Source organism: Glycomyces lechevalierae, assembly GCF_027622945.1.
Taxonomy (GTDB): Bacteria; Actinomycetota; Actinomycetes; order Mycobacteriales; family Micromonosporaceae; genus Glycomyces; species Glycomyces rutgersensis.
Genome location: NZ_JAPZVQ010000020.1, coordinates 55629 through 104119 on the forward strand (window position 1 = coordinate 55629; position 48491 = coordinate 104119).

Annotated in this window: 41 protein-coding genes and 2 pseudogenes (1 of these 43 only partly in view); 29 read left to right on the forward strand and 14 right to left on the reverse strand. The window is 71.1% G+C overall.

What is annotated here, in order from left to right; translation table 11 throughout:
- Window positions 1-64, reverse strand: the start of a protein-coding gene (locus O2L01_RS23015) for a COG1470 family protein (RefSeq protein ID WP_270124382.1). The gene continues 1226 nt to the left of window position 1, outside the view; only the first 64 of its 1290 coding nucleotides appear in the window; it begins with the start codon at window positions 62-64; its stop codon lies beyond the left edge, outside the window.
- Window positions 65-442: 378 nt separating this feature from the next.
- Window positions 443-1369, reverse strand: coding sequence for an extracellular catalytic domain type 1 short-chain-length polyhydroxyalkanoate depolymerase (locus tag O2L01_RS23020; RefSeq protein WP_270124383.1), 927 nt, complete (start codon window positions 1367-1369; stop codon window positions 443-445).
- A 306-nt stretch (window positions 1370-1675) separates the two neighbouring features.
- Between O2L01_RS23020 and O2L01_RS23025 the strand changes: the two genes are divergently transcribed.
- Both O2L01_RS23025 and O2L01_RS23030 read left to right on the forward strand, forming a co-directional pair.
- A complete protein-coding gene (locus O2L01_RS23025; protein WP_270124385.1) occupies window positions 1676-4738 on the forward strand; it encodes a hypothetical protein in 3063 nt (1020 codons plus the stop codon).
- Window positions 4739-4991: 253 nt separating this feature from the next.
- Window positions 4992-8306, forward strand: coding sequence for a phage tail protein (locus O2L01_RS23030; RefSeq protein ID WP_270124386.1), 3315 nt, complete (start codon window positions 4992-4994; stop codon window positions 8304-8306).
- 156 nt (window positions 8307-8462) lie between these two features.
- Here O2L01_RS23030 and O2L01_RS23035 read toward each other — a convergent pair whose 3' ends face one another.
- Window positions 8463-9209, reverse strand: coding sequence for an eCIS core domain-containing protein (locus O2L01_RS23035; protein ID WP_270124387.1), 747 nt, complete (start codon window positions 9207-9209; stop codon window positions 8463-8465).
- Between the two features lie 250 nt (window positions 9210-9459).
- Between O2L01_RS23035 and O2L01_RS23040 the strand changes: the two genes are divergently transcribed.
- From O2L01_RS23040 to O2L01_RS23110, 15 genes are all read left to right on the forward strand, one after another.
- A complete protein-coding gene (locus O2L01_RS23040; RefSeq protein WP_270124388.1) occupies window positions 9460-10083 on the forward strand; it encodes a helix-turn-helix transcriptional regulator in 624 nt (207 codons plus the stop codon).
- Complete coding sequence (locus O2L01_RS23045) at window positions 10083-10727, forward strand: Pvc16 family protein (RefSeq protein WP_270124390.1); 645 nt, start codon at window positions 10083-10085, stop codon at window positions 10725-10727. The genes O2L01_RS23040 and O2L01_RS23045 overlap by 1 nt, the downstream gene beginning before the upstream one ends.
- Complete coding sequence (locus O2L01_RS23050; RefSeq protein WP_270124391.1) at window positions 10724-12721, forward strand: ATP-binding protein; 1998 nt, start codon at window positions 10724-10726, stop codon at window positions 12719-12721. Before O2L01_RS23045 ends, O2L01_RS23050 begins: the two co-directional genes overlap by 4 nt.
- Before the next feature lie 124 nt (window positions 12722-12845).
- Window positions 12846-14360, forward strand: a complete 1515-nt coding sequence (locus O2L01_RS23055) for a phage tail sheath family protein (RefSeq protein ID WP_270124393.1) — start codon at window positions 12846-12848, stop codon at window positions 14358-14360.
- Window positions 14361-14388: 28 nt separating this feature from the next.
- A complete protein-coding gene (locus tag O2L01_RS23060; RefSeq protein ID WP_270124394.1) occupies window positions 14389-14832 on the forward strand; it encodes a phage tail protein in 444 nt (147 codons plus the stop codon).
- A 3-nt stretch (window positions 14833-14835) separates the two neighbouring features.
- Entirely contained in the window at window positions 14836-15267 is a 432-nt protein-coding gene (locus O2L01_RS23065; protein WP_270124395.1) for a hypothetical protein, read from the forward strand.
- Window positions 15264-15422 carry a DUF6760 family protein gene (locus O2L01_RS23070; protein ID WP_270124396.1) on the forward strand — a complete coding sequence of 53 codons (159 nt, stop codon included), beginning with the start codon at window positions 15264-15266 and terminating at the stop codon, window positions 15420-15422. The genes O2L01_RS23065 and O2L01_RS23070 overlap by 4 nt, the downstream gene beginning before the upstream one ends.
- A 951-nt stretch (window positions 15423-16373) precedes the next feature.
- Complete coding sequence (locus O2L01_RS23075) at window positions 16374-17855, forward strand: hypothetical protein (protein WP_270124397.1); 1482 nt, start codon at window positions 16374-16376, stop codon at window positions 17853-17855.
- 16 nt (window positions 17856-17871) lie between these two features.
- The gene (locus O2L01_RS23080; protein ID WP_270124398.1) at window positions 17872-18309 is read left to right on the forward strand and encodes a phage tail protein; all 438 of its coding nucleotides are present in this window, start codon (window positions 17872-17874) and stop codon (window positions 18307-18309) included.
- 1 nt (window position 18310) lies between these two features.
- Window positions 18311-19051, forward strand: coding sequence for a CIS tube protein (locus O2L01_RS23085; protein WP_270124399.1), 741 nt, complete (start codon window positions 18311-18313; stop codon window positions 19049-19051).
- A 2-nt stretch (window positions 19052-19053) separates the two neighbouring features.
- The gene (locus O2L01_RS23090; protein WP_270124400.1) at window positions 19054-20877 is read left to right on the forward strand and encodes a VgrG-related protein; all 1824 of its coding nucleotides are present in this window, start codon (window positions 19054-19056) and stop codon (window positions 20875-20877) included.
- Between the two features lie 26 nt (window positions 20878-20903).
- The gene (locus tag O2L01_RS23095) at window positions 20904-21185 is read left to right on the forward strand and encodes a PAAR domain-containing protein (protein WP_270124401.1); all 282 of its coding nucleotides are present in this window, start codon (window positions 20904-20906) and stop codon (window positions 21183-21185) included.
- A 1-nt stretch (window position 21186) separates the two neighbouring features.
- Complete coding sequence (locus O2L01_RS23100) at window positions 21187-21627, forward strand: GPW/gp25 family protein (protein ID WP_270124402.1); 441 nt, start codon at window positions 21187-21189, stop codon at window positions 21625-21627.
- Window positions 21624-23576: a putative baseplate assembly protein gene (locus tag O2L01_RS23105; protein WP_270124403.1), complete on the forward strand. Its 1953-nt coding sequence runs from the start codon at window positions 21624-21626 to the stop codon at window positions 23574-23576. Before O2L01_RS23100 ends, O2L01_RS23105 begins: the two co-directional genes overlap by 4 nt.
- Complete coding sequence (locus tag O2L01_RS23110; protein WP_270124404.1) at window positions 23566-24120, forward strand: phage tail protein; 555 nt, start codon at window positions 23566-23568, stop codon at window positions 24118-24120. Before O2L01_RS23105 ends, O2L01_RS23110 begins: the two co-directional genes overlap by 11 nt.
- A 24-nt stretch (window positions 24121-24144) precedes the next feature.
- Here the strand turns inward: O2L01_RS23110 and O2L01_RS23115 are convergent, their stop codons facing one another.
- Window positions 24145-24855, reverse strand: coding sequence for a hypothetical protein (locus O2L01_RS23115; RefSeq protein ID WP_270124405.1), 711 nt, complete (start codon window positions 24853-24855; stop codon window positions 24145-24147).
- Entirely contained in the window at window positions 24852-27203 is a 2352-nt protein-coding gene (locus O2L01_RS23120) for a hypothetical protein (RefSeq protein ID WP_270124406.1), read from the reverse strand. The genes O2L01_RS23115 and O2L01_RS23120 overlap by 4 nt, the downstream gene beginning before the upstream one ends.
- Window positions 27204-27513: 310 nt before the next feature.
- Here O2L01_RS23120 and O2L01_RS23125 point away from each other — a divergent pair, with 310 nt between their 5' ends.
- Window positions 27514-28809, forward strand: a complete 1296-nt coding sequence (locus tag O2L01_RS23125) for a sensor histidine kinase (RefSeq protein WP_270124407.1) — start codon at window positions 27514-27516, stop codon at window positions 28807-28809.
- The gene (locus O2L01_RS23130) at window positions 28794-29447 is read left to right on the forward strand and encodes a response regulator transcription factor (protein ID WP_270124408.1); all 654 of its coding nucleotides are present in this window, start codon (window positions 28794-28796) and stop codon (window positions 29445-29447) included. The genes O2L01_RS23125 and O2L01_RS23130 overlap by 16 nt, the downstream gene beginning before the upstream one ends.
- Here the strand turns inward: O2L01_RS23130 and O2L01_RS23135 are convergent.
- Window positions 29428-29814 carry a hypothetical protein gene (locus tag O2L01_RS23135; RefSeq protein WP_270124410.1) on the reverse strand — a complete coding sequence of 129 codons (387 nt, stop codon included), beginning with the start codon at window positions 29812-29814 and terminating at the stop codon, window positions 29428-29430. The two genes, O2L01_RS23130 and O2L01_RS23135, sit on opposite strands and share 20 nt — an antisense overlap.
- Window positions 29815-29895: 81 nt before the next feature.
- Complete coding sequence (locus O2L01_RS23140; protein WP_270124411.1) at window positions 29896-32733, reverse strand: BTAD domain-containing putative transcriptional regulator; 2838 nt, start codon at window positions 32731-32733, stop codon at window positions 29896-29898.
- Between the two features lie 252 nt (window positions 32734-32985).
- Between O2L01_RS23140 and O2L01_RS23145 the strand changes: the two genes are divergently transcribed.
- Together O2L01_RS23145 and O2L01_RS23150 are read left to right on the forward strand one after the other, a co-directional pair.
- Window positions 32986-33381 carry a hypothetical protein gene (locus O2L01_RS23145; protein ID WP_270124412.1) on the forward strand — a complete coding sequence of 132 codons (396 nt, stop codon included), beginning with the start codon at window positions 32986-32988 and terminating at the stop codon, window positions 33379-33381.
- A 46-nt stretch (window positions 33382-33427) separates the two neighbouring features.
- Window positions 33428-33766 carry a hypothetical protein gene (locus O2L01_RS23150; RefSeq protein ID WP_270124413.1) on the forward strand — a complete coding sequence of 113 codons (339 nt, stop codon included), beginning with the start codon at window positions 33428-33430 and terminating at the stop codon, window positions 33764-33766.
- A 12-nt stretch (window positions 33767-33778) separates the two neighbouring features.
- Here O2L01_RS23150 and O2L01_RS23155 read toward each other — a convergent pair whose 3' ends face one another.
- The 5 genes and pseudogenes from O2L01_RS23155 to O2L01_RS23170 all read right to left on the reverse strand — a co-directional run bounded on the left by O2L01_RS23155 (window position 33779) and on the right by O2L01_RS23170 (window position 37047).
- Window positions 33779-34444, reverse strand: coding sequence for a GAP family protein (locus tag O2L01_RS23155; RefSeq protein WP_270124414.1), 666 nt, complete (start codon window positions 34442-34444; stop codon window positions 33779-33781).
- A gap of 129 nt (window positions 34445-34573) precedes the next feature.
- A pseudogene (locus tag O2L01_RS25815) lies at window positions 34574-34744 on the reverse strand (aromatic-ring hydroxylase C-terminal domain-containing protein); the annotation flags it as partial.
- Between the two features lie 67 nt (window positions 34745-34811).
- Window positions 34812-34916, reverse strand: a pseudogene (locus tag O2L01_RS23160) (FAD-dependent monooxygenase); the annotation flags it as partial.
- A 32-nt stretch (window positions 34917-34948) separates the two neighbouring features.
- The gene (sigJ, locus tag O2L01_RS23165) at window positions 34949-35866 is read right to left on the reverse strand and encodes an RNA polymerase sigma factor SigJ (RefSeq protein WP_270124416.1); all 918 of its coding nucleotides are present in this window, start codon (window positions 35864-35866) and stop codon (window positions 34949-34951) included.
- Window positions 35863-37047 (reverse strand): NAD(P)/FAD-dependent oxidoreductase, encoded by a 1185-nt coding sequence (locus tag O2L01_RS23170; RefSeq protein WP_270124417.1) that lies wholly within the window; start codon window positions 37045-37047, stop codon window positions 35863-35865. Before O2L01_RS23170 ends, sigJ begins: the two co-directional genes overlap by 4 nt.
- Window positions 37048-37363: 316 nt before the next feature.
- Between O2L01_RS23170 and O2L01_RS23175 the strand changes: the two genes are divergently transcribed.
- The 4 genes from O2L01_RS23175 to O2L01_RS23190 all read left to right on the forward strand — a co-directional run bounded on the left by O2L01_RS23175 (window position 37364) and on the right by O2L01_RS23190 (window position 40304).
- Complete coding sequence (locus O2L01_RS23175; RefSeq protein WP_270124418.1) at window positions 37364-38320, forward strand: alpha/beta hydrolase; 957 nt, start codon at window positions 37364-37366, stop codon at window positions 38318-38320.
- On the forward strand, window positions 38313-38783 hold the full coding sequence (locus O2L01_RS23180) for a GbsR/MarR family transcriptional regulator (RefSeq protein WP_270124419.1): 471 nt from the start codon (window positions 38313-38315) through the stop codon (window positions 38781-38783). The genes O2L01_RS23175 and O2L01_RS23180 overlap by 8 nt, the downstream gene beginning before the upstream one ends.
- Window positions 38784-38792: 9 nt before the next feature.
- On the forward strand, window positions 38793-39605 hold the full coding sequence (locus tag O2L01_RS23185) for a class I SAM-dependent methyltransferase (protein WP_270124420.1): 813 nt from the start codon (window positions 38793-38795) through the stop codon (window positions 39603-39605).
- A gap of 267 nt (window positions 39606-39872) precedes the next feature.
- Window positions 39873-40304, forward strand: a complete 432-nt coding sequence (locus tag O2L01_RS23190) for a GNAT family N-acetyltransferase (protein WP_270124421.1) — start codon at window positions 39873-39875, stop codon at window positions 40302-40304.
- Between the two features lie 54 nt (window positions 40305-40358).
- Here the strand turns inward: O2L01_RS23190 and O2L01_RS23195 are convergent, their stop codons facing one another.
- Both O2L01_RS23195 and O2L01_RS23200 read right to left on the reverse strand, forming a co-directional pair.
- Entirely contained in the window at window positions 40359-41717 is a 1359-nt protein-coding gene (locus O2L01_RS23195) for a hypothetical protein (protein ID WP_270124422.1), read from the reverse strand.
- Window positions 41717-42217 (reverse strand): SigE family RNA polymerase sigma factor, encoded by a 501-nt coding sequence (locus tag O2L01_RS23200; protein ID WP_270124423.1) that lies wholly within the window; start codon window positions 42215-42217, stop codon window positions 41717-41719. The genes O2L01_RS23195 and O2L01_RS23200 overlap by 1 nt, the downstream gene beginning before the upstream one ends.
- A 178-nt stretch (window positions 42218-42395) precedes the next feature.
- Between O2L01_RS23200 and O2L01_RS23205 the strand changes: the two genes are divergently transcribed.
- The 4 genes from O2L01_RS23205 to O2L01_RS23220 all read left to right on the forward strand — a co-directional run bounded on the left by O2L01_RS23205 (window position 42396) and on the right by O2L01_RS23220 (window position 48454).
- Window positions 42396-43391 (forward strand): NADP-dependent oxidoreductase, encoded by a 996-nt coding sequence (locus tag O2L01_RS23205; protein ID WP_270124424.1) that lies wholly within the window; start codon window positions 42396-42398, stop codon window positions 43389-43391.
- Window positions 43392-43429: 38 nt separating this feature from the next.
- On the forward strand, window positions 43430-44299 hold the full coding sequence (locus O2L01_RS23210; RefSeq protein WP_270124425.1) for an alpha/beta fold hydrolase: 870 nt from the start codon (window positions 43430-43432) through the stop codon (window positions 44297-44299).
- A gap of 134 nt (window positions 44300-44433) precedes the next feature.
- Complete coding sequence (locus tag O2L01_RS23215; RefSeq protein ID WP_270124426.1) at window positions 44434-45036, forward strand: TetR/AcrR family transcriptional regulator; 603 nt, start codon at window positions 44434-44436, stop codon at window positions 45034-45036.
- Between the two features lie 100 nt (window positions 45037-45136).
- Window positions 45137-48454 carry a DUF4132 domain-containing protein gene (locus O2L01_RS23220; RefSeq protein ID WP_270124427.1) on the forward strand — a complete coding sequence of 1106 codons (3318 nt, stop codon included), beginning with the start codon at window positions 45137-45139 and terminating at the stop codon, window positions 48452-48454.
- Window positions 48455-48491 lie beyond the last annotated feature (37 nt).

A 48491-nucleotide genomic window follows, 5' to 3' on the forward strand; every position in this document is an offset into this window, starting at 1 on the left:
ACGCGGCGGACTGGCCGCATGCGACGTCGAGCACGGGCTGACTGAGGGAGGCGACGGTGGCCATACCTGGACGGTAGGCGTGACGGGCCGATTCGGCGGTGGGGCTTGGGGAAGCGAACCAGGCAGTCTTCACTGCCCGTTCGATCCCGCCGCAGCGCGACGCGGTGTCATCGGAGCGTTTGGGCGGGTCGCGGACAGCGAGTCGATGCCTTCTTCGGGGCCCTCCCTCCCCCCTCCCCACCCACCACCGCCACCGCCTTGTCGGCTGCCGCCTCGACCGGGCGCGCTCCGGTCGAGAGTGGTGATGACCCCGGTGCCTCCGGAAAATTCCGGATTCGTTCCGGTGCAGCGGTTGCATCCGCCGACCTGTCCAGTGTGGCAGGAGGGTACGACAATCCAGCACTCACAGTGACGACGATCTCACCCCCCGCTCTCCCGTCTATCAGGCCAGGCCGAAGAAGCGCAGCGTCTCGGTCTCGCGGATCGGCGGGTAGTGGTTGACGCCGCTCAGGCTGTTCGCCTCGACCAGGGGCTGGCCTCCGGTGCCGCCGTAGCGGGTGCGGGTCCAGTTCGCCTCCGGGTATTCGGTGGAGTCAGGCGTCTGGTCGGTGCCGTTGACGTTCGTCCACTGGTCGATCTCCTCCCGGAAGTTCGGGTAGAAGAGCGCGTCGTCCTCGGTCCCGTGCCAGAGCTGCATGCGCGGCCACGGCCCGTTGTAACCGGGATTGGCATTGCGGACCGCGTCGCCCCACTGCTGCGGCGTGCGGTCGATCCGGCCCTCGGAGCACTCCGAGTTCCACATCGAGCCGTTGTCGGTCGCGAAGCAGGTGAACGGCACTCCGGCGTACGCCGATCCGGCCTTGAAGACCTCCGGGTAGACGCCGAGCAGGACGTTGGTCATCATCGCGCCCGAGGAGAACCCGGTGGCGAAGACCCGGTTGCGGTCGGCCCCGTAGTTCGCGAGCACGTAGTCCACCATGGACTTGATGCTGACCGAGTCGCTGCCCGTGCCGTTGAGCGAGGCCGGGGAGGAGACGTCGAAGCACTTGTAGTCCCGGGTCACGTTCGGGTAGACGACGATGTAGCCGTACTGCTCCGCGAGCTCGTCGTACTTCCAGCCGAAGGCCTCCGACGCGGAGCCGTTGCACCAGTGGATGCCGACCACGACTGCCGGGTTCGGGGCGACGTTGTCGGGCACGTACACGTACATCCCGAGGTTGCCGGGGTTGTCCCCGAAGTTCGATATCTGCGTGAGCTGGGCGGCCTGGGCGGGCTTCGGCGCCGCGAAGACCACGAGCGCCGAGGCCAGCGCGGCCGCGATCGCGACGACCGCCGCCGCGCGGCGGCGCCATGGGATGAGTCCTGCCATAGGTCTTCTTTCTCTCATGGAGACGACCGCTTCCGGCGATGCATCCGATGAAGGTCGTGCGCTCATCGGCTTGTCGCCCTCTGCTGTCGCAAATTCGAGGCGGATTGCGGCCGTTCTCGGGTAATTTGTTGGCACTTGCGACGAAAACAATGATGAAGGTCGACATCTCGATTTGTCAATAGATTGGATGAATTCGTCCGCCGACCCCGGACGCCCAAGGCCCGCTGCCCGATCGGGCAGCGATGATCGCCCCCGGCCCCGGCCGCTCGGACCTTCCGCGCGGGCGGCGCTGCGGGACCATCGAGGATGCGGGCGCGTGCCCGCTCCCCGGCGAGCGAGGTGGTCATGCGGGTCCTGCTGCGAGCATTGCTGGCCGCGGTCGTCGCGGTGGCGGCGGTGGCGGTCGTGTGGAGCGCCGTCAACGCCGATCCGCCCACATTGGAGGAACTGGGCGACCCCACCGAAGGGCGCCTGGCGTTCTCGGAGCTGCGGTACGGGCGGAGCACCGTCGCGCACCTGGACGACGGCGGCGAGGCCTACCTGCCGCTCGACGAGTACGGCCTCAACAACGCCCTCCAGGCCGAGCAGCGCAACGGCGTCACGGTCTTCGCGAGCGACCTGGGCACCGGGGACGACTTCCACCGCGAGATCTTCGCGCTCATCGGCGAGGAGCTGGTGCAGGTCACGGACAACGGCTCGCTCAACCAACGGCCGTCCGCCTCGCCCGACGGGCAGTGGGTGGCCTTCGAGAGCCTGGACCCCGAGGGCGGGGCGTGGCGGATCCATCTGGTCCGCGTCGATGGGACCGCGGAGCACGTGCTCGAGGCCGTGCCGGAGGGCGCGAGGTGGCCGACCTGGTCGCCCGGCAGCGACGCCATCGCGTACGAATCGGGGAGCCGGATCTTCCGGGTGCAGGCGTTCGAGGAGGGCGACGAGCCGATCCAGTTGACCGACATCCCTTCGGGCGAGCCGAACTGGAGTGATGACGGGGACGGCGGCGCGTGGATCGCGTTCTCCGGCTTCTCCGGTGAGGACCCGGGCGTCCGCGAGGTCATGGAGATCCCTGATGACCTGTGTGGCAACGAGTTCCCCGGCCCCTGCATCCCGTACCGGACGCTGTTCGAGGCGGGCTGGACGGAGGACGCGTACGAGCCGGCGTACACGCCCACCGGGATCGCCTTCACCACCACCGATGACGACGTGTACGGGCGGGTCTACCTGTACGAGCCCTCGGGCGGCGACGGCGGGACCTTCCTGCCGGTGTCCCCGGACGTGCGGCGGGCGAGCCACCCGACGTGGCTCGGGGACGTCGTGGGATACGCGACCGACCTCGACCAGAGCCGCGTCTGGACCTCGCTGCCGGACGGGACCGACCCGCAGCCGCACAGCGGCGCGGCGCCGTACAGCGCCGACGAGGAGCCCGCGTACTCCCCCGACGGGCGGCGCCTGGCGTACAACACGGAGGACTTCGACGAGTACGGGCAGTCGCTCAACGGGGCCGTCCGCATCGACGACCTCGACGACCCCGCGGCGGACCCGGTGGTGCTGGAGGCACCCGAGGCCGAGTACTACCGGGCCCCGGCGTTCTCGCCCGACGGGCGATTCCTCGCCGTGGAGCACTGGTTCCGGTACCCGCCCGGCGGCGAGGACGCCCTCTACATCTCCGAGATCGCGGTCTTCGACCTGACGGATCCGACCGAGCCGGTCCGGCGCCTGCCGCACGTCGAGGCGGTGGACGAGAACGACCGGCTTTGGGCCTCAGTGGATTCGGGGCCTTCATGGTCCCCGGACGGAACGCGGCTGGTGTACGCGCGCGGCTGGACCCCGTTCGGGGTCGCCGCGGAGCCCGACGACTATCCGCCGCTCCCCTACTCGTCCTACGCCTCCTACCTGCATGTGGTCGACGCGCAGTTCGCCGCGGCGCCCCGGCAGATCACGTCCGCCCCGGAGGGCGACTACGGCGCGGACTGGAGCGCCGCATGGTCTCCTGTGGACGCTGGTTTCGTCGTGTTCGTGCGCGACAGCGTCCTGTGGTCCGTCGACCCGGACGACTGCGCCGGCCCCGCGGAGGATCCGTGCACGAACGCGGCGGTCCCGCTCGCGGGCGACCTCGCGGAACGCGACCTCTCGAGCCCGGCCTTCTCGCCCGACGGCACGAAGCTGGCCGTCGTCGCGGGCTTCGTGTACAGCCCCGGGATCGCCGCCATCACGCCGCTCTCCACCGTGGACCCGACCTACGACGACACGACCATCTGGACCCTGCCGGCCACCGGCGGGGACGGCGTGCAGATCAGCGAGGACGCCGACTACTACCGCCAGTTCGGCAGTCCCGCTTGGCAGCCGACCGCGGACATGGCGCTGTACCTCGAGCCCGACCCCGCGGCGGTGCTGCTCGACGACGACTCGACCGTGACCTTGACCGTGTCGAACCTGGGGCGCGCGGCAAGCGCCGCGACCGTCGCGATCACGCTGCCGCCGGGACTCACGGTGGTCTCGGCTCCGGCCGGATGTACGGCCGACGGCACTTTGTGCACGGTGGATGTCATGGCGACGCGGACGCAGTCGCAGATCGCGCTCGTCGTGAGCGGCGACGCGCTCGGCGAGCAGCCGATCAGCGCCGTGGTCACGCCCGTCGCGGTCGACCCGGACCCGGAGAACAACACGGCCGCCACCTCGATCACCGTCCAACCGCGACCGGACGAGCCTTCTACGCCGCCAGGGGAAGCGAGACTGACGGTGGCGGCGTCGGTCGAGCCGACCCCCGGCTACGTGGGCGGCGACGACCTCACCGTCCGGTTCACCGTCGGCAACGCCTCGACGGTCCCGCTGGGTTCGGTGCGGCTCACGGCGTCCTTGCCGGAAGCGCTGCCGGTGGCGAGCGCCCCGCCGGGCTGCACGCCCGGATCACCTTGCGAGATAGGGCCACTGCTGCCGGGCGCGTCCACCGACGTCGTGTTCACGCTGTCGCCGGATGCGGCCCTCGAAGCCGTCGCCGCCGCGACCGCCACGGCGGACGGGGCCGCGCCGGCCGGCGGCCAGGCCCCGATCATCGTGGTGCAGCCGCGGATCGAGGTCAACCCCGGGCTCGGGCCGCCCGGACGGCCGACCCAGGTCTCGGGCACCGGCTTCCCGCCGGGCGCAGTCGTCGCGGTCCAGTGGAGCGGCGGCCTCACCGGCCAGTCCACTGAGGTCACCGTGGCTGCGAGCGGCGCGTTCACCGCGACGCTGCTCGTGTTCGGCCACGACCAGCTCGGCCAGCGCGACGTGCTCGCCGCGTCGGTGTCGGGCGAGGCGTTCGGCACGGTCAAGGCGCCGTTCCTGGTCGTGCCGGGCGGGTTCAGCCCGCCGGACTTCGTCGGGAGGCGGTGATGCCCGGCGGGGCAGCCGCGAGTGCCCTTTCGGCTGCCCTGCAGTCGGGTCGGGGCATGCGGGGGACAGCGGACAGTAAGACCAGGCGCGAGCGAGCGAGGTGACGGTGGCGGGCGGGAGTGCGAAGGCGACGGCCGAGCGGGCGCGCTCGGCCCCGGCCCCTGTCCGCAAACCGCACCCGCGGCCTGCGAGGCCCGCCGCGGGCGGCGCCGGGCAGTTGCTGTGGCTCCAGGCGACCGCGGGGAACACCGCGGTGTCGAAGCTGATGGGCGCCAAGCGATCCGAAGCGCCGTCGATGATCGTGCCCGTGCAGCGGGACGCCTGCCCTGCCCCGCCGGTGGCGCCGCCGGGGATCACCGCCGCCCAGGACCCGAAGTTCCAGCAGGTCAAGCAGGACGTCACGCGCAAGGGGAAGACCGCCAAGGCGCATCCGAACGCGCAGCACGAGGTCGGCGAGGCCCAGGCCGCCGCCGAGCCGCCCGCCGACGACCGCGAGGCCCAGGCGAAGGCCGCTCACACCGCCGAGATGGCCCAGGCCAAACCGGCAGGGTTCGACAAGGCCGCGTTCATCGCCGCCGTCACCGAGGCCATCGCCGCACAGCGCCCGCAGACGAACGAGGAGGCGACCGAGTTCGCGTCCTCCGGCAAGGCCGGTGAGATCAAGAGCCAGGTCAGCGGCATGGTCACCGCGGGGAAGGACAAGTCGGGCAAGGAGATCGCCGACTCCAGCGCCAAGCCGCCGGACCCGGGCGTGGCGGTCGAGAAGCCGGTCACCCCGATGACCCCGCCGAAGCCGACGCCCGACATCAAGCCGCCGGACGGGAAGAAGGCCGTCCCGGACAAGGCCCCGGCCGAGCAGACCGAGCTCGGTTCGACGAAGTGCGAGATGAACGAGAAGATGAGCGGCTCGGGCGTCACCGAGCAGCAGCTCGCGAACTCGAACGAGCCCGAGTTCACCAAGGCCGTGGACGCGAAGGGCAAGGCCGAGGAGCACGCCGCCACGGCTCCGGCGCAGATGCGCGCCGAAGAGCAGGCGCAGCTCGCCGGGAACGTCGCGGGCGCCCAGGCCGCCGGTGCGGCCGGCGTGACCGGGATGGTCGGCGACAACGCCCGCGCGATGGGTCGGGCGGGGACGAACAAGAACGCCGCCAAGACTCGGGACGAGCGCGAGCGGGCGCGTATCAGCGGCGAGATCAAGCGGATCTTCGACACCACGAAGACCGAGGTGGACGGCATCCTCGGCGGCATCGACGCCAAAGTGGACACGCTGTTCACCGCGGGAGAGGCGAAGGCCCGCGCGGTGTTCGAGGCCGATCACCAGCGGCGTATGCAGGAGTACGAGGACTCGCAGGACCTCGTCACGTGGATCGCCGACAAGTTCCGGCCCACCAGACCCGAAGTGCTGCAGATCTTCACGGACGCCGCGAAGACCTACGAGCGCGAGATGCAGAAGGTCATCTCCGGCATCGCGGACGTGATCGGCGCCGAACTCGACAAGGCCACCGCGCGCATCCAGCTCGGCCGCGACCAGGTCGCGCGGTTCGTCGCCGAGCAGCCGCGCGAGCTCCAGTCGATCGCGCAGGAGACGGCGGGCGAGATGGGCGACCAGTTCGCGTCCCTCGACTCGTCCGTGACCGAGAAGTCCCAGTCGCTCGCCGAGGACCTCGCCTCGAAGTACGCCGAAGCGCGCGCCGGGGTCGACGCGAGAGTCCAAGAGCTGCAAGCGGAGCACCGCAGTTGGCGCGACCAGGCGGTGGACGCGGTCGAAGGCGCGATCGACACGATCATGAAGCTCAAGGACATGCTCCTCGGCGTCCTCGCGCGCGCTGCGGGCGCGATCGACAAGATCATCGCCGACCCGATCGGGTTCCTCGGGAATCTCGTCACCGCGGTCAAGAACGGCGTGATGGCCTTCGGCGCCAACATCGCCACGCACCTCCAGGCGGGCCTGAAGGCCTGGCTCCTCGGCAGCCTCGCCAGCGCGGGGATCGAGATCCCCGAGGAGTTCGACGTCAAGGGCATCCTCAAGATGGTCCTGTCGATCCTGGGGCTGACGTGGCCGGCGATCCGGGCGCGGATCGTGCGGTTCATCCCCGAGCCGGTCATGGCGCGGCTCGAGCAGATGGTCGAGGTCGTGCAGATCCTCGTCACCGAGGGGGTGCCGGGGCTGTGGCGGTGGATCGTGGAGAAGCTGGGCGATCTGAAGGAGATGGTGCTCGGCCAGATCAAGGAGTTCGTGGTCTCCAAGATCATCCAGGCCGGGATCGTGTGGATCGTCTCGATGCTGAATCCGGCGGCGGCGTTCATCAAGGCGTGCCAGGCGATCTACAACATCGTGATGTTCTTCGTGAACCAGGCCTCGCAGATCAAGGAGTTCGTGGACGCGGTCCTGGACGGCATCGACTCGATCGCGTCGGGTGGCGGCGGTGCGGTCTCGGCGTTGATCGAGGGCGCGCTGGCGAAGGCGCTGCCGATGGTCATCGGATTCATGGCGAGCCTGCTGGGACTGGGCGGAATCTCGGAGAAGATCCGCGGGATCCTGCAGAAGGTGCAGGAGCCGGTGGGCAAGGTGATCGACAAGGTCATCGGCACGATCGTGAAGATCGGCAAGAGCCTGTTCAGGAGGCTCACCGGCCGCGGCGGCGGGGACACCGCGCGCAGCGAGGCCGTCAAGCGCAAGGCCGAGGAGATGCTCACCGGGCCGACGGCGGCGCGGTTCGAGGACAAGGCGGGCCTCGACCGGGTGGTGGCGAACGTGCTCACGACGCTGCGGCCCGAAGGGCTCAAGACGCTCACGGCGGTGCCGAACCGCGAGGACCCGGGCCAGTTCGACATCATCGCGACCGCCAGCGCGGCGAAGAAGGTCGGCAAGGCGTACACCACGGTCGGCGTCGCCTCGCCGGCGGAGATCGCGGAGGCGCGGACGCACCTGGGCAAGCGGTTCAAGGTCGTGTCCTCGGGGCGCGTCGCGCAGGTCACCGAGATCCAGGAGGCGCACGGCTTCGTGATCTTGACGTACGACAACGAGCGCGGCTACGGCGGCCGCAGCCAGTCGAGCGAGGGGCGGCCCGGGTTCAGGGTGCAGGAGTTCCTGCAGAACGTGCGCAACGGCGGCCCGAAGCTCGTCGACGCCGGGGGCACGGCGACGCAGACGGTTTACACCCTCAACGGGATCGACCTGCGGAGCGAGTACGGTGCCGTGCGGCAGATCTTCTACGCCAACCCGGGCGGCGACTACCGGTCGGCGATTCCCGGGCCCGGCGGGCCGTTCACGTGCCCCGGCTGGTCCCGGCACAGCGATGCGACCAGGCGGGTCCCGCACCCGGCCCTGCAGGCGGAGTGGTCGGTGGACCACCGCAGGGCGGTCGCGAACCACTGGAACAACGACGGCCGGAAGGGCAGTCAGGCCACGCGGAACGCGTTCTGGATCAGCGCCGCGAACCTGGTGGGGCTGTGCGACTCGTGCAACTCCAGCAAGGGCTCGGCGGACTACAACACGGGTGCGCGGGAGAACTACCTGCTGCAGGTGGAGATCCCGAACTTCACAGGCCCGGACGGGCGCCCCTGACTCAGCAGTCGGGCGGCCCGCGACCGGGCGGGTACGGCGAGGACCGGGCGCACCGTCCCGCGAACCATCGGGCTCCCGGCGGTTCCGCAAGCGAACGGCTGCCGAGCCGCGCGGGAACGGGCCGCGCACTTCCGGCACGGCCCGTTGGCTTTTCGCTCAGGCTTCGGCGGGCTCTTCCTCTTCGTCCACACGTTGCACGTAGGTCTGGGCCATGGCCTCGGGGTCCTCTTCGGCCGGTTCAGGGGCGTCCTCGCGCTGGACGGCCGTGTCCTCGAGGCGCTGCACTTCCGCGTCACCGCAGCCGTCGTCGCAGCGCTGCACCGGCGCTGCCGGGGCCGCCGGCTGGGACATGATCGCGTCCGCGTTCGCCGAGGCTTCGCGCTCGAACCGGTCGGAGGGGTCGCTGACCTTCACTCCCCCACCGGAATCCGTGCCCTCGACGGGTCCGCTGCGCTGCTGCACCACGTGCGTCAGCTCGTGGGCGAGCATGTGCTTGCCCGAGTCGCTGCCCGGGTCGTAGTTGCCGCTTTGGAACACGATGTCGGAGCCGACCGTGTAGGCCTGCGCGTTGACCGACTTCGCGGACTCGCTCGCTGTGCTGTCGGTGTGGACGCGCACGTTCGAGAAGTCCTGGCCGAAGCGGCTCTCCATGTCGGAGCGGGTGTCGAGGTCGAGCGGGCTGCCGCCCGAGCCGATCACGTCGTGGACGGGCGAGCGCTCCTCCTCCAGCATGGTGGCCACGCCGGCGTTGCCCACGGCGCGCTGGAGGCCGAGCATGCCCTCGGCGCCGAGCACGTCGGTCCGGCCGAGCGCGGCCGCCGGGAACGCGGGCTCGAACTCGGACTGGTCGATCCGGTCCGCCTTGGGGCGCAGGGAATCGGACTCGAACTCGTGGTCGCGCATGGCCGTTCGCCTCCTCGCGCCCGCACCGGGCGCAGCGGTGTCAGAGCCTCCAGACTGCGCCCTGCAGCGCGGCCGGGCAAGGGGCGGCGCACCGTCCGAACGGGCCGGTGCCCCTGCCCGTTCGGGCATTTCATTCCGTCACCCTCTGATTTCAGAGCGTGGGAGAGCGCTGGTTGAGCGCACGTTGAGCGACGGCGGCGACACTGCTCGCGAGTGCCCCGCCGCCCGCTTCACCCCCTGGGAGAGGTCGATGAACCGTGTGCCCGTCTACATCAGTGCGAGCGACCCCATCTGCCATGCCGGACTCGCGAGCCAATTGCGGCCGCGTCCGGAGGTGCTGGTGCTCGACGAGTCCGAACGCGACCGCGCCGACGTCGGCATAGTCGCCTCCGACGCGGTCGACGAGGCGGCCCTGCAGGCGCTCCGCACCCTCAAACGCGGCGGCGTGCCGTGGCTCGTGGCCGTGTGCGGCCGGGTCGACGAATCCGATCTGGCCTCCATCATGGACGTCGGGGTGGCGGGGATCGTGCGCCGCAGCGAGGCCACCCCGGACCGGCTCGTGGCCGTGATCGCCGCCGCCGCGAAGGGCGAAGGGACCGTTCCGCCTGACCTCCTGGGCCGCCTGCTCAGTCAGGTCGGGCAGCTCCAGCGCCAGATCCTCGCCCCAATGGGCATGCGGCTGTGCGGCATGTCCGACCGCGAGATCGAGGTCGTGCGCCTCGTCGCCGAAGGCCTCGACACCGTCGAGATCGCCTCGAAGCTCTCGTACTCCGAGCGCACGATCAAGAACATCCTCCACGACATCACCAGCCGCCTGCAGCTGCGCAACCGCGCCCACGCGGTCGCCTACGCGCTGCGGAACGGGCTGATCTGATGATCCACGAGGTCGACTCGGCGCTCCGGCGCGTCATCGTCGAGGACGCGCTCGCCGGCAGCGGCGTCGAGGTCGCGTTCGACGCACCCACCAAGGACTGGGCGTCGCGGCGCAACGCGCCCACGGTCAACGCGTTCCTGTACGACATCCGCGAGGACCTGCGCCGCCGCAGCCGCGGCCTCGTCAACGAGTACCGCGAGGACAAGACCGTCGCGGCCCGGCGCCTGCCGCCCCGCTACATCAAACTGTCCTACCTGCTCACCGCCTGGACGCAGCGGCCCGAGGACGAGCACCGGCTCCTCTCGGTCATGCTCGCCGGGTTCCTCAAGCACGAGTCGCTGCCCGCGCGCACGCTCACCGGCTCGCTCCAGGAGATCGGGCTGCCGGTGCCGATGACCGTGGCGCTGCCGCCGCCCGAGGACCGTGCGTTCGCCGACGTGTGGACGGCGCTCGGCGGCGAGCTGAAGCCGTCGCTCGACATCGTCGTCAGCGCCCCCATCGATTCCGGCCGCGTGTTCCCCGCCGGCCCGCCCGCCACCGGCGGCGTCGGTCTCGCGATGGACGGCGACGAACCGGTGCGGCACAATGTGACCCCGGGCGACGGCGACGAGCACGAGGTCGCCATGACGCGGCGGCCGCGATGAGCGACGACCTCGGCGGGCTGCTCGCCAGGATCGGGGCGGTCGAACGGCGCCTGCGCCAGGCCGTCGCGGAACGTCGCGCCGCCGATCCCAACCCCGACGACCAGTTCCGGGGCCTGTACCTCTCCGACGAGGCGATAGACGCATTGTTGGAGGCGGGGCGCGAGCCGTTCCCGCCGCCCGAGGAAGCGGCTTCGGGCCCCCCGCGGCTCACCGCGCTGGCCGACGCGGCGGGTCTGAGCGACCTCGACGTCGAGCTGCTACTCGTCGCGATGGCGCCCGATGTGGACAGCCGCTTCGAGCAGTTCTACGGGTACCTCAACGACGACGTGACCCGCCGCCGGGCCACGCTCGGCCTCGCGCTGCGGCTGTGCGGGCTCGTCGAGGCGGACGTGCACGGCCGGGCCCGCTTCGATGCGGCCGCGCCGCTCCTCGCCTGCGGGCTGATCGTCCTGGGCGACACCGAGCGACCGCTCCTGTCGCGGACCCTGCGCGTGCCCGACCGCGTGACGGCGCACCTGCTCGGCGGCGACGGCTGCGACCCGGTGGCGGCCCCGTTCGTGGAGGAGGCGGCACCGGTCGCTTGTGGAGACGCGCGGCTCGCCTCGGCCGTCGCAGCCGGGGCCGGGCTGGTGTATCTCCATGAGGGCCTCGGCGGTTCGGCCGCCTCGGCCGCTGCCGCAGCGTTCGCCGCCGCCGGGCGGGCGACGCTCGCCGTCGACTGCCGGCTCCTGCCCACGAAGCCCGAGGACCTGCCGGAGGCGGCCACCGCGCTCGCCCGCGAGGCGGTGCTGCGCGGGGCCGGGATCGCGGCCGGGCCGGTCGACGCCGGGACGTGCACGGCCCTGCTCGCACGGCTCGAGCACGTGCCGGTCCCCTTGGTGCTGTTCGGCTCCGGCGGCTGGGACCCGGAGTGGAGCCGCCGCCAGCCGCTGCTGCTCAACGTCGGCGTCGCCAACCGCGCCGAACGGGCCGACCTGTGGCGGGACGCGGCCGGGCCCGCGCTCGCGGCCGGCGTCGACCTGGCCGCCGAGACCGCGCACTTCACCCTCTCGGTGCGCCAGATCCACCGCGCCGCCGAAGCCGCGGCCCAGCTCGCCCGCGCCGAGGGCGAACCGATCCGGGCCGAGCACCTGCGCTACGGCGTGCGCAGCCAGAACGCCGCCGGTCTCGAGCACCTCGCACGGCGCATCGAACCGGCCGTCGACTGGAACGACCTCGTGCTGCCGCCGCCGATCCTGGACGGCATCCGCGAGCTCGCGGTCCGCGCCCGACGCCGCGACCTCGTGCTCGACGAATGGCGCATGCGGCCCGGCGCGGGGCGCGGCATGGGCGTCACCGGCCTGTTCGCGGGCGACTCGGGCACCGGCAAGACGATGTCCGCCGAGGTCATCGCCGCCGATCTCGGCATGGACCTGTACACGGTCAACCTGGCGACGGTGGTGGACAAGTACATCGGCGAGACCGAGAAGAACCTCGAGAAGATCTTCACCGAGGCGGCCGGGGTCAACGGCGTGCTGCTGTTCGACGAGGCCGACGCGATCTTCGGCAAGCGCTCGGAGGTGCGCGACGCACACGACCGGTACGCCAATGTGGAGAGTGCGTACCTGCTGCAGCGCATGGAGTCCTTCGAAGGGCTCGCGATCCTCGCGACCAACCTGCGCGCCAACCTCGACGAGGCCTTCACGAGGCGGCTCGACGTCGTCGTCGACTTCCCCGTGCCCGACCCCGAGCAGCGCCTGCTGCTGTGGGACCGGTGCCTCGGCAAGGCGATGCCCCGTGCGGCCGACCTCGACCTCGCGTTCCTCGCCGACGCGTTCGAGCTCGCCGGCGGCCACATCAGGTCCGCGGCCGTCACCGCCGGATACCTCACCGCCGAAGCCGGCGGGCGGGCCACCATGGCCACCGTCGTCGCCGCGGTCGCCCGCGAATACCGCAAACTCGGCCGGCTCTGCCTGGAAAGGGAGTTCGGCGACTACCTGGAGCTGGTCATTTGACCGGCCGGACGCGCGGCTGCCCGTCGGGGCAGCCACGTCTTCCCTCACGCGGGTCCGTAAGGCCCGTATGGAAACGCGACAGCGACGGCACCATCGGTGCTGTACCGACCACAGGAGGCGCGGCATGCCAACGTACTTGTCACCGGGTGTCTACGTCGAGGAGGTCGACGGCGGATCCCGCCCCATCGAGGGCGTCGGCACCGCGGTCGCCGCGTTCGTAGGGTTCGCCGCCAAAGGCCCCGTGAACACCCCGACGCTGGTCTCCAACTGGAGCCAGTACACGCGGCTCTTCGGCGAGTTCGTCGAAGGCTGCTACCTCGCGCACGCCGTCTACGGTTACTTCCTCAACGGCGGCGGCAACTGCTACATCGTGCGCATCGGCGCCGCCGGACCCGATGGGGCCGAGGCGGTCTCGGGCCCGCAGGCGATCATCGGCGGCCTCCGCGCCGTCGCGGTCGAAGGCGCCGAGAACCGCGACGTCAGCATCGAGGTCGCCGACGCCGCCGAAGGCAAGCCCGCCGACCGCTTCACCCTCACGGTCAAAGTGGACGGCAAGCAGGTCGAGCAGTACCCCGACGTCACGGTCAAGCGCGGCAAGGACAACGTCGTGCGCGCCGTCGCCGAGCGGTCGAAGGTCATCACCCTCACCGAGGTCGCCGCCGCGACCCAGCCCGCCAAGGGCACCGTCGTCCTCGCGGCCCCGCCGCCGGTCCCGGCCGTGCCCGAGCGCATCGTCCCCGAGGACTACACCGGCGACGTCGCCGACCGCTCCGGCCTCGGCGGCCTCGAAGCGGTCGACGAGGTGACCATGGTCAGCGTCCCCGACCTCATGAGCGCCTACCAGCGCGGCGTGCTCGACCTCGAGGCCGTGAAGGCCGTGCAGCTGGCCGTCATCGCCCACTGCGAGCTCATGGGCGACCGCGTGGCCGTGCTCGACACGCCCCCGGGCCTGTCGCCGCAGCAGGTCAAGGACTGGCGCGTCGACTACGCCGGGTACGACTCGAAGTACGCGGCCCTCTACTACCCGTGGGTCAAGGTCTTCGACCCCGCCACGGGCGGCAACGAGTTCGTGCCGCCGAGCGGCCACATGTCCGGGGTGTGGGCGCGCAACGACGACACCCGCGGTGTCCACAAGGCGCCGGCGAACGAGGTCGTGCGCGGCGCGATCCTCGTCGAGACCCACCTGACGAAGAACGAGCAGGAGCTGCTGAACCCCGAGGGGATCAACTGCATCCGGGCGTTCCCCGGCCGCGGCATCCGGGTGTGGGGCGCGCGCACGCTCTCCAGCGACCCGGCTTGGCGGTACCTGAACGTGCGCCGCCTGTTCAACTACCTGGAGGAGTCGATCCTCGGCGGCACCCAGTGGGTGGTGTTCGAGCCGAACGACGACGCGCTGTGGGCGAAGATCCGGCGCACCGTCAGCTCGTTCCTGGTCATGGAGTGGCGCAAGGGCGCGCTGTTCGGGCTGACCCCGGGCGAGGCGTTCTTCGTCAAGTGCGACAGGGACAACAACACCGCCGAGTCGATCGACGCCGGGCAGGTGGTGTGCGAGATCGGCGTCGCACCGGTGAAGCCGGCGGAGTTCGTCATCTTCAGGCTGTCCCAGTTCTCAGGCGGGGCAAGCGAAGTCAGTGAGTGACAACGGCAGGTAGAGGAGCTGGTGCATCATGTCGTTCATCGATCTCAATACGGCCGTAGGCCATTCGTTCGGCATCGACGTCGACGGGATCGTCATCAAGGGGATCACCGAGATCAGCGGCCTGAAATGGGAGCAGGACGTCATCGACCTCAAGATGAACACCCCCGACGGCAAGTACGTCCACAACAAGCTGCCCGGGCGGCCCAAGCCGGCGGACATCACCGTCACGCGCGGCCTGACGAGCGACAACAGCTTCGAGAAGTGGGTGGAGACCAGCCACTTCGGGCAGATGTCGGAGGCCCGCAAGGGCGCCTCGGTGATCATCTTCGACTACGAGGGCAACGAGGTGAAGCGGTACAACCTCACCAACGCGTGGCCGAAGAGCCTGGAGATCGGCGCGATGAAGGCCGGCGACACGAGCGTGCTGACCGAGAAGCTGGTCATCTCCTGCGAAGAGATCACGCCGGGGTAGCCGATGCGACGCACCATGACGGCCACCGCCGAGAGCGGGGCCGAGGAGGGCGAGGCGCGGCGTCCGCTGCGGACGGAGTTCGCGTTCGAGCTCCCGCGCGGGTACGTCGACCAGTCGGGCGCCACGCACACCTCGGGCGTGATGCGGCTGGCGACGGCCCGCGACGAGCTGATCCCGTTGCGGGACGACCGGGTCCGGGAGAACGCCGCCTATCTGACGGTGGTGCTGCTGGCGCGGGTCGTGACGCGGATCGGCTCGGTGACGGACGTGCACACGGGGATCATCGAGAACCTGTTCGCCTCCGATCTGGCGTTCCTGCAGGACATGTACCGGCGCATCAACTCGGAGGGGCACACGCGGGCGGGGGTGACGTGCCCGGAGTGCGCGCATTCGTTCGATGTGGACCTCTCGGGCGGGCGCCTGGGGGAATCATGACGTACCCGGTCGAGCGGATCGAAGAGGAGATCGGGTACGTGGCCTACTACTTCCACTGGGGACTCGACGAGATCCTGGACCTCGAGCACCCCGACCGGCAGCGGTACGTCGCGCGCATCGCCGCGCTCAACGCCAGGGTCAACGAGGGCAGGTGAGGGACGGATGCGCCCGCTGAGTGTCGCCGCATACCCAGCTCGTCCGGATACGGCGGGCGGGTCGGGTGCGGCCGCTCGGCGGATGCGGTCCTTTTCGCGATGGGACGAGTTGATGTCGCGATCCCGAGCCGACTCGGACGATCCCGTCGAGCCGGCTTCCCGGCACTCGCGGCCGACTCGGCGGGGTGCGGCGCTCGGCTTCGACTTGATGCGGGGAGGTGAGTTCTTATGTGGCCGTTCAGCCGTCGGCGTTCCGACGCACCCCGAGAAGCGTCCGCTCCCGCGCCCTACGCGCCCGGGCGTGCCGAGTGGCGGCAACTGCCGCCGCTCCAGCGCGTCGTCGGCGACCAGTGGCTGGTCAACCCGCCCGATTCCCTCAGCTCGCGCCTGGCCTCGTGGCAGGACCCGACCTACCTCGCGCCACTCGGCCACGCCGTGATCCCGCAGGGTCCATCGGGGGCGATCGAACCCGCTCCCGCTCCTGCCGTTCCCACCGAGCCGAGGCGGATCGACCTGCAGCGCAAAGCAGGGCCTGCCCGGTCTCCCGCACCGACCCCGGCCCACTCGCTCCAGCGAACCGCGTCCGACTCAGGCCGGCCCGCCGCACTCGGCATGGAGTCCGAGCCGGATGCGCTCCAACGCTCCGCAGATACTGCACCGCTCCTCCTTGATTCGGGTCCCGCGCTGACTGCCGGAATCGAAGACCGCCCACTGGTCGGGGACGACTCCGGCCTTCCGCACATTGCTCCGCCCGAATCCCTCGTCGCACAGCGCGACTCAGATTCACTGATCGAGCTGCCGATGCGTTCCGAGTCGCAAGCTCCCTCACTGTCGCTCGGCTCCTCGCCGAACCTGCAGCGGTCGCCTCAGCCGGACCCGGCTCCGAGTCCGCGCTCCGATCAGCCGTTGGAGGTGGCCAGCGGGCCGGCCGCGCCGCTTCCGGTTCGGCCCGTGTCACTGCCGTTCGCGGTGCAGCGCATGCTGATCGGCGACCACACGGCCAGCGCGAACCCAGCGGTTCCGTCGCCGGCCTCCGTCGCCTCATCACACCTTCCCTCGCTACTCGCCTCAACCGATCCGCCCGAGCGGCGTGAGCTGCCCGTCGTGGCTCGTCTGTCGACCTCCGTCGGGAGCCCGGCTCCGGCACTGACCCCCGCCGTGCAGCGGTCTGCTGAGTCGACCTTTCCCCTGCTCGGGGACACGGGCCTTGCCGCGTCGGTCGCGTCCGAAACGCCGACCGGTGAGCTCGGCCCTCAGCTCGGCGAGTCGGGCCTCAGCGCTGAGATGCCTCTCGCGGCACCTGCGCTCGAGCCCGAAACCGCGCCGCTCATCGGGACTGCGGGACTCGCCGCGCCGATCGTCCAGACCGGCCGGGAAGAACCGCAGGCGGCCATGCCGATTGCGCCGCGCCGACCCGATCAGCCGCTCTCCGGTTCGCCCGGCACGCGCCACGTCCAACGACTCGGCCTCGGCTCACCGCTGAGCGGTCCCTTTGCCAGCCCGGCCCCCATCGTGCAGCGGTTCAGCGTGCCGCCCTCCGGCCCCACTGCATCGCGGCCGCCCGTGCCGGACTCCCTCACCGCTCAGGCGTCGTTGCAGCGCATCGATGACGCGCCCCCGGGTCTCGGCATGCCCGCGACCGTTCCGCTCGGCCTCGGCATGCCGGCCACTCCCCTGGCGCCACCCGACCCGGCCTCAGCCCGGCCGCTCCCGCCGCCGGTCATGGTCATGCGCAGTGCCTCGACGGCGGAGGCGCTGCCGTCGGTCTCCCGGCCTGTCGAAGCGCCGGAACCGCTCTACTCGCCCGATCCGATGCCGGAAGCGCCGCTGCTCGGCCTGCGGCCCATGGAAGGCGGATTCATCGGGGCCGAGCCTTCGGCGGCAAGCGACTCGCCCGCACCCGAACCGCGCGCCAGCGAGCCCGGGTCGGCCGTCGCACAGCGGTCCACGTGGTCATACATGCCGACACCACCTCCCTCAGCGGACTTCTCGCTGCCGGACTCGTTGCCCGCCTCAGTGGGGACGACGAGCGCCGCCGCTGCTCCGTTCACACCGCCCGTCGCGCAGCGATCCGCCTCGCCCGCAACGGGTCCGGTGGCACTGGCCCCCGAGCCGTCCGAGCCGTTGCCGGTCGCGGCGGCTCCGGTTTCGCTCCAGAACATGCCAGCGCCATCCGTGTCGCTGCAGACGATGACCGAGGTGACGCCACTCCCGGTCGAAACGGTTGTCCAGCGCGTCGCCGCTCCCCCGCCTTCCATCACGGTGCAGGCCGTCGACGCGGCCCCCACGCCCGCCGCCCCGGCGACGGCCGGGGCCGCTCCCGCCGCGGATCCCGCTGCGCTGCTCGCCGTCCTGTACGAACCGCTCGTGCGCCGCCTGCGAGCCGACCTTCGGGTCGACCGTGAGCGGCGCGGCCGACTGACCGACCTTTGAGGACTGGAGGACCGCCGTGCCCGCTGACATCCACGCCGTGGCCGTGAGTTTCGTCGTGAGCATCGACGACGAGGACCTGGGCTCCTTCAACAGTTGCGACGGGCTCGGCTGCGAGATCGTCATGGAGCAGCGCGAGGAAGGCGGCAACAACGGCTACGTCTGGCAGTTGCCGACCAGGATCAAGTACTCCAACGTGAAGCTCAGCCGCCCCCTCACCGAGCAGAGCGCGAAGATCGCGGCATGGTTCGGCTCCATGGCGTCCGGGATCGAGCGCAAGACCGCGACGATCGAGGCGCGCACCGCCGAAGGCAAGGTCATCGCCCGGTGGGCGCTGGTCGACGTGGTGCCGGTGAAGTGGAGCGGGCCGCAGCTCTCGCTCGACAGCGCGAAGGTCGCGATCGAGACGCTGGAGCTGGCGCACCACGGTTTCCTCGCGCCGGGGTCGGGGGGCTGACATGGGCGGGTCACCGGTCACGTTCACCGCGCCGGGCTCGGCGGCGGGCGATCAGTCGAATCTGCAGCACGCGTACCTGGAGCTGCGCGAGCCGCCGTCCGACGGGGGGACGGCGACGCCGAGCAACGAGACGCTGGGCACGATCGAGTTCCAGTTCAATCCGAAGGAGCTCTCGCTCTCCAAGAACGCCAAGTGGAAGCGGGAGGCGCAGCGGAACGCCGAGCGGTCGGGTCCGCCGGAGTTCACCGGGTCCGACCCGTGCAAGTTGAGCGTGGAGATGTTCCTCGACGCGACCGCCGCGATGGACGACTCGGTGGTCAAGGCCGTCGAGAAGCTGTTCTCGTGCGTGGTGCCCACGGAGAAGAGCCTGTCGAACGACAAGGGCTCTCCGCCGTGGGTGATCTTCCATTGGGGAGGGTTGACGGCGTTCCCGGCGTTCGCCAGCGAGGTCGCCGCGAAGTACACGCTGTTCACGCCGAGCGGGACGCCGGTGCGCGCGGTGTGCACCGTCAAGCTCGAGGAGATCTCCGGCTCGACGCCGGGCCAGAACCCCACTTCAGGTTCGTTGGAGGCCAGGAGCACGCATGTGGTCGTGGCGGGCGATTCGCTGCCGTCGATCGCGTACCGGGCCTATGGGGACCCGAACCGGTGGCGGCTCATCGCCGAGGCCAACGGGATCGACGACCCGGCGCGGCTGCGGCCGGGTTCGCGGCTGCTCGTGCCGGCCGGGGACGGGAGGTAGCCGTGGCGAACGAGAGCTTCGCGAACACGCTGCAGGTGTCGATCAACGGCGCGCCGCTGGCCGCCGACGTCGCCACGATGCTCACGCAGGCGACCGTGGCGGCGAGCCGGAACCTGCCCGATGCGTGCCACCTGCGGTTCCGTGACCCCGAGGCGGTGCTGGTGCGCAAGACGGGTCTGGCGATCGGCGCGAAGGTAGAGGTCGCGGTGCAGTCCGCCGAGCCGGGGAGTCCGCAGCGGCTCATGTCCGGGGAGGTGGTGGCGGTGGAGATCGACATCGACGCCGCCGGGACGTTCATGGAGGTGCGCGGGCTCGATCCGGCGCACCGCCTGTTCCGGGGCCGGCGCGTCGCCGCGTATCCGAAGATGAGTCTGGCGGACGTGGTCCGGAAGGTCGCGTCGCGCGCCGGGCTCCAGGTCGGGGTCATCGACAACGTGCAGGGCTACGGCGACGCCCCCGAGGCCCAGCTCAGCCAGGACAACGTCTCGGACTGGGAGTTCCTGTCGCGCCTGGCCGACCGGGTCGGCGCGCAGGTGACCGCCTCGGACGGGAAGCTGAACTTCCGGCTGCCCGATCCGCCTTCGGGTGCGCCGCCCGAGAACGCCACGGCCGCAAGCAATCCGCTCGTGCTCGAGCCAGGCGTGAACCTGATCGCGCTGCGCGCGGCGGTGTCCGCGGCCGAGCAGGTGCCCGAGGTCAGCGTGCGCGGCTGGAGCGTCGAGCAGAAGCAGGAGCTCACGGCGACGGAGAAGCCGACCACGAAGGGGTCGCAAGTGGACGGCGTGGACCCGGTGGGGATGGCGGGGCGGTTCGGCGCCCCGCCGTATCTCGAGGCGGGGACGAGCCTGGGCACGCAGGGGCAGGTGGCCGCGTACGCGAAGGCGCTGGCGGCCGAGCTGGGCGCGACCGCGGTGGAGCTGGACGGCGTGGCCAAGGGCAACCCGAAGCTCCTGCCCGGGTCGGGGGTGACGCTCGCGAACGTCTCGGATCCGTTCGGCGGCAAGTACACCCTGACCAGTGCCCGGCACGTGTTCAACGAGCATGACGGGTACACGACCGCGTTCACGGTCTCGGGCCGGGCCGAGCGGACCCTGTACGGGCTGACCTCGGGTTCGCCCGGGCCCGCGCCGAACGGGCTGGTCTCGGCGGTGGTCAGCGACGCGCGCGACCCGCGGAAGCTGGGTCGGGTCAAGGTGACGTTCCCCTGGCTGTCGAAGGACTTCACGAGCGCGTGGGCGCGCACGGCCTCGCCGGGCGGCGGGCCGCGGCGGGGGCTGTGGGCGATCCCGGAGGTGGGCGACGAAGTGCTCGTGGGCTTCGCGGACGGGGACCTCGACCACCCGTACGTGCTCGGCGGACTCCACAACGGGAAGGACGACCCGCCGAAGCTCGAGGTGCCCACGGTCGACGATTCGGCGGGGGCGATCGGCGTGCGGGCCTTGGTGTCCCGGGAGGGGCACCGGCTCGAGCTCGTCGACGAACCGTCGAAGAAGGGGATTCTCCTGTCCACAGGGGACGGCAAGCTGCTGCTGAAGATGGACGCCACCGGGCAGGTGCTGGAGCTGAAGTGCTCGGGCCAGGTCAAGGTCTCCGGCGTGGGCGTCAAGATCGACGCCGGTTCGGGGAGCCTGGAGCTCTCCGGGGCGCAGGTGAAGGTCAATGCGCAGCAGCAGGTCGAGGTCACCGCCGGGTCCAGCGTCAAAGTCGCGGGGCAGGCGGAGGTCAAGGTCGAAGGCGCCGCCGTCAAGGTCGCCGGCACCGGGAGCGCCGAGCTGTCGGCGTCCGGGGCGGTCACCGTGCGCGGTGGCGTGGTCCGCATCAACTGATCCACTGCAACCGAGAGGAGGCGGCGATGCCGCCAGCGGCGAGAGTCGGCGACCCGACCGGGCACCCCGGGCTCATCTCGGGCCCGGGCGCGGCCACAGTGCTCATCGGCGGGCAGCCCGCAGCCGTGGTGGGCGACATGCACGCGTGCTCGATGCCTTCCACGCCACCGCATCCGCCCACGCCGATCCTGCCGCCGGGCTGTCCGACGGTGCTCATCGCGGGCAGGCCGGCGGCCCGGATGGGCGACCTCTCCGGGTGCGGCGCACCGATCCTCTCCGGCTGCCCGACAGTCCTGATAGGAGGATGAGATGACCGGCATCGTCGACCCGCCCGCGTTCGTGGGCTCGGGCTGGGCGTTCCCGCTGCGCACAGACGCCACCGGCTCGGTCGCGCTCGTCAGCGGCGAACGCGAGCTCATCGAGAGCATCCACCTGATCCTCGCCACCGCCCCGGGAGAGCGGCCGATGCGCCCCGAGTTCGGCTGCGCCATCCACGATCTCGTGTTCGCGCCGGCCGACTCGGCGACCGCAGGGAAGATCGCCTACGAAGTGCGGGTCGCGCTGACCCGCTGGGAGCCGCGCGTCAGCCTCACGGACGTGGTGGTCACCTTCGACCAGGCCTGGCGCGGCCGCCTGAACATCGCCCTGTCCTACACCGTGCGCGGGGACAACGACCCGCGCAACCTCGTGTTCCCGTTCTACGTCATCGGCTCCCACGACAGCCCCGAGACCCAGGAGGCGGCCCTATGAGCCTGCCAGTGCCCAATCTGGACGACCGCAGGTTCCAGGACCTGGTCGACGAGGCGAAGCGCCTGGTGCAGCAGCGCTGCCCGGAGTGGACCGACCACAACGTCTCCGATCCGGGCGTGACTCTCATCGAGGCGTTCGCGATGATGACCGACCAGCTCCTGTACCGCCTCAACCGGGTCCCGGACCTGCACTACCTGCGGTTCCTCGACCTCATCGGCGTCAAACTGCACCCGCCGACGGCCGCCCGCACCACGGTCACTTACTGGCTCTCGGCCGCCCGCGACCAGACCGTGCCCGTGCAGCGCGGCTCCCAGGTCGCCACCGACCAGTCCGGCGGCACCGAGGCGCCCGTGGTGTTCCGCACCGAGGCCGACCTGGCGATCGTCCCGTGCTCGCTCGCGCTCGTCCTCACCGGAGGCGCGAGCGGGCGGCTCGCCGACCAGACCGACCAGCTCATCTCCGGCGAAGGCGTGCGCTGCTTCCAGGAGGCGCCCGGGGACGACGACTGCATCTACTTCGGACTCTCGAACGCGGTGCCGCGCTGCGCCGTTCAGTTGCGCGTCGCCTGCCACGCCGAGGGCGTCGGCGTCGATCCCGAACGGCCGCCGTGGATCTGGGAGGCCTTCGACGGCACGACCTGGACGGCCTGCGAGATCGAGTCCGACTCCACCGGCGGCTTCAACCAGGACGGCATCACCGTCGTCCACGTCCCGCCCGGCCACCGCGAAGCGCTCTTGGAGCGCCAGCGTGCGGGCTGGCTCCGCGTGCGCCTCGTGCGCGCCGAGGACCGGCCGTTCTACCGCGACTCGCCGCGGCTCATGACCGCCGTCGCCGCCACGATCGGCGGCACCATCGACGCCTCGCACGCCGGGCTCGTCGCCGACGAGGTCGTGGGGCTCTCCGAAGGCGTTCCGGGGCAGCGCTTCCGGCTCGCGCACCGGCCCGTCGTGACCGGCGGGGAACCGCTCGTCGTCGAGATCGCGGGCGGCGGCGACTGGGAGCAGTGGCACGAGGTCGAGAGCTTCACGGAGTCCGGCCCCGACTCGCGGCACTTCACGCTCGACGCCATCGGCGGCGAGCTCCGGTTCGGCCCGGCCGTGCGCCTCGCCGACGGCACGATCCGCAACTTCGGAGCCGTGCCGCCCAAAGCCGCGCCGATCCGCGTCCCCGCCTACCGCACCGGCGGCGGCAAGGCCGGGAACGTCGCGCGCGGGCTCCTCAACGTGCAGCGCGACCCGATTCCGTTCACGACCCGGGTCGTCAACCGGGGTCCGGCGACCGGCGGCGTCGACGGCGAGTCGGTGGGCAACGCGGCCGCGCGCGGCCCGATGCTGCTGCGCACCCGCGACCGGGCGGTGACCGTGGAGGACTACGAGTACCTCGCCAAGCAGGCCGCCCCGGACGCCGCGCGGGTGCGCTGCGTGCCGGTCCCCGAGCGGCCCGGGGAGATCCGGCTCCTCGTCGTCCCGGACATCGCGCTCGGGTCGAATCCCGTTGTGGCCCAGTTGACTCCGGACGTGGACCTGGTGAACCGGATCGGCTCCTACATCGAGCCGCGCCGCTGCCTCGGCGCCACGGTACGTGTCGGTCCGCCGCAGTACGACGGCGTCACCGTCGTCGCCCAGCTCCGCGCCGCGCCCGGGACCGTCGGGGAAGCCCTGCGCGGGGAGGCCCTGGAAGCGCTGTACGCCTACCTCAACCCCGTCTCCGGCGGGCTCGACGGCACCGGCTGGCCCTTCGGCCGCCCCGTCCAGTCCGGCGAGGTGTTCGCTGTGCTGCAACGGCTCCCGGGTACCGCGATGGTCGAAGACGTGCAGCTCTTCGCGGCCGACCTCGCGACCGGCCGCCGCAGCGGCCCGGTGCAGCGCATCGAGCTGGCCGGTCACGCGCTGGTGTTCTCCTTCCAGCACCAGGTGCGCATCCTGGAAGGGGACGACCGTGCCTCGTAGCGCCGCGCCCGGCCTGCCGACCCCGCAGCCGATCGCCGACCAGCTGCCAGGCGTGCTGGCCGAAGACGACTTCACGCGGCGCTTCACCCAGGCCCTCGACGAGGTCCTGGCGCCCGTCCTGCTCGCGCTCGACGGCTTCGTCGCCTACCTCGATCCTGCGCTGGCCCCGCCGGACTTCCTGGACTGGCTGGCCGGCTGGGTGGCCCTGCCGATCCAGGACCAGTGGACCGTGGAGCAGCGCCGCATCCTGGTCGCCCACGCCGTCGAACTCCACCGCTGGCGCGGCACCCGGCACGGCCTGGCGACGCACTTGCGGCTCCTCACCGGCGGCCAGGTCACGGTCGCCGACAAGGGCGGCACGATCGCTTCGGTCCAGTCCACCGACCCTGTGGGCCAACCGGTCTCGCCGCACGTCACCATCACCGTCACGGTCAGGAACCCCTCCCTTCTGGACGAGTCGCGGCTGCGGGCCGCCGCCGCCGAGCACGTACCGGCCCACGTGCCGTTCACGCTCCGCATCGAGCAGTCCCGGGAACTCCCATGAGAGCACCCGGGACGAGCGACGGACTCAGCCGTTCAGAGCGGCCGCGATCATGACGAACAACAGCACGATCCCCGCCGCGATCCCGGCCCATCCCTCCCAGCCGAGGCCGTACAGCGTTCGCCTTTCGGGAGCCTCCCGGATCGCCATTTGAGGGCCCGGCTGCGTGGCCGGTGCTCGGAACTCCGGGACGAATCCATAACGGGCCCATTGAGCGAGCCGGGCCCGCTCCTGCCGGTGCTCTTGAGAACGCCGGAAGTACTGGCTCGACACCGGCATGCCGAGCAGTACGACTGCGGCCGTGAGGAAGGCGAGCGTCACGATGGCGATGCCGTTCATCAGCCACTGATGCCAGGCGACGCCGGTGAAGGCCTCCGACAACGGGATCAGGCCGGCGACGGCGATCGCGAGTCCGCCGAAGACCCACGACAGGACGCGCGCGGCGGGCCGGCCGAACGCGTCCAAGAACGCCAGCAGGATGAACAGGGCCGCCCCGATCAGCGCGAGACCGGCGGTCAGGGCGAGCCCGAACACCGCCAGCGCGCCGCCGTCCGGAGTCCGGGCGATCTCGGTGTAGTGGCGCTCGTACTGGGGCATGGCGAACATCGTCGCGATCATGGCCGCGAGCCAGAACGCGGCGGCGCCTCCCAGCAGGTAGGTCGCGGCGAGCACGCTGCGGGGGCGTTCGGGCGCGGCCTGCGGTTGCGGCGCGGGCGTGGCGCCGATGAGGCCGGTCATGACGCCACCGAACCTTTCGCGCGGCGCGGGCGGCGCCACGTCAAGTACCCGCCGAACGCGAGCCAGGCGAACACCGGCAGTCCCGTGAGGACGTAGAACCACGGGTTCGACAGCGGAGAAGCGGGCTGCGGGAACGGATCCCACGGCGGGCGTTGCGTGGTCTGACCGCCGAGCCACACCAGGTTCGCGCCCTCCTCGGATGCCGGTCCGAGCAGCGCCTGTTCGACCGCCGCGTCGAGTTCGGGATGCTCGGCGTCGAACGCCTCGGCGCCGAGCTCGTCCTCGGGGACGTCGCTGAAGTTCACGCCGCCGTAGACGTACACGTACGTCACCAGGTAGTTCCCTTCCTGTGTGGTGCGCTCGACTTCGAATTCGCCTTCGGTGTAGGACTGCACGTACCGGTCGAAGACCTCCTCCGGATCCCATGGGGTGCGCGAATACCAGGCGCTGGCGTCTCCTGAGTCGATGACGTCGCTGAACGCGGTGGTGTGCGTCAGGCTGCGGTCGCGGAACCATTCGGCGGCGACACGGCTGGCGTAGACGCGGCGCAGGTCCGCGTACTCGGGCGCGGTGTTGATCGCCTCCTCGAGCTCGGGCAGGATCATGTCGCGGTAGATCTGCTCGTTCGCTTGAGTGTCCGATTCGGACTGACCGGTGCAGCCGCCCACACCGCCGACCCCGGCCGTCTCGAGGTACTCGGTCTCCATCTTCACTTCGAGCGGCGCGTCCAGGATGAACAGCTCGTCGTCGTTCTCGTGCACGACGGCGGGTTCGGGGACGATCCACTGCCGCATCGAGATGCACTTCGTCTCGCCCTGCAGCGCTTCCCAGTACTGGGCGCCCAGGTCGGAGTCCGGGTGGATGAAGTCGGCCACGGACTTCTTCATCTGCAGGTCCGCCTCCAGTAGGACCCTCCCGGCGTCGGTCTTGCCGAACTCGGCGTCGATGATCCGGTCGGGCTCGTCCGGGTTGAGGTTCACGGTGAAACTCGATGGGTGGAGTGCGAGCCAGGTGAAGAACGAGTCTGAGGCGAGTTGCGCGGACTCCTGGCCGCCGTAGGAGACTTCGACGCCTTCAGCCGGGTCGACTTGGTACGCGTAGTCGACGCCGCTGCCGAGGCCGCCGTCGTACGTGTCGGACACGTATCGCAGTTCCAGGGTCGAGAAGTCCACGCCGCCAAGTGGATCGGTGGCCATGTCGGCGTCTTCAGCGCTCTCGAAGCCTCGTTCCTCCGCGAGTCCTTGAGCGGTCGCATCGCTGACGGCGGCTTCCTCCTCTGAACTCGGCGACTGTGCGATGGCGTCGGCCGATGGGTTGTCGGCCGCATAGTCCCCCTCGCTCGCCAACGCGCCTGGGAGCGGCGGAGGCGGGCCCGATGGAACACCGCCGCCGGTGGCGGAACCGGATTCGTCATCGGGCGGATAGTTCCTGTTCGGGTGCGGCCTGGGCTCTCCCACCGCTGGAAGTTCAAAGGTCTCGACCGTGATGCCCGCGTACTTCGCCTCGGCGAACAGCGCCTGGAGCGTTTCGATCTGTTTGGGGGTCTGCCTCGCCAGGAAGTAGAAGCTCACGAGGGGCGTCCCTTCCTCGAGCGCCAGATCCAGGCGTGACCTGATCTGCTTCTTGGTCCAGTCGCCGGACTTGACCTCCACGATGTGGACGATCTTGCCTGAGGCGTCCCTCAGGAAGAAGTCGAAGCGCTTCAGGCTCCCCTCCTTGAACGTCGCGTCATGTTCGTACCCCTGGGCGGCGAACTTCTCAGCGGCGCCGATCAAGGACTCCCCTTCACCGCCCTGCGAATTGTTGTCGAGGGGCGTCACGTACCCCCGTAGCCAGCGGTAGAACAGCTCCTCGCGGCGATCGGCGTCGAAGTTCCCCCAGTCCAGGTATTTGTTGAGGCCGTATTCGACCCATCGTGAGAGGACGTGTTGGATGGTGCCGATCGGGTATTTCGATTGCGGCTCTTCGTCGTAGATCTTGGCGATGGCCGCCCAGTCGTACTTCTGGTCGTACCAGGTGATGTAGTCGTCGCCCATGCCGACCGCGGCCGAATCACCGTTCGGTTCGTCGTAGAGCGAGGAGTGCCAGACCAGTTCGTCGAGCCAGAAGCCGACCGAGTCGTACGGGTAGTAGACCGTCTGCTGCCACGGGGCGGCAATGCCGGCGCCGATCTCGTACGGTTCGACGGGGTACGGCTGCTGGCTCTGTGCAGGGGCCGCTCCGAGGTACACCAGCAGCAGCGCCACCACCGCGCTGAAGGCGGCGGCGCGAGCGAGCGGTCGACCATTCCTGTTGCGGTGTCTTCGGTACAGCGGTTTCGGGCCGGTGGGCCCTGGAAGTTCGGTCATGCGCTCAGGGTCATGGGCGCCGTCATGAAACGGTCCCTCGTCGATCACTGCCCGGTGCCCGGCGCCCGTGATCACTCCGGTTCGCCACTGGCCGAAAGTCACCGAGAGCAGAGCTTGCAGCGCCTGGTCGTAGTAGTCACCACCGCTTGACCAGGGTGTGGGTCGGGCCGCACGATCGGGTGGGGCCAGGCCCACTCCTGTCCTGAACCCCTGGGCATGGCCGTGTCGGTGGGGCACAGTCGAGTCCTGTCCGGTTGACGCGACAGGGCGCCGGCAGTGGTCGGTGGCCAAGGTGTGGAAGGGAACTGCGATGCGGCGAGTGGTGTCATGGGCGGCGAGGGTCGGGACGGGGATCGTCCGCGCGGGCGAGGTGACGGCCGCGAGTTTCATCGTTCCGGCCATCTGGGCGCTGGGGGTGATGGCCTGGCTCTGGTTCGGTCGGACGTACGCGGAGTTCTTGGTGCCGTTGGGGTTCGCGTCTGTGAGCACTGTGGTGCTGGTCGGGCCGGTGGCCCGGCGGTTCAGGTCGTTCCCCGCTCGCTGGGCCGGCATCGACGTGCCCGTCGTGTACCGGTGGCGCGGGCCGGTCGTGCAGTTGTCCACGGGGCAATGGTGGAACGGGTTCTCTTATCAGCGCAGCCGGGAGGAAGCGCTCGCCGACCAGCGGGAGCGAAGCCGGTGGAGCCTCGCGGAGTTCTGGCGCGACGTCCGGTTCGTCGCGATCGCGCCGTTCACCGCCGGAGCGGTCGCCGCCGTACCCGTCGCAGGGATCATCGTCGCCGCCTTCGCGATCGCGCAGCCGCCGTCGCTTTCGCGCCTGGGTACCGCCCTGGCCTTGCAGCCGTCGCCCCTTTGGCATCCGGTCGGAGCCGTCGCGTTCGCCATCGCGGTCGTGACCGCTCCGTACGCATGGAAAGCAGCCATCCCGCTGGCGGTCCGGTTCCTCTCGTCGCCGCAGACCGATCTGGCGCAACGGGTTGAGGAGCTGACGGCGCAGCGGACGGAGGCGACCGCAGCTCAGGCCGCCGAGATCCGCCGCATCGAGCGCGACCTGCACGACGGCGCGCAGGCGCGGCTCGTCTCGCTCGGCCTGGCGCTGGCGACCGCGGAGAAGATGATGGAGACCGATCCCGCAAAGGCCAAGGCGCTCATGCGGGAAGCTCGCACCGGCGCCGCGGCGTCCCTTGAGGAGCTGCGCGAGCTGGTCCGCGGCATCTGCCCGCCGGTCCTCACCGAGCGCGGCCTCGTCGAGGCCGTCCGCGCCCTCGCCTTGGACAGCCCGCTGGAAACGCTGGTCGAAGCCGAAGGCGGCGAACGGTTGGACGCGCCGATCGAAGCGGCGGTGTATTTCGGCGTCTGCGAGCTCATCGCCAACGCCGCCAAGCACGCCCGTGCCGATCGGGCGGTCGTCGGCATCGCCGTCGATGACGGGAACGTCGTCGTCCGGGTCCTCGATGACGGCCGCGGTGGCGTCGTCGAACGCGCGGGAGGCGGGCTCGACGGACTGCGTCGGCGGCTTTCGGTCTTCGACGGCACCTTGGAGGTCCACAGTCCGGTCGGCGGGCCGACCCTCGCCACTATGGTGGTGCCGTGCGCATCGTCGTAGCCGAGGACCTGTACCTGCTGCGCGAGGGCATGGTCCGCTTGATCGAGGCGTACGGGCACGAGGTGGTCGCGACCGCGACCTCCGGGCCGCAGACCCTCGCCGCGCTGCTGGAGCACCGGCCGGACGTGGCCGTGATCGACGTCCGGATGCCGCCGACCCAGTCCGACGAAGGACTGCGCGCGGCGCTGGCGGCCCGCCGCGAACACCCCGGCCAGCCCGTGCTGATCCTGTCCCAGCACGTCGAACAGCTCTACGCCCGCGAACTGCTCTCCGACGGCGCCGGAGGCGTCGGCTACTTCCTCAAAGAGAGCGTGTTCGACGCCGACCAGTTCTTCGACGCACTCGAACGCGTCGCCGCCGGCGGCACCGCCATGGACCCGGCCGTGATCGCCAAGCTCTTGTCAGGAGGCCGGTCGAACCGGCGCCTCGCCGCCCTCGGCGAACGCGAGCACGACGTGCTCGCCCTCATGGCCCAGGGTCTGTCCAATCAGGCCATCGCGACCCGGCTGTTCTTGAGCGACAGCGCGATCAGCAAGTACACGACCTCGATGTTCGCCAAGCTCGGCATCACCGACGACGACTCCCACAACCGCCGCGTCCTCGCCGTCCTCGCCTACCTCAATGAGCCGGACGAGTGAAGCCCGCTTCGAGGGTGTGGAGGGTGACGGTGCCTCCGCCCAGCATCTCGGCCTTCTGGTGGAGGCGCTCGACCACCGCGGTGGTCGGGCGGCCGTAGACGTCGATGGCGCGCAGGCGGATCAGCGGGGCGAAGGCTTTGAACTTGGGTCCGCCGAGCGTCATATGGAGTTCCATCGAGTCCGAATCAGGGTGAACGGCCAGGACGGACATCGTGGATTCGGCCTCGTCGATGCAGCAGTGGTACGCGATCAGCTGCGGCTCGCGCTCCTCGACGAATGCCGCCAGGTCGCGCATGCCCTCGCGCACCTCTTCGAGGCTGCCTTCGAGGATGTCGGAGCGGTCGACATAGTAGATCGGGTCCGTCATGCCGCCGAGCCTAGCGACGATCGCCCCGTGAGCGGCTCGAACCGTTCGATTGGGTCGGCAGCAGGGTGCGGCCGGAGTCGGTCAGGTGGGGTGGACTCCCAGTTCCGCGAGTACCTCTCGGTAGCGGGCGAGGGCGTCGGCGGCTGCGGCGCGGTCGCCGTGGCGTTCGTGGGCTTCGATGAGGAGGCGCCAGGCGGCGTCGTTGAAGCGGTGGACGCCGACGCTGCGGCCCGCGGCGGCCAGCGCTTCGCCGACGTCGCCGCGACGGAGTTCGAGGCGGGCGAGGTCGGCTGCGGCGGAGGAGGCGGCGAGGCGGAGGCGTTCGCGTTCGCCGACGACCCATTCGGCCGCGCCGTCTTCGGGGAGGAGGTCGCCGCGGTAGGCGTCGGAGGCCCGGCGGAGGATCGCGGCGGCGGTGTCGTCGTCGGGGGCGCTGCGGGCGAGGCGGGCGGCTTCGCGGACCGCGACCACGTCGCAGTAGCCGTCGGCGGGGAGCGCGAGTCGGTAGGCGTCGCCTTCGCGGGTGAGGAAGCGGAAGACGCCGCGTTCGGCATCGGGTTCGATGAGCTTGCGCAGGCTGCACATCGCCACGTGGAGGCCGTGGGTGGCGGCGCGCGGGGTGGCTTGGGGCCAGAGGGCGTCGATGATGGCTTCGCGGTGGACGGGGCGGCCGGCGTTGACGGCGAGGAGTCGCATGAGCATGCGCACCTTGGGTTTCACGGCGGAGAGGTCGACTTCGGCGCCGTCGCGTTCAAGGCGGAAGCCGCCGAAGCAGGTGACGGAGAGGGTTTCCGGGGCCGAGGGGCGGAGGGCCGGGGCCGGTTCGCCGAGCCACGAGTCGACGAGGTGGACGGGGTAGCCGCAGTGGCCGGCGGCTTGGCGGGCGCGGGCGACCAGGTTCGGCGGGTGACCGGCGGCGACGGCGGCCGCGACGTAGACGAGGGGCTGGGCGCCGCCGACGCCGCAGCGGCGCACCAGGTCCGCGGCGCGTTCGATCTCGGTCTCGACGCCGGGCATGCCGGCATGGGCGGCCGCGACGGCGTACATCGCCTGCGCCCAGGCGGCGGGCACGGCCGCGTCGAGGGCGCGGAAGCCGTCGGCGAGGTCGGCGAGGGTGGAGAGGTCGGGGTCGCCGCTGCCGAGGCGGGCGAGCCAGGAGCATCCGGCGGCGAGGAGCGCTCCCCAGAGGTCGCCGTCGCGTTCGCATTCCTCAGCGACGCGGAGGGCGGTCTTGGCGGCGTCCTGGGTGCCGTTGAGCGCGATGGCGGCGCGGGCGGCGCGCGCGAGCCACGGCAGGCGTTCGGCTTCGGCGGCGGCGATGGCGCGGGAGAGCTCCCGGAGACCGCGGTCGCCTTGGGATTCGAGGAGGGCGAGGACGGCGTCGCCGAGCGGCGCGATGACGGCGGCGGGTCCGGCGTCGCCGGGTGTGCTGTCGCGCAGGAGGGTTCCGGCGGCGGGGAGGTTTCCGGCGAGGAGGTGCGCGAGGAGGGCGACCATGCGGCCGTGCGGTTCGGGCATGCGGTCTTCGGCCGCGGCGGCGACGAGAGCGGGGTGGGCCTGGGTGGCGGCGCGGAGCCAGGTGCGCCAGTCGCCGCCGGGCCGGGCGGGGCCGGGCAGCCAGACGCGGGCCGCGGAGGCGGCGTGGCGGCCGTGGGCGCGGCCGGCTTCGTCGGGCGAGAGCGCTTGGGAGCGTTCGAAGCACTCGACGGCTTCGGCGATGCGGCCGCGGCCGAGGCGGTTGCGGCCTTCGGCGAGGACCATCCAGGGGTCGTCGGCGACGAGCCAGGACGGCAGGAGGTCGCGCCAGGCGTCGAAGTCGTCGCCGGTGATCTGGGGGCCGAGGAGGTCGAGGAGTTCGCGCACCGCGGGCCAGTCCTCGGCGCGGGCGAAGCTGCGGGCCGCTTCGACCAGGGCCCCTTCGGTTTTGACGATCTCGGCGGCGGCCGCGTGGAGGCGGCGGGCGGCGGCGCCGCCGTGGCGGTCGGCGAGGACCGCGGCGAGGTGCGAGCGCATGGCCTCGTGGAACCGGTAGGTGTGGCCGCCGTCCGGGGTGGTGACGAAGACCTGGCGGCGGTGCAGTTCGGCGAGGTGCGCGGCGGCGTCGTCGATGCCGAGGAGCCGGTCGCACCGGTCGGCGGTGGCGACGTCGAAGACGCTGATGCGGGTCACGAACGACAGGAGCGGCGCGGGGAGCTCGGCGAGGACGATGCGGCTCATGTAGGCGTGGGCGAGCGAGGCGCGGCCGGTGAGGGCCGCGACGGCCGAGCGGCGCTCGGTGAGCGGTCTTCCCTTGGTGGACAGGTGGAAGAGGTGGAGTCCGGCGGCCCAGCCGCCGAGGCGGCGCTCCAGGACGGCGATGTCTCCGGCGGGCAGGGGCTCCTGGTAGTTCTCGCGCAGCAGCAGGTCGATCTCCCAGGAGCGGAAGCGGAGCTGGTCGGCGTCGATGAACCGCAGGTCGGTGAGTTCGTGCCGGGCGAGGTTGACGCCGGGGAGGCGGCGGGTGGCGACGGCGAGGCTGCACTGCTCGGGCAGTTCGCACAGCAGCCGGTCGAGGACGCGCTCGGCGGCGGTCTCGTCGAGGTAGTGCACGTCGTCCAGCACGAGGAGGGTCGCTCCGGTCAAGGCGCGCAGGCGGTTCCAGAGGCGGTCCGGGGGTTCGGCCGGGTCGGGGGCGGCGGTGAACGGCATGAGGGCCCGGTGCAGGTCCGCGGTGAACTCGTCGGGGTCGGCGTGGGCCGGGTTGAGGCCGAGCCAGGCCGTGCCGCCCGGGAACGAGCGGGCGTGCTGCGCGAGCAGGGTGGACTTGCCGAATCCGGCCGGGGCGGTGATGACGGCGCGGCGCACCGGCCCGGAGCCGTCGTTGAGCTCGGCGAGCAGCCGCGGCCTGGCCACGCTCGACGACGCAGGGATAGCAGCCATGACGAGTCACCTCCCGTGCCCGCCCAGGGCACTGTCCCCCACAACGCTGACGCGCGGGCTTTGCCGTGAGTCCGCGCTTGCATCAATGATGGCGCATCGGGGCGGTGATCGCTTCCCCCGATGTGTCCACAAGGGCGTCGTTCCTTCGGCTGTTCCACGTCTGTGACGTCGGGTGTCGCCTGGTGCGGGCGGCGTGATCGGCGGCGGCTCGGTGCTGGAGTGGCGGCCGATGCCTGCGGCTACCCTCGGCGCATGTTCCCGTTCTTCCGGCTCCCGTCCGACTCCCCTTTGGCCGCAGCAGTTTCCGAGGACTGGGGTCTGCTCCCGCTGCGCGTGCCGACCGGCTGGACCGTCGTCTACAACGAGCTCTCGGCTCGGCGCCTGCCGGACGGCAGAGTGGAGGCCAACGACTCCGAGGACCTGTACTGGGCGCGCACGACGCTTCGGGATCGGGAGGTCAACCTCGACGCCGGCTGGTACGGCGGCCACGGCTTCCGCGTCGTCGTCCTCGATCCCGACTGGGAGCACCAGCGCGCCTCGCACACCACCCGCGACCTCGGCGAACTCGTCGCCACCCTGGAGGCGTGGATGCACGTGATCGCGCAGCGAGGGGAACTCCCCCGGCCCGAAGCCGACTTCGCCCCCTGAAGTGGACGCAGGACGGGATAATCGGTGCCGAACCGAGGAGGGCGCGATGATCATCAACGTGGACCGTTCGAGCGTCGCGATGGGCGACGATGTCAACCCGCACGCCGAGACGATCGACCTGCCGGAGTCGAGCACGATCGCCGAAGCGGTCGCCTATCTGCGGCAGCGCAACTTCCTGGCGCTCATCGCGAGCGGGCGGGCGACGTGGCTCCTCGAGGTGAACGGCAGGCCCGCGGCCGTCATCGCGCAGCAGTGGGCCGAGCCGAAGTTCGCGATCGACCCGTCCGACACGCTCGGCTCCTTCGGCGACCAGGTGTCGCTCATGTTCAGGTACCGCGCGCAGATCGACCCCGACGACCTCTACGACACGCTCACCGGCGACTGACGACGCCCGCGGTCAGCCGACCCATAGGAACAGGACCGCGAGGCTCGCGGCGGCGCCCGCGAAACAGGCCGCGGCCGTTCTCGGACTCGGCGGGGCCGTCCCGGACGTGCGGCTGCCCAGCATCGAGTCGAGCTGGTCGCGCAGTTCCGCGTTGAACGCGAGACCGGCCGCGAGGATCAGCGCCGAAGGCAGCGCGTAGATCACGGTGTAGCCGACGAGGACGGTCACCGCCGCCGGGGCGGGGATCTCGGCGGCGATGAGGCGTTCGACCGCCAAGACCATCGGGAACGCGTTGGGCAGGTCGCCGAGGGTGGCGAGCACGCCGAACGGCAGGGCGCTCCAACCGTTGACCCAGGGCGGCAGCGCGTAGCCCTTGCGCTCGCGCGGCCTGAGCCGCCGCACTCCCATCACGACCAGCGCCACCGCGAGGCCGGCGAACAGCAAGCGGCGCAGCCAAAGGGTGAATCCTTCGAGCAGCGAGTCCGCGAACGAGAGTCCGAAGTAGAACACAAGGGCGAAGCACAGGAACGACGCCGCCGCTCCGAGCATGAACATCCAGCCGGTCGGCGCAGGTCGCCTCGCGCCAAGGAGGATCACGATGACGATCCAGATCGTGGCGGTGTTCACCGAGTCGAGCAGCGCCAGGCCCGTCAGGCCCCACAGCAGTCCGGCGGTCACCGGGTCCCACTCCGTTCCTTGCGGCCCATGCGCGTTCCCTCCCGGACCGCGGCGCGCTCGCCGCGAGTCGTCCCATCGGCGGCCCCGCGCCGCCCGCCCGCACAGTACCTTCCGTCCCGGCCGATCCGCCTACGGCAGGACGGGACCGAGCCAGGTCGCGAGGGCGGTCCGAAGCCTGTCCAGGTCCGGCACTGTCTCGGGGCGGGCGAGCCAGGCGACGTGACCGTCCGGACGGATCAGGACGGCGTCGACATCGGCGCCGGTCGACCGGGCCCTGGCGAGGTCGATCCGGTCGCTCCGGTCTCGGTGGCGCGTGCGGCGAGCCGTCGTTCCACTTCAGACTTCATGATGACGAGCAGGTAGGGGTGACCTGCACGTCGACTCCGGCGAGGCGCAGTTCGCAGGCGAGCATGAGCCCGGTGGGCCCGGCGCCGGCATTCACCACTTGGGTCTCGTTCGTTGTGCGGCTCATGGCGGTTCCGTTCGGGGGCGTGGCGGCGTCGTTCATCGGCGGCTGATCCGGTGGGTGTCGGCCATCGCGTGGAGTTTGTCGGGGTTGCGGATCGCGTAGAAGTCGGTGATCTTCCCGGCGGCGGTGACGAGCAGGAAGACGCCTTCGAGGCGGTCTTCGACGTACGCGGCGATCGCGGGCGCGCCGTTGCAGTTGACGGTCGCGATGCGCAGATCGGAGGTGAATCGTCGCTTGTGGAAGATGTCGAGGACGGCCGCGGCGACCCTCTCGGCGCCGACGAGGGGCTTGCGCGAGGCGGTGGCCTTGCCGCCGCTGTCGGCGGTCCAGACCGCGTCCGGGGCGAGCAGGTCCAGCAGGCCTTCGAGGTCGCCCGTGGCGGTGGCGGCCATGAACCGCTCGGTGATGCGCTCGGTCTCGGCGGCGTCGACGGGCGCGAAGCGCTTGCGCCGCGACTGCACGTGCCGCCGGGCGCGGTGCGCGGTCTGGCGCACCGCGGCGGCGGACTTGCCGACCGCCGCGGCGATCTCCTGGAGCTCGAAGCCGAACACCTCATGCAGCACGAACACCGCGCGCTCGTCCGGGGTGAGGGTCTCGAGGACGACGAGCATCGCCATCGACACCGATTCGGCGAGAACGGCATCGGAGGCCGCGTCGCGCTCATCGAGCAGGAGCGGTTCGGGCAGCCAGGGCCCCACGTAGTCCTCGCGGCGGCGGCTCCTGGCCCGCAAAGCGTTGAGGGCCTGGCGGGTCACCAGTCTCGCCAAGTACGACTTGGTGTCCCGCACCTCCGAAAGGTCCACTTGCGACCAGCGGAGGTAGCCGTCCTGGAGCACGTCGTCGGCTTCGGTGGCCGAGCCCAGGATCTCGTAGACGATCGTGAACAGCAGCGGCCGCAGGAGCGTGAACCGCTCGGCGTGCTCGACGGTGCTCGTGTCTCGGCTGGTGCTCATGCGGTCCTCGCGCTCGCTTCCTTCGGGGCGACGGCGCGCGGACCGCCCTTGATCCAGATCATCGCGCCCGGCTTGCGGGACTCCAGGCGGATGCGTTTGGCGATGACGAAGCGACAGGTCATCTCTTTGATGAACGCGCCCAGGCGGCCGCGGATGAAGAAGTCCACCGTGGAGTCGTCCTTGCGGCCGAGCTGGCGAATGCCGTCGCGGCGGCCGAGGCTGACGCACGCGCCGGTGAACGCCAGGTCGATCACGGGCGGTTCAGTGCCGGCGATACGGGCCAGCACCGTGTCGGCGGCCAGCGCGCCGAGCGGGCCGGCGGCGTATCCGCTCATCCGCAGGGCGCGGCCGGAAGGCGCGGCGCAGTCGCCCGCGGCCACGATCCGCTCGTCGTCGAGGCTGGTCAGCGTCTCGTCGGTGATCAGGCGGCCGAGTTCGTCGGTGCGCAGGCCGCTCGCGGCGGCCAGGCCGGGCACGGCGAAGCCGGCGGTCCAGATCGTCAGGGCGCTGGGTCGCTCGGTGCCGCTGTTCAGTACGACCGCCTCGGCCTGAACCTCGGTGACGTTGTCGCCTTCGATCACGGTGACGCCGTTCCTGTTGAGCCACTTGGCGACGTAGCGCCGTCCGGGCTCGCTCAGATAGGGCGCGAGGGTCCGTCCGCACACGACCGTGACCGTGCGGCCCTGCTCGGCGAGTTCGGCGGCGATCTCGATTCCGGTGAGGCCGCCGCCCACGACGGTGATCGGGGCTGTCTGCGGGAGCGCCTGGAGTTCGCCGCGGAGGCGCCGCGCGGGTTCGAGTTCGGCGATGTCGTAGGCGAACTCGGCCGCGCCGGGCACGGAGGCGGGGGTCGCGCCGGTGCTGCCGACGGCGTAGACGAGGTGGTCGTAGTCGAGGGCGCGGCCCGAGGCGAGATGCACGGTGCGGGCGTCGGCGTCGATGCGTTCGGCGCTGTCGACGACGAGTTCGACGTCTTCGCCGAGCAGGGTGCCGTAGTCGATGACGGCGTCGCCGGTGCCGGCCGCGAGCTGGTGGAGCCGGATCCGCTCGACGAACTCGGGGCGCGGGTTGACGAGCGAGACGTGCACGTCGTCGCGTTGGAGGAGGCGGTTGGCCGCGATCGTTCCGGCGTAGCCGCCGCCGATCACGACGATCTTCTCGGGTGTCACTGATGCGATCATGCCCCCAAGACACCGCCGCCGGGCGCCGTGTGACACCCGATGACCCGCGTCACACGGAAGCGGGACGGGCGCCGCGCTGGTCCGCGCGACGCCCGTTGTGCAACTAGGAGCGTGTCTCAGTTGGCGGGCTTCTTGTAGCAGGTGATGGCTGCGGCGAGGGCGAGGAACCCAGGCCGACGCCCCGTGCGGCGATGGCCGCCCCGCCTGGCGACGGGATCCTGCACCTTCCGACCGAGCTCGAACAGAAGCTTGACAGTGCTACTTGTTTCAGTCATGATTGAAATCAGTAGCGCTGAGAGGTCCTTGGAGGGCGAGCATGACCTGGCAGACCGAACGAGTGGACTTCAACAGCCTCGGCACTCGATGCGCCGGTGACCTGTACTTGCCGGATTCGCAGGATCCAGTGCCGGGACTGGTCCTGGGGCACAGCGGTGTGATGGTCAAGGAGGCGCTGGCGGCGTTCGCGCCGTATTTCGCGCGGGCCGGGTTCGCGGTCCTGGCCATCGACTACCGCACCGTCGGCTCCAGCGGCGGCGAACCGCGGGGGCAGGACCACCCGCAACGCCAGGTGGAGGACTTCCGCAGCGCGATCTCCTACCTCCAAACCCGCCCCGAGGTCGACGCCGACCGGATCGGTCTGTGGGGGGTGAGCATCGGCGGATCGGTCGCCGTGCAGGCGGCGGTCCTGGACCGGCGCGCGACATGCGTTGTCGTGCAGAGCCCGAGCGTGTGGGACGGATGGCGCTATCTCGAACGGATGCTCGGCCGCGCCGGATTCCGGGCGTTGCGCGACCGCCTGGACGAGGATTGGCAGCGCCGCTTCGACGGCGAGGAGAGCGCCCGCGTGCCGCATCTGGCCCTGGAAGGCGAGAACGTCGAGGACACACCGGACCTCGCCGAAGCGCTGTTCCCCACCTACCGCAACGAGAAGACCCTCGATTCGACCGAGCACCTGCTCACGTTCGCGCCGGAGCACCTCATCAGCCGCCTCGCGCCCACACCGCTGCTCATGATCGCCAACGGCGGCTGGGACCCCTACCACGCGCTCGACGAAGCGCAGAGCGCCTTTGCCAAAGCGGGCGAGCCGAAACGCCTGGAGGTGCTGCCCTACGACGTCCTCGGCCTCTACACCGGTCCCGGCCTCGACGAAGCGATGTCATTGGCCGTGGACTGGTTCGACCGGTACCTGCGTCAGGCACGGCGGGCCGCTGCCACACCGACGCCCACGCGGGAGTCAGCGGCCTTCATCACGAAAGGGAACACCCATGACTAGCCGAGCCGGCGCCGACTCACCCGACCGGGACGAGGTCATGGCGTGGGTGGAGAGCGTGGCCGCGTTCTGTGTGGAGGAATGGGGGCTGCCGCCCATCACCGGGCGCATCCTCGGCCTGCTGATGATCTGCGATCCCCCCGAGCGCTCGGCGGGCCAGATCGCCGAGGCCATCCAGGCCAGCCGCGCCTCCTTGACCTCGAACATGCGCTTCCTCACCACCATCGGCCTCGTCCGCAAGGTCCGCGTCCCGGGCGACCGCACCTCGTACTTCCGCATCGAGGACGACGCCTGGCAGAAGGTGATCCAGCGCAAGCTCGACGGCCTCGGCCGGTTCGGGGCCATCGCCGAGCAGGGACTCGCGCTGACCGGCGAGGACGGCCCCGGCGCCGAACGCATCCACAACGCGCAGCGATCCCTGACCTGGCTGCGCGACCTCGCCGACGACCACCCGCTCGAACCATGAGGACCCACCATGCAACGTGAACGCCTCGACCTCGACCCGATCCAGGAGACCCTGCTGCTCACGCTCTACGCGAGGGCGCTGGACAGTCGGCGGGACCGCTCCATCCTGGGCGACACCCGGTCCGCCGACCTGGCTGACCGTATCGGATACGACTTCGCCAAGCTCGACGTCAAGCCCGGTCTCGTGTGCGGTACCGCATTGCGCGCCAAGCGCATCGACGAAGCCGTCAAGAGCTTCACCACCGACCACCCGAACGCCGTCGTGTTGGATCTCGGCTGCGGCCTCGACACCCGCATCTTCCGCTGCGACCCGCCGCCCGGCGTCGACTGGTACGACGTCGACCTCCCCGAGATCGTCGCCATCCGCGAGCGGCTGCTGCCGTCCCGATCCACGCACATCGGCGTCGATCTCACCGAGACCGGTTGGCACACCGAGCTTCCCGCTGAGCGCCCGGCGATGATCGTGGCCGAAGGCCTGCTGCCGTTCATGCCGGGCGATTCCTTCCAGCGGACCATCCGGGCGCTGACCGCGCACTTCGCCGCCGGCGAGCTCGTCCTCAACGGCTACACGAGGTTCGCGGCCTGGGCGATGAAGTACCACCCCGTCATCAAGACGATCGGCATCACCGCGGCTCAAGGCTTCGACGACCCGCGCGAACCCGAGACCTGGGAGGCCGGGTTGGCCTTGGCCGAGGAACTGCTGCTCACCCGCGCCGCTGAGGTCGCCGACTTCCCGCAGCCACTGCGCGCCCTCACCCGGGCCATGGGCCTGAGCACCCGACTGTCCCGGCAAGGAACCCGAATACTCCGCTACCGGTTCTAACCCGACCAGCGACACCCCGGGCGCACCAAACCCGATCCTCCCAATGCCCGCACTAGCAGCATCACCGACTCGGGCGCCTGGGACCGGCTCCCCGGCGAGCGCCGGAACGCCCTGTACGGGCAGGGTGGGCACGCTGGACGACGTCACCGACACCGCCCTGTGGCTCCTCGGCGCGAGAGCGGTGACGGGCGAGACGATCCACGTCGACGGCGGCACCCGCCACCGCTGACCTCACGTGTGCGCCGACCGCTTTCGTACACTTCGCCGATGGAGATCATCGACATCGAGCCCGGGGACGCCCGGCTCACCACCGAACTGCTGCCCGTCCTCAACGAACTGCGGCCGCATCTCAGCGCGGAGGACTACCTCGCGGTGTACGACGAGGGACATCCGCAGGGGCTGCGGTTCACCGCGGCCTATGCGGAAGCGGGCGAGTGCGTAGGGGTGGCGGGCTGGCGCACGGTGGCGAACACCAACCGGCGCCGGATGCTGTACGTCGACGACCTGGTGACGGCCTCCGCATCGCGGTCGACGGGAGTCGGCCGCGCGCTCCTCGGATACCTCGAGAGGCGGGCCCGTGAGCTCGGTTGCACTGCGCTCCACCTGGACTCGGGGACGCAGCGGCGGGACGCCCACCGCTTCTACATGCGGGAGCGGCTGACCATCATGGCGTTCCACTTCGCGATCGAGCTCGACTAGGCGGTGCAGTCCTGCGGCCGGTCCCTCCCGAGTTCAGGAGGGACCGGCCGGAGGTCAGCGGATGCCGCCGAGGATCGCGTCGAGCGTCGCGAAGTCCACCGGCGGGGCCTCGGAGCCGTCGACCGCCTCGACGCCGACCCCGATCACCCAGCCGTCGCCGACGCGGTACTCCAGCGAGGTCGAGCTGGGGCGGCCCTCCGTGATGGTCCGGTGCACGGACGCGTCCCCCGGGCCGTCCGCAGCGGTCTCGCAGTCCACATCGGAACATTGTGCGAAGGAGGCGGCGCCCACCGTCGGATCGCCGCCCGCGTCCTCGACCGGCTCGGCCTGCAGGAAGAGCCGGACGGTCTCGCCCGACTCGAGTTCGGCTAGCACGAACACCATGCGGGTCGCGTCGGTGCCGTAGACCGGCCCGCCGTAGGTCGCGACCTCCGGTGCGAGACGGACGAACTCGGCCGTGTCGGTGTCGACCTCGATCCCCGGGATCTCGCGTTCCGCCGCGGCCGCCAGGTCGGCGGCGACGTCGTCCCAGGCCCGAACTTCGACTTCGGGGGCCTCCTCGCCCGCCGGGAGGGCCCGGATGATGTCGACGACCTGGTCGATGCTCGGGGCCTGCCGGTCGGATTCGAAGCGCAGCGAGAGATCCAGTGTCACCACGACGTCCTCGCGGAACAGGAACGCCGCCACCACCGGGAACTCGGCCGCGCCCTCCGCCTCGGTGTCAGCGTCCACGAAGTCCGTACGGGAGCCCTCGATGAGCAGGACCCGCCCCTCCGGGACGTCCTCCCAGGAGCACTCGACGTTCGGATTGGGGGGGCATTCCTTCTCTTCCATCTGGGATTCGTAGTTCACGCCCCCGGCCTCCCAGGAGCCCCCTCGCACCCAAGCCCAGTCCGAAGTGGATCCGTCGCCGAACGCGAAGGACTCGTCCAGGATGTAGGCGCCCTGCTCCTCGGAGTAGTAGACCCCGTCGTAGTCCGGCCGGGTTTCGAGGCAGCGCCCCAGCGGCTCGCCGCCGAGCTCCTTCAGCGCCTCGAACAGCACCTGGTTGTAGGCGTCCGCCGTGCGCTCCTGCTCGTCGGTCTGCCCGCCCGGCTCAGGGCAGTTGCCGTGGTCGGCGCGGGACCACTCGTTGAGGAAGTCGTCGTCGGCCGGGACGGTCGGGAGGTCCTGCGGCGCGGCGCCGCCGCGCTCGGCCGTCTCCCCGTTCCCTCCGATGGTCAGCGGGATGCCCACGGCCGCACCCAAGGCGAGCACCGCGGCGGCGGCTCCGGCGGCGGCGATGCCGATCTGCCTGCGGCGGGCCACGTCGCGCCGGCCCAGCCGGACGATCGCGTCGGGGTCCACGCGGTCGACGTCCACCGGTCCGGAGGCGGCCTTGTCGAGCAGGCGCCGCACCTCGTCCTCGTTCATCACTTGCTCCCTGCGGGGTTCAACGTTTCGTAGTGTTCGCGCAGCGTCTTGAGGCCGCGCGCGGTGTTGCTCTTGACGGTCCCGGTGCTGCAGCGCAGGATCCGGGCGGTCTGCTCGACCGACTGGTCCTCCCAGAAGCGGAGGACGATCGTGGCCCGCTGCTTCAGCGGCAGCCGGGCGAGGATCGCGGCGGCCTCGGCCTGGTCGTCCCCGGGGCTCGCCGCTTCGCGCTGGTCGGGCGGGAAGGCGTACGACCGCTCGCGGCGGAACCAGGTTCGCCGGGTCTGGTCGACCAGGACGTTGGCGACGATGCGCCGCGTGTAGGCGTCGACGGTCTCCCGCCGGGTCCGGTCCCAGGCTCCGAACAGCTTGACCAGCGCGGTCTGCACGGCGTCCTCGGCATGGTGCCAGTCGCCGCAGGTCAGGAACGCCATGCGGAGCAGGGCGGCGCGGTTGGCCTCCACGTACACGCGGAACTCGCGCTCGGATTCGGGGGTCATGGATCGCCTTTCGACGCTGATTCGACGCCGTTAGTACGGAACGGGCGGGCTGCGAGGTTGCATCCGGCCCGGACCGGCGCAACTTCCGGCCGCTGGCTCTCGCATCACATCCGCTTGCGGATTCTTGCGAGTAGACTCATTATTGAATTCACTCATAAAACATGGAAGGGAGCGAGTCATGAAGGCGTTCGTCGTCACCGAGTACAAGGCCCCGCTGGAGCTGGCTGAGGTCGCCGAGCCCGAGGTGGGCGCGCGGGACGTGCTGGTGCAGGTGCGGGCCGCCGGGCTGAACCAGCTCGACGAGAAGATCCGCGCGGGCGAGTTCAAGCTGTTCCTGCCCTACCGGCTGCCGCAGGTCCTCGGCAACGACGTCGCCGGGACCGTCCTGCGCGTCGGCCCGGACGTGCGCCGGTTCAAGCCCGGCGACGAGGTCTACGGCCGCCCCGACAAGGACCGCATCGGCACGTTCGCCGAGCGCATCGCGGTGGCCGAGGACGACCTCGCGCTGAAGCCCGCGTCGATCGGGTTCGAGGCCGCCGGCTCGCTGCCGCTGGTCGCGCTGACCGCTTGGCAGGCGCTCGTCGAGAGGGGCGGGCTCCGGGCCGGGCAGAAAGTCCTCATCCACGCCGGCGCGGGCGGCGTCGGGTCGATCGCGATCCAGCTCGCCAAGCACCTCGGCGCCACCGTCGCGACCACGGTCAGCGCCGCGAACGCCGACTTCGTGCGCGGGCTCGGCGCCGACGTCGTCATCGACTACCGCAGCCAGGACTTCGAGCAGCTGCTCTCCGGCTACGACCTCGTGCTGGACAGTCTGGGCGGCAAGAACCTCGAGCGGTCGCTGCGCGTGCTCCGCAAGGGAGGCAAGGCCATCGGCATCGCCGGTCCCCCGGACCCGGGCTTCGCCCGCGAGCTCGGCGCGAACCCGGTGCTGCGCCTGGCTTTCGCCGGACTGAGCAGCGGCGTCCGCCGCCAGGCCCGCAGGCTCGGCGTCCACTACGAGTTCCTGTTCATGCGCGCCAGCGGCGACCAGCTCCGCGAGATCACGGCGCTCGTCGACAGCGGCGCGATCCGACCCGTCGTCGGCAAGACCGTGCCCTTCGGCGAGACCGCCGAGGCGCTGAGCGCCCTCGAACGGGGCGGCATCCGCGGCAAGGCCGTCGTCACCGCCGCCTGACCCGATCACCACTACTGAGAAGAACCAAGGAGCACATCATGAACACGCAGCACTCCACCGAACCGGTCGTGACCTCGTACGCGCAGGCGCCGACCCGCACCGTCCGCACCCGGGGCGTCGAGTACGCCTACCGGGAGCTGGGGCCCGAGGGCGGGATCCCGGTCGTCTTCTTCGTCCACCTCGCCGCGACCCTCGACAACTGGGACCCGCGGATCGTCGACCCGATCGCGCGGCACCGCCACGTGATCACCTTCGACCAGCCGGGCGTCGGCGCCTCCACCGGCACGGTGCCGGACACCGTCGAGGCGATGGCCGACGACGCGCTGGCGTTCATCGACGCCCTCGGGCACGAGAAGATCGACGTCTTCTCGTTCTCCCTGGGCGGGATGATCGCCCAGGCGCTCGTCGTCAAGCGGCCCGAGCTCGTCCGCAAGCTGGTCCTCACGGGCACCGGCCCCAAGGGCGGCAAGGACATCGACAAGGTCGGCCGCACCACGTACTACGACATCGCGCGGGCGACGCTGACCCGGTCCGACCCGAAGGAGTTCCTGTTCTTCAACCGGGACGCCACCGGCAGGGCCGCCGGGAAGGCGTTCGTGAAGCGCCTGGAGGAGCGCACCGAGGACCGCGACGCGCCGATCAAGCTGCGGGCGATGCAGACGCAGTTGAAGGCCATCAAGCGGTGGGGGCGCGGCGCGCCCGCCGACCTGTCGGCGTTCACGCAGCCGACCCTGATCGCCAACGGCGACAACGACCGCATGGTGCCCTCGGTCCTCTCGACGGACCTCCACCGCCGCATCAAAGGCTCCGAGCTGGCCGTCTACGCCGGCTCCGGCCACGGCGGGATCTTCCAGTTCCACGACGAGTTCGCGCCGGCGGCCGTGCGGTTCCTCGGCGGCGGCGAGTAGCGGGGCCGGGGCCTTCCGCGTGAGCGGGAGCGCCCGGCCGCCATGGAAGAATGCCCGGAGGCGCCTCCGGGCCCAGACAGGATGGCCGTGCCCGACGACGGGCGCGGCCGGATTCGACCTTCGAAGGAGACGTCATGAGCGCCGCTCCCCAGCGCGTCGGACGGCGTGAGCGGAACAAGCAGGAGAAACTCGAGCGCATCACCGCCGCCGCCCGTGAACTGTTCGCCGAGCACGGCGTCGACGAGGTCACCACGCAGCAGGTGGCCGAGAAGGCCGACATCGGCGCCGGCACGCTGTTCCTCTACGCCAAGACCAAGGGCGACCTGCTGCTGCTCGCGCAGAACGCGTCGTACGCCGACGCGCTCGAGCAGGGCAGGGCCGCGGCCGAGTCCGCCGCCGACACCCTGGCGGGGGTCCTGGCGATCGTCCGCCCGGTCGTGGAGTGCAACCGCAAGCAGGTCGAGAACGGCCGGACCTACCTGCGGGAGATGGTGTTCGGCGACCCCGAGGAGCCGCACCGCCAGGTCGCCCTGGGCCTCGCGCTCCAGACCGAGGAGGCGATCGCCGCCGTCATCGCCCGCGACCTGCGGACCGAGCCCGGCACCGCGCCCGCGCTCGCCCACGTGGTCTCCTCGATCATGTTCATCACCATGGCGTCGCCGGCGAACGCCGGCAGCCCGGTGGACGCCCTGATCCAGGAGATCGGCGACCAGGTCCGGCTTCTGCTCCCCCGTTGACGGCGAGTCATCGCATAGTGCGCAATGCATTACAGAACGGGAATGTCGCACCGGCTCTCTATCCTCGGCGACGACATTCCCGGCCGCACGAAGGACGATGATGACCAAAGCCGTTGCGCCCCAAGAGGACAAGCTCAAACTCCCGACGTCCTGGAAGAACCGGGTGCTGCCGAGGCGCGGCATGCCGTTCAAGGGGACGGTCAAACCCGCCGCCCCGAAGGCCGTTGCGGAGGTCGCCAGCCGACGCGCTGACAAGGCCGACGACCTCAGGGCCGCACTGTCGCTCGCCGGAAACGCCCCCTGGGCGGCCGCGGGGAAGGCGTACCTCGACGGGGCCGCCGATCCGCGCGGCGCAGCCGCCGTGGCGGCGCTCCTCGTCGAACCGGAGCAGTTGTACGGGAAGCCGTGGCTGCGGCCCACGCTCGACGCCTGGATCGCCGAGCACGGCGCGACGTTCGCCGTCGCGGCGGCGGCGGCGTTCCTCGCCGTCCAGGAGCAGACCGAGAGGTACGTGGACCGGCCGCCGATCGCGGAGCGCATCCTCGTCGAAAGCCCCGCCGAGGACCTCGAAGTGCTCGACCGCGAACTCGACTACGACGGCATCGCCATGATCCGCTCCCTTCTGGCGCAAGCCGATGACGAGGTATATGCAGCAGCCGTCGCGGCGGTCGGAGCACTCCGCACCACCGCGGCGGCCCGCATCGCCGCCATGCTCCTGTTCCCGGACGAGCGCGAATGGGTGCGCGAAGGCTGCGCGGACTACATGAAGGCCCGCGAACGCTGCTACTGCGACGACATGGTGTGGCTCGCGATGAGCAGCGCCGAGCAGGTCGCGGAAACGGGCCTCCTCGAGGCCGAAGAGCACTTCCTGGGGTACGACGCCCTGGTGAACCTGGTCGCCGTCATGGGCGCGGACGCCCTCCCGGTCCTCACCGCGCTGACCCGCACCGGCGCCTTCCACGTCCGCTTCCGTGCGAACCAGTTGGAGGCGATCTCGCTGCTCCCCAGCGACGAGGCGATGGCGTACCTCCTCTCGAACCTCAAGGAGCCGTCCGCGATCGGCTTCGCCGCCAAGGCCGCCGCGGCCTTCCCGCTGCGGACCCTGCGCGTCGCGGCCCGCCTCGCGCCCGCGCTGTCCGCCGAAGACCGCGCCGACCTCGTCGCGATCGCGGCCCTCCCCGACGCCGCGCTCCGCGTCCACCTCGACGCGACCGGTCGGGCCGCCCTCGACGACCTGTTCGCGACCACCGGGTTCGTCCCCGAGGCCGCCCCTGGGGACCTGCCGCCCCTGCTCGTGACCCCGCCGTGGACCCGCAAGCGCCCCAAGGCCGTCACCGTCCCCGGCCTCGAGGCTCCCGCCGAGACGCGCCTCGTGTGGGCCGAAGGCGAACGGGAGGCCTGGAACGCGATCCCGGACCCCACCCGCCACAACGAGTTCTGGCTCGAGAACTTCGGCACCCTGCCCGATCTCGACGCCTACAACTGGCGCCTGACCCGGTTCCTGGCGCACGGGGACCTCGCGCTCGCCGAGCCCCGATTGGAGCAGTGGGACGGCGACGAGCGGCACTTCGATCCGGCGGACCTGCAGCGCATCCTCGCCCGGTTCGGCGAACGCGTCATCGACCGGGTGCTCGCACAGTCCCGTTTGGACGATGTGTGCCCGGAACTCCCCGGTCCCGTTCTCGGCCTTGAAGCCGCGCGGATCACCGCCGAACGCCTCGTGCGGGTCAAGCAGGCCCGGCCGCACGCGCTGCGCTGGCTCGACCGGCACGGCCTCGCCGCCGTCCCCTACCTGGTGCCCGACGCGCTCGGCGACGACAAGGACCGCCGCCGGCACGCCGAGGCCGCGCTCGACCACTTGGCCGTGCGGCACGGCAAGGCGGCCGTCACCGCCGCCGCCCAACCGTTCGGAACCGAAGCCGCCCAAGGCATCGGCACGCAGCTCAGCGACGACCCGCTGACCCCGAGCGTCAAAGTCGTCAAGCCCGGCAAGTGGGCCCTGCCGTCCGCGCTGCCGCAGGTCCTCCTCGCGGGCCGCGAGCTCGCGCTGCCCGCCGACTCGGTCGCGCACCTGGTCACCGTGCTCGCGCTGACCTCGCCCGACTACCGCTATCCGGGGCTCGACGTGGCGGCCGCGGCCTGCGACCGCGCATCGCTCACCCGCTTCAGCCTCGCGCTGTTCGAGCTGTGGCTCGAGGCGGGATCGCCCTCGAAGGACAGTTGGGCGCTGCGCCAGCTCGCCCACTTCGCGGACGCCGGGACCGTGGCGCGGCTCGCCGACCGGATCCGCCGATGGGCGGACGAGAACCAGCACAAGCGGGCCGCCACGGGCGTGGCAGTGCTCGCCGAGATCGGCACCGAGGACGCCGTGCGCGGGCTCCAGCAGCTCGCCGAGCGCACGAAGTTCAAGGCGCTCAAGGCGGAAGCCGGGCGCCAGATCACCGCACTGGCCGAACGCCTCGGGCTCAGCCGGGAGCAGCTCGCCGACCGGCTCGTCTCCGATCTCGGACTCGGCGACCGGGACTCGCTCATGCTCGACTACGGTCCCCGCCGCTTCACCGTGGTCCTCGACGAGCGGCTGGTGCCGGGCGTCGTCGACCAGCACGGCAAGCCGCTCAAGGCGCTTCCGAGGCCGGGGGTGAAGGACGACCCCGAGCAGGCGAACGCGGCCTATCAGCGTTTCACCGCGCTGAAGCAGGAGCTGCGCACGGTGGCCGCGGAGCAGGTCCGCCGCCTCGAGGCGGCCATGGTCGCGGCCCGCACCTGGACCAAGGCCGAGTTCGAGCGGTACTTCGTCGGCCACCCGCTCAACCGCCACCTGGCCCGGAGGCTCGTGTGGGCGTTCAGCGAGGGCGGCGCGCACACGGGCTTCCGGATCGCCGAGGACCAGACGTACGCCGACGCGAACGACGAGGCGGTCGCGCTGCCGGAGGACGCCGTGATCCGGCTCGACCACCCGGTCCTCATGGGCGACAAGGCCGCCGACTGGATCCGGCTGTTCGCCGACTACGAGATCCTGCAGCCGTTCGACCAGCTCGAGCGGCCCGTGCTGGCCTTCAGCGCCGAGGAGCTGCGGACCGGCCGCCTCGCCCGCTTCGAAGGCGCCGAGGTCGAGGCCCTGCGGATCCTCGGCGCGACGAGCCAGGGATGGGAACGCGCGAAGCCCGAGGACGCCGGCGTCGAACCGGGCGTCTCCTGCCGACTCGCGAACGGCCTCGTCGTCGCCGCGGCGCTGCGGCCCGGGATCTGGGCCGGGAACGCCAAGGAGTCCGAACTGCAGACCGTCCACAGTGTCGTGATCTCCACGGGCGAGCCGCAATGGTGGTTCGACGAGCGGTCGACCGCGGGCCTGGGCGGCCTCGACCCGGTCACCGCCTCGGAGATCCTGGCGAAACTCGCCCGCCTCACCGACGCCTGAGTTCCGGGGGGGGGGGGGGGGGGCCCCCCCCCCCCGG

What these genes read in the sequence shown, in the direction of transcription:
- O2L01_RS23100 (WP_270124402.1), top strand. Translation starts at nt 21,187, where the DNA reads ATGACCGGCATCGTCGACCCGCCCGCGTTCGTGGGCTCGGGCTGGGCG.
- O2L01_RS23095 (WP_270124401.1), top strand. Translation starts at nt 20,904, where the DNA reads ATGCCGCCAGCGGCGAGAGTCGGCGACCCGACCGGGCACCCCGGGCTC.
- O2L01_RS23085 (WP_270124399.1), top strand. Translation starts at nt 18,311, where the DNA reads ATGGGCGGGTCACCGGTCACGTTCACCGCGCCGGGCTCGGCGGCGGGC.
- O2L01_RS23045 (WP_270124390.1), top strand. Translation starts at nt 10,083, where the DNA reads ATGATCCACGAGGTCGACTCGGCGCTCCGGCGCGTCATCGTCGAGGAC.
- O2L01_RS23150 (WP_270124413.1), top strand. Translation starts at nt 33,428, where the DNA reads ATGATCATCAACGTGGACCGTTCGAGCGTCGCGATGGGCGACGATGTC.
- O2L01_RS23025 (WP_270124385.1), top strand. Translation starts at nt 1,676, where the DNA reads ATGCGGGCGCGTGCCCGCTCCCCGGCGAGCGAGGTGGTCATGCGGGTC.
- O2L01_RS23035 (WP_270124387.1), bottom strand. Translation starts at nt 9,209, where the DNA reads ATGCGCGACCACGAGTTCGAGTCCGATTCCCTGCGCCCCAAGGCGGAC.
- O2L01_RS23115 (WP_270124405.1), bottom strand. Translation starts at nt 24,855, where the DNA reads ATGACCGGCCTCATCGGCGCCACGCCCGCGCCGCAACCGCAGGCCGCG.
- O2L01_RS23060 (WP_270124394.1), top strand. Translation starts at nt 14,389, where the DNA reads ATGTCGTTCATCGATCTCAATACGGCCGTAGGCCATTCGTTCGGCATC.
- O2L01_RS23175 (WP_270124418.1), top strand. Translation starts at nt 37,364, where the DNA reads ATGACCTGGCAGACCGAACGAGTGGACTTCAACAGCCTCGGCACTCGA.
- O2L01_RS23220 (WP_270124427.1), top strand. Translation starts at nt 45,137, where the DNA reads ATGACCAAAGCCGTTGCGCCCCAAGAGGACAAGCTCAAACTCCCGACG.
- sigJ (WP_270124416.1), bottom strand. Translation starts at nt 35,866, where the DNA reads ATGAGCACCAGCCGAGACACGAGCACCGTCGAGCACGCCGAGCGGTTC.
- O2L01_RS23195 (WP_270124422.1), bottom strand. Translation starts at nt 41,717, where the DNA reads ATGAACGAGGACGAGGTGCGGCGCCTGCTCGACAAGGCCGCCTCCGGA.
- O2L01_RS23145 (WP_270124412.1), top strand. Translation starts at nt 32,986, where the DNA reads ATGTTCCCGTTCTTCCGGCTCCCGTCCGACTCCCCTTTGGCCGCAGCA.
- O2L01_RS23050 (WP_270124391.1), top strand. Translation starts at nt 10,724, where the DNA reads ATGAGCGACGACCTCGGCGGGCTGCTCGCCAGGATCGGGGCGGTCGAA.
- O2L01_RS23180 (WP_270124419.1), top strand. Translation starts at nt 38,313, where the DNA reads ATGACTAGCCGAGCCGGCGCCGACTCACCCGACCGGGACGAGGTCATG.
- O2L01_RS23065 (WP_270124395.1), top strand. Translation starts at nt 14,836, where the DNA reads ATGCGACGCACCATGACGGCCACCGCCGAGAGCGGGGCCGAGGAGGGC.
- O2L01_RS23125 (WP_270124407.1), top strand. Translation starts at nt 27,514, where the DNA reads ATGCGGCGAGTGGTGTCATGGGCGGCGAGGGTCGGGACGGGGATCGTC.
- O2L01_RS23190 (WP_270124421.1), top strand. Translation starts at nt 39,873, where the DNA reads ATGGAGATCATCGACATCGAGCCCGGGGACGCCCGGCTCACCACCGAA.
- O2L01_RS23135 (WP_270124410.1), bottom strand. Translation starts at nt 29,814, where the DNA reads ATGACGGACCCGATCTACTATGTCGACCGCTCCGACATCCTCGAAGGC.
- O2L01_RS23020 (WP_270124383.1), bottom strand. Translation starts at nt 1,369, where the DNA reads ATGGCAGGACTCATCCCATGGCGCCGCCGCGCGGCGGCGGTCGTCGCG.
- O2L01_RS23140 (WP_270124411.1), bottom strand. Translation starts at nt 32,733, where the DNA reads ATGGCTGCTATCCCTGCGTCGTCGAGCGTGGCCAGGCCGCGGCTGCTC.
- O2L01_RS23170 (WP_270124417.1), bottom strand. Translation starts at nt 37,047, where the DNA reads ATGATCGCATCAGTGACACCCGAGAAGATCGTCGTGATCGGCGGCGGC.
- O2L01_RS23040 (WP_270124388.1), top strand. Translation starts at nt 9,460, where the DNA reads ATGAACCGTGTGCCCGTCTACATCAGTGCGAGCGACCCCATCTGCCAT.
- O2L01_RS23055 (WP_270124393.1), top strand. Translation starts at nt 12,846, where the DNA reads ATGCCAACGTACTTGTCACCGGGTGTCTACGTCGAGGAGGTCGACGGC.
- O2L01_RS23215 (WP_270124426.1), top strand. Translation starts at nt 44,434, where the DNA reads ATGAGCGCCGCTCCCCAGCGCGTCGGACGGCGTGAGCGGAACAAGCAG.
- O2L01_RS23120 (WP_270124406.1), bottom strand. Translation starts at nt 27,203, where the DNA reads ATGACCGAACTTCCAGGGCCCACCGGCCCGAAACCGCTGTACCGAAGA.
- O2L01_RS23070 (WP_270124396.1), top strand. Translation starts at nt 15,264, where the DNA reads ATGACGTACCCGGTCGAGCGGATCGAAGAGGAGATCGGGTACGTGGCC.
- O2L01_RS23200 (WP_270124423.1), bottom strand. Translation starts at nt 42,217, where the DNA reads ATGACCCCCGAATCCGAGCGCGAGTTCCGCGTGTACGTGGAGGCCAAC.
- O2L01_RS23205 (WP_270124424.1), top strand. Translation starts at nt 42,396, where the DNA reads ATGAAGGCGTTCGTCGTCACCGAGTACAAGGCCCCGCTGGAGCTGGCT.
- O2L01_RS23185 (WP_270124420.1), top strand. Translation starts at nt 38,793, where the DNA reads ATGCAACGTGAACGCCTCGACCTCGACCCGATCCAGGAGACCCTGCTG.
- O2L01_RS23105 (WP_270124403.1), top strand. Translation starts at nt 21,624, where the DNA reads ATGAGCCTGCCAGTGCCCAATCTGGACGACCGCAGGTTCCAGGACCTG.
- O2L01_RS23210 (WP_270124425.1), top strand. Translation starts at nt 43,430, where the DNA reads ATGAACACGCAGCACTCCACCGAACCGGTCGTGACCTCGTACGCGCAG.